Raw genomic sequence first — 56,414 nt, 5'->3', positions numbered from 1 at the left:
GAAATGGCGGTCCATATTCTCTCTTCGGCCGATCTGATTGTCGCTCACAACGCCGGATTCGACCGGCCTTTTGTCGACCGGAGACTTCCGGCAATCGCCGGCAAGGCATGGGCATGTTCAATGGCCGAACCCGACTGGCTCGACTTGGGGTTCGATGGCCGCGCCCTCGCTCACCTCGTCTCGCAATGTGGATGGTTCTACGCCGGCCACCGCGCCGAGAACGACATTCTCGCCTTGCTCTATCTGCTCGCCCATGACCTCCCGGACGGCGAAACGGTTCTCGCAAAGCTCGCCGAACGTTCAGGGCGCCAGAGCTACCGGGTCAACGCCATCGATGCGCCATTCGAAGCCAAGGACCTGCTCAAGGCTCGCGGGTATCGCTGGAATGCCGCGATGCGCTTCTGGTCCCGCGAGATCGCCGAGGCAGATATGCAGGCCGAGAGCGAATGGCTGATGGGCGAGGTCTATACCGGGTACGGAGAAGCGGCAATGATCCCGGTGAGCGCATGCGAGCGCTACACCAAGGCCTGACACAGGGAAATCCGGAGCAACGGCAGGTTTTCACAGGTGACGGAATGCAGGTTGATTTGCCTCGCGCTGTCCTTGGCGACATCCGGACGCAGGCGGAGCGACGACGCCTGGAATAGCATAGCGGCGAGCCCCGTGAACGCCGGACATCCACGGGGCAACTCCGAAGTTGGCGCGTCAGCGTCCCGTTCGGCGCCGATAAGCGTCGATGTCGCCCTTGCCGACATCTGCTGCAAAGCAGAGCGGCGCATACCCTCCTGCGCGATTGTAGGCGCTACGCCGTCCGCAACTGCTGCCGTTTCGGGCGCTGTTATAGGGACATGGGCAATTGCCCGGATAGGACGCGATCGATTCCTGGATGATGCGCTGCCTGATCTGCGCATCACTGTCCCTCGCCGAAGCGGGCACGACTGCCCAGGCCGCGAATGCCGCGGCGACCAATATCCATGATTTCATGCAAATTCCCCCTGATTGAACTTGCGACCCCGCCCCGCCTTGACGTTCACGGAGCCTTCAAGTCAATCTGCCGAGGCAAGGGATATCGGAATTTGTTATCTTTATTTCAGATAGTTAATCGAGGATTTGTGCCGGGCCGTTCTTGCCGGGAATGCCCTAGTTCCCACAGCCTGCAACCGATGAGGCACAGCAGGGTGATCGCACCGGACTCCGGTGGCAGCATGAACGTCACGCCGATCAGTGGCAGAAAGAGCTGACGTTCGGCACTCATCATCCTGGGCTCCAGCGGTTCGCAGCCCTGATGCTGAAATGGGCGGGAGGGGACAAGTGAACACCTGGAAAGGGGCCTCGGGAGAAGCTAGGTTTTCTGAAGGTGCCTTATGATATCCGCTATCATTGCAGAAGCTTGGCCGGCAAGGCATGCTATCCCCATGGATCGCCCCTTCGAACTCGACGAGCGACTGCCCGTCTGGACGGCTCTCAGCGAACTCTATCTGGATACATCTTTCGACGAAGCCGATGCCGCCCGAATTGCAGCCCGGCTTCGGCAATCACCCTTCAGCCGCTCGGAAATCGAATGGATCCTGAGGCATGAAGTTACTCCGGCCTTTGCCGCCAATCTCCGGTCTGTCGCTGGAGAATGGGTCCCCTGGACGCCGCAAGAGGTCCGCTAATTCATGGAGAAATCGATGGTGCTGCGGCCGCCAAAAAGTTGGACGCGGCGGTTCCGAAACTTGTTTGCTCCTGGAGGAATTCCCGATGATTGGCGCAGGATCGCAGACCACCTGGAATGACCGAAGCCCCGCTGGCCAGATGCGCAGGGCGGCTGAGCCCCGGCGGACTGCGCCATTGACGATACGGCTACCTGTCCTTGCCGCCGGTCTTCTCGCCGGAACCGTTATCGGCGCGTTCCTGCCGTCGGCCGCCACCGCGCGCTCATCGCAGTGGTGGTATGTCGCGCAAGGGGCCGGCAAGGTCCTCTTCGTGGATGTGGACTCCATCCAGCGCGAGGGAGACACCGTTCGCTACGAGGCCAGCCAGATTCTGCGAGAGCCCGAAAATCCCGCCGCCTCGATCCGCGCCTTCATGACTACCGATTGCCGCGCGCGTACGGAGAACTGGGACCTGGTCATGCGCTACGGGCCGCAGGATGAGCGTCTCGATGCCTCGGCGCTCGCTTACGACGCGCCAGAGGCGGTAGGCGTCGGCACCTTGGGCGAGGCGCAGATGCAATTCGTCTGCGCCCCCGATCTTGCTCAGACCGGCGGCTTTGCCATAGCCATCGACGAAGTGGCCTTTACAGAGGCCCTCCTCGCAGGCAGCGATGCATCGGAAAGCCCCCTCGCCCTCCACGAAAGGATGCGCGCTGATCCCAGGGTGCCGGTCATCCGCTCCACCGCGCCCGCGCCCGAGACCTTCGGGACCGAGCAGCGGGTGCTAGCAGGTCAAGCCATCGTACCTCCGCGCGACTATGCCAAGAGCCTCCAGGCCCCTCAGGGCGCCAACTACGACACGGGCGAGAGCGGGACCATCTACGACATTGCCTATGTCGGCATCGAAGGCGGTGAATTGGTCTTCGAGCGGCGCGGCTACAGCATCGGCGACCTTGCCCGTGCCAGCAGCGCCCAGTCGATGCGCTTTGGCCTCACCGAGAAGGCCATTCATATCTCCGACATCGAGATCGCGATCATCGAGGCCACGCCGCAGGCCCTGCGCTTCCGCGCGCAGCTTGCTCCTGAGCAGCAGGAAGACAGCGACGCGCCCTTCCCTTGCAATGACCCTGCATGCTCGCCGCGCTAGCCCGGGGCCAATGAAAAGGAAGCCAGGCATGAGCCGTCGAGGCAGTCATACAGCCCTGACGCTGGCAGCGCTGTTGCTCATGGCCGGTAGTCCCACGAGGGAAGCTCCCGAACCTGCAGCCCAGCCTGTCATGAATGCCCGCTCAATGATGACGCAAGCCACCTCGACGAATTGACCGCGAGATGCGCCAATGATGATGCGGACGGCTGCGCGCAGCTCGCCGTCCTCTACGATGACGGCGACGGCGCTGCGCAAGACCACGTTAGGGCTGCGCCGCTATTCGCACGGGCCTGCTATCTCGGCGATATGGCATCCTGCAACATGGCGGGCCTCGCTCATGGAACCGGGATTGGCGCCGAGGAATCCAGCAAGATTGCCGCGTCCTACTATTCGCTGGCCTGCTCGGGCGGTGACGCGACCGGATGCTCGAACCTCGGCCTCGCCTATGTGAACGGAGACGGTGTCTCAGTCCATGACGCCTATGCCGCTTCGCTCTTCGATCGGGCCTGCGCGGCCGGCAGCCGCGCCGGATGCGCCAATCTTGGCGCCGCATACTCGCTCGGCAGGGGTGTGCGGCGCAACCAGCAGCGCGCGGCGGACCTGTTCGAGCAGGCGTGTAACAGGGGAGATCAGCACGCCTGCTATAATCTCGGGGTGCTGTACCGCGATGGTCTCGGTCTGCGCCGCGATGAAAAGCGCGCAGCCTCTCTGTTCGAGCAGTCCTGCGGAGCGGACGATTCGAGCGCCTGCGGGAACCTGGCGGCCATGACCGATGATGGGCGCGGTCAGCCGCGGAACCAGCAGCGCGCACTCGAACTGTACGAGCAGGCCTGCACCCTGGGCAAAGCCGAAAGCTGCTTTACACTGTCCAAGGCCTACCAGACGGGAAAGGGCCGTGGCCGCGACAACCGGCGAGCGATAGCGCTGATGGAGCGGGCATTGGAACTGGATCCTGAAAACGCCTCCTCGGCCCATGTCATAAAGGCTCTTCGGCGTGCCCGTGTCGCTGAGGCTACAGACCGCGCAGCACGCAGCGAGTAGCGCCCTGGCCTTGTCCTGCGGTCGCTGTTGATGCGCATCGCAGCCAGCCCTGATGCGCCGTCATTTCCCGAAGCGGCTTACCGATCAGATGGCCAATGCTTGCCACACACCGCCACCAGGGCTTTAAGCCCTTCAGCAGAAACGGCTCTAGGAAATCTCCGGCCCGGCCCGCCCTCTCCCGAAATGCCAGTTTATCCCGGTCTCACGCATGATACCGCCGCCCTGCTGGCCGATCTGTTTTTCAAGCACGGGACGCCACGGCACCAGGGTGAATTCGCGGCTCTTTTCGACCAGGGCATAGTGGCCAGAGACGCCGTCGATCCGCCGCGCAATCCTGCCTTCGATCCTCTGCCCGTCGTGAACTTCGAAGTACTCCTTCCCAAGCTCATCCCTAAGCCCTGCCGCAAGCCGCAAGAGTTCCCGCCGCTGCAGAACAGCGAGCGCGTTTTGCTGGAGCTTGAAATTCTCTCCTTGCCCTTCGGCAAGTCCCTGTTCCACCAGCCATTGCCGGCGCCCCTCCATCGCGGCGCGAAGCTCACGCCCGAAGCCGCCGTCCCTGATCTGAAGACCAGAAGGTGAAGCAAGTTCGCGGTCAAGCCAGCTTGCCCCCTCGACGCCCGCAAGTCTGCCGATGGGCTCCCGGGACAGAACCTCGACCTCGACCGGCCGTTCGGCGAGAAGCCGCTGTTCGAACCGCTCTGCCTGCTTCAAATGGTCCGGCGATATCCGCCAGCTCCCATCCGGTTCGCGTTCAGGGCCCATGCGCGCGCGCCGCATGGCTTCAAGCCGGCGAACATGGGTTTCGGCGAAGGCCTCGCTGACCTGAGGATCGTACCTGCGGTGTAGCGAAGGCGAGTAGCGGCCCTCGTTGGCCTTCGCCACTTCAAGCACAGTACGATCGGCGATGCGGATCGTGGATGAGCGAGGGGTGATGCGTACGGTAGCGCCTTTCGGCAATTGGTCCACCGCAGAGGCGCTTCCGATATCGGCGTAATGCGCCCGGCCATCGGCGCCGTCCACCACGAGAAAGTGCCGGTCGCGGTCCTCATCGGCAAGACCGCGCGCCACCACCCTCCCGACAAGAGGCCCGTGCTCCGGCGCGAAGATCCGCTGCTCTGCCCGTTCGAGCTTCGCGCGCGTGACTTCCCGCTGCATCTGGCGAATGATGTCGCCGCGCTCACCCATCTGCCTCAGCGTGACTACCAGTCCCGCCGCAAGTTGCCATTTGCCGGCGCCGATATCCTGCGCCAACTCCATGCGCTGCAATGTGCGCAGCCTGCCGGTTTCCAAAGCGTGAAACGCGGGGTCGCCGGGACTTGGAGAAACTACCCGCTCATCGCTCATTCGTCCCAGCAATCGGCGGTCGAGGCTGGTGAGCCGTTCCTGGTCCATTTCCATGCGGAGCCGCGCTTCGATTTCATGTTCAGTACGAGGCCCCAGTTCGAGGGACACGATCTCGGCCGCCCTCTCGCGAAACCCATGAGCCATGTATTCGCGAGCAATCACTAGATCCTTGCCCTGGTCGTCCACGCCGCGCAGCACGACATGGGTATGGGGATGGCCCGTATTGAAGTGATCGACGGCGACCCAGTCCAATTTCGTACCGAGATCCTCTCCCACTTGCTCCATCAGGCGCCGGATGACCGGCTTCAGGTCTTCGAACCGGTCCCCTTCTTCGGCCGAAACAATGAGGCGAAACTGATGCCGATCGCCGCCCGAACGTTCGATGAAATCCTTCCCATCCGCACGGTCCGTTTCCGGGCCGTAGAGCTGACCAGGCTGGCCTTCCCGGGTGACCCCGTCACGCTGAATGTAATGGAGGTGCGCGCGGGCCGCACCGAGCCCCTTGCCGGCAAGCCTCCCGAGGCGCGTCTTCACGACCACCCGGCGCCCGCGGTGGCCGGCCGGGCGGCCGCGCGAGGAAAGCAGGCGGCCCATCGCCGCACCGCGCCCGATCCGGCTTCCATCGAAGCCGCGAGAACGAGCATCTTGCCTCCTGCCGAGCAGACCGGCAGCCTTCGCCACGCGGGTGCCATACCGATCCGGCGCCTTCCCGCCCGTGCTCCGCTGACGCCCCAGTTTCGGCTCGAAATCGTCTTCGTTTCCCATCGTATAGGCCTCCAAAGGCGCGCGCTCCGGGCGCGCTCATTCCGGAGGCGCGAGCCTCCTCCTAAATCGATGTGCAGACAGCCAAAAAGCAGGGACGGGAGGCACTGCTTCTATCTTGCCCTCACCCCATTTTCCGTCATCCGCCCCACTCCTGCCATTCACCCAGGCCTGCCACCGAAGCCAGCCACGCCAGCTAAGGCCGCCATCAGAATCCTGAGCGCATGACCACTCGCCGCTGAACGCACGGCACGGCCGGGACCCGGGTGCGAAACTCCCAAGTCCCGGCCGAAACTCTTTGCGCTGCCCTCATCGCAAGGACGCATAGGCTTCGCGCGCTTCACCTTCGCTCGCACATTCGCGCCGCGCCATCAGGCCGTGCGCGCACCCCTCGCCGTCTACGATGCTGACTGCTGCAAACCAGCGCCCATCGAGCCGGCCCAGTACGGCCACACGGTCCAGTTCGGCGTCTGCATCGTCCGCATCCTCCCAAGACCCCAGCCACCGTTCACAAACCCGTGCATCCCACACAAAATCGCATTCTTCCGCCTCCAGAAACCGCGCTGCCAATCCGCTTGCCGCACCGCCCCCGAACTCGATCTCGAGCCCTGCCACCAACTTGTTCATGACCTGATCCACCGCAGCCGAAATGTTCACGTAAGCAACCATGATAGCCTCCTTCGCCTAAGCATCCCCGCTGTTCGAGGACCCTTCCCGACCGACGGTTGGCGCGGTGGCTGTCAGGGCCGCGCCGGCTTGCCGGTGCGCCGCGAAGCGGCGGCGGAGGAACCGATTTTGTTGCAGGAGAACAAACAAAATCGCGCGCGAAGCGCGCTCATTCGCTGCAGCAAAATTGGAGGGGCCGCCGGCCTTTACAGCCGCCGCAGAGACCGTCACGCTGGAAAGACCGAGAGAGGTGTTGACCTCTCCGCCCCGCGCACTGCCCACGGCTGGGCTCTGACCGAAAAAGGCCGGCGGCACCGCATCACGTTTGCTCAGGGCACTGCACGGACGGCAAACATCGGGTCCACGCCAATGCCCGTTCCAGGCGCCGTATCCCCGCCGTTCAAAGCCCCGCCGCCTATGGCAATGAACATCGCGTGCTGAGGAGATGCGTCGATCGGACGGACCGGAACAGCCGGGCATTCGTCCCCGCTCCTTTTCATGCCGCACGACACTTGCGCAAGGTAGCCGCGTGTCTCCGCAGGAAGCGGCCCGGCGCCCGCGAGGTATTTCTCGTAGCGCGCGGGCCCGGCATTGTAGGCTGCAAACAGGCCGGGATAACCGAAGCGATCGTATAGCAGGCGAAGGTAGTATGTGCCCGCTAGGATATTGTCGCGCGGATTATCGGGGTCCTTCCCAAGTCCCAGTTTGCCGCGCATTTCCGCCCAGGTGCCGGGCATGAGCTGCATCAGCCCGATAGCGCCCTTGGGGCTTCGGATCGGACGACCTCCCATCTTAGTGCGCCCCCTGCTTTCCGCGCGTATCACTTGCCGGATCCAGCTTTCCGGAACCCCGAAGCGAACAGATGCCTCGGTCATATGGGCAGTCCAGCGGCCGACCTCATCCGCATGAAGCGGCGCGGCGAAGAAGATGGATACGATGGCCGCCGCAGCGCCGTTCCTGTGCCTCAGCGCGCCCATATCAGCCTCGCAGGACCGATGATCTGCGAAGCGCTCGTCACCCCGAAGTAGCGCCCGTCAAACGAATTAGGATTGCTCGTCATCAGCAGGAAATACTCGCCGGATTTCAGCCTGCGGCAGCCCTCCCACCAGGGCATCACGCGCCCCTTTCCATCGCGATCGAGGCGCCGGGTCAGCGGCTCTCCGTTGCGAAACACCTCAGGGCCAATCGCGCAGATCTCGTCACCGGGACCTGCTGTCACGCGCTTCACCAGCGGCACCCGTACCGGCAGATATCGCCGGGCAGCAGCAAAGCCGCGCCACGGCTTCGGAAGCCGGGCAACGACCATCATTCCAGGCGAGACCGGACTGCCCGGGTAGACCAGCCAGAGCCCGAGCGGCGCGCTGGAACTGGCATTCCATACGAGGCGCGGTGCTGGCGGAAGCGCGATCGTCAGCGTCAGTGCCGCTGTCATGACGGCGGCCGCATAAGCGGCGCGGCGTCGGCGGCCCCGCCCTGCCCGCACCCGGCGCAGCGCGTCTCCGAAGGCGCGCAGCGGCGCCTCTGCCGCTGATGTCCGGATCCTGCTCATCGCTGGAACGCCCGGCCGGAATTGGCCTCGCTCCAGGCGTCGAGATCGTCGATATGGTACTGGACGAAGCGGCAGTGACGCCGAAAGATCGGGCCTCCGCCGTTGCGACGAAGCTGCTTCAACAGGCGGCTGGAAATCTTGAGATAGGCCGCTGCCTGGTCGGTGTTGAGGAAGGGGGAGCCGCGCTTTGCAAGCTGCGCCCGTTCGATATCGCTGGAGTGTTCCATGATGTCCCTGCCACGTTGTGCTGGGCGGCACCGCGCCGCCCGCGAGGGACACTCGATCTGGAACACAATTCCCCGGTCAGGCAGGGTCGGAAACGGCTATAGCCGATTCCGACCCCCCACCTGCCAAGGTTCTCGGAGGCCGCAATTTCGCATTCCATCGCGCACAGGGCTAGCGCGGCGGCGACCCGATTTCCTCGCCGTCGATGGGTTGCAATTCGGTAGCGGAACGCTTGCCATTTCGAGCACCCAGGACGCGGAAGCGCAGCCGTTGCCCGGTGCAGATTGTTTGCAGTCCCGAGGCAGAAACCGCATCCATATGGACGAAGAGATCTACACCGTGATCGTCCGGCGCAATGAATCCATAGCCTTTTACTGCGTTAAAAAACACGACTCGCCCTGTCGGCATTGTTTCCCCCGGACCACCCGCCTAATTTGATCGCGCTCGGGGTAACAGCAGTCAAGATCATTAACTTTTAGGTGCTGGTCAAAACGGCACAGATACTATGCGCACTCGTGATCACAAGGATTTCATAACGACGCAGGACTGCTGACCGCTGCCACCGCAGCGCGGTTGAAACGATCATTAGATCCGCCGTCTGGGCTCGAATTCACCGGTCCGATGGTATCAGAGCAGCGTTTCGAGGGGCGAAGGACTGACAAGTCCGGCAGATCTCGCGCGCGCTGGCGAACACAACCATTGCGACACACCTCAGTGCCGAACCGAAAATGCATCAGGGCTTTTGACGATCAATCAGACGGTCGTCTTGAGCCGGAAGGTGTCGCAGCACGGTTCATCGCACCGCTAATGCACGGACGGCGCGATACGCTGCTCGGCGAGAGCTCTGACTTCGGCGTGAAGCATCTCGACACGCTCCACGATCCACTCGAGTTCCGCGTCCCGGATCTTGTAGTGCGGCGAGTACCGGGCCTTGACATAGGCTTCGTGCAGAAGCTGAAAACAGCGGCGCGTGAACTTGCTGTCGCGCGACCAGACGGGGATCAGGTCCCGCGCCACATCCTCGGCGCGGCTGCGGAGAAACTTGATGTTGTGCGACTTTGGCGAGTACAATTTCGTCACCAGCAGGACCGTGTGGTATGCATGCTCCGTCGCCTGGTGGAGCAGGAAAGCAGCGCGGTTGTTCCATCCTGCCCCGATCGCCATCTTCGCGAGAGCGAGAAACTCTTCAGCACTCGTGAACCACTGCTTGAAGTGCACTTCTGCCTCATCGCGCACGATGGCGGGGTCCAGCGGCTTGGGGACGGTGAAAGGCTGATCGCCAAGCTCATAGAGCGCGATGCCGTCGCGCACGGCATCGACGAAGAACGGCCTCCCGCGCGAAAGCTGGAAATTGACGTCGGCCATGCTGTGAACCGCAAGCCCGACCATGGCCGACAAGCGCCTGGTTATGACGTGCTCGCGCATGAGGTGGTCATCGCAGCGCCCCCAATACTCGACCTGGTCGGCAAGCCGCTCGTCGTTGACCACGACGAGAATGTCGTAGTCCGAGAAGTATTGGCCGGCCGGATCCTCGATCCAGTCTCCGCGCGCGTACGAACCGTAGAGGATCACTTTCATGATCCGGCCCTGCTTTTTCCAGTTCTGGGTAGCGAGTGAAAGCACGTCTTCGAATTCGGCAAAGATGATCTCGAGAATGCGCGCAAGATCGGCGCGCTTTCTTTCCGGAAGGTGATCGAGATCGGTCTTCATAGCCCGCTGATTCTAGACGAAATCGCGCTTTCGGCAACCGTTTCCCGGCGCGAATATCGCTTAAATATGACGGGCCGGCCGCGAAAAAGCCCCGCGCCCGGGGGCGCGGGGTAGCGGTGTTCAGTCCGCCGGATTCCAGATGATGGCGAAGGTGTCCCCGTCGTCCTGGCCGGCGGCGCGCCCGAGATTGGCGTAAAGCCGCCGGGGTCCGAATTCCGGAGCGGCCAGGCTCAGCGAAACGTAGTCGTTGCCGGAAGTTTCGCTGCGGCGGATCCAGCCTGCACCGACTTCGGCCCCGCCGCAGGTGACGCGGTAGTCCGGCTGGGTATCGCTGGCCTTGCGGCTGTTGGGCGAGATCTCGATCTCGGTGCGGATCGAGAGGGTGCGAAGCTGGCCCTTGAAGCTGCGGCCATCGCGGGTGACATATCCGATTGCAGGCATCTTGCGTCTCCTTGAAGCATTCGCCAGGAGCCATTTCCGGGCGATGGGCAGACCTTCGGGAACGGTTGCAGCGGGCGCCCGAACCTACAGGCCGAAGCGCAAGCGAAGGACCGGAAGATCGCGCCTTATTTGAGAGCGAAGCGGCCGCGAGGAGCCTGCCCTGGCAGGCGGGGAAATAAGGGGCGGTCGATGGTTTCGGGAGACCGCGACCGTTCCAGGTCAATGCCCCGACCAGCCGGGAATGGCCCCAGGGCGCATCTGCTCCAGGAGACAGACTTGCCGCTCGGATCCGTGTCCCCCGCGAGGGCCGCAGCCAGCGGGGCCGACGTTTCAGCACCCTATCCGCAACCGGTCAAGGCCTGGCTCCCAACAGCCGCCAGGACAGCGCAGCGCCGCGCTATCGCTTTCGCCAGCGGGCGCCATGCCGGGCTGCAGGCCGGGTCCGCCGCCAAACTCGCCGGTACTGCCTGTACGGCGCGGCCAGGCCCGGGAAGAACGCCCCCGAAGCGCCGAGCAATCCTCGATCGGCGCCGCGGACCAGACGGCGGCAGGAAAAAGCCAGTCCGATTTGAGCCGGACCTGGCCGGTGACCGCCACCGGGCGCCGGTTGTTCCGAAACGCCGCTGGACTGACCGCACGGCGCACCAGCGCTGTTGCATTGGAGCGTTGCAACAATGCTGCCATAATACCGGGATAATGGCCGCGCTCGAAATGCGGAGAACCTGGCGTGTCTCTCCGGACGTCAGCCATGAAGAGACTACCTCTTTTGGATGAATTGCGCTGAGGGAAATGAAATGGTTTTGGCCCCTCAAGAGATAAGCATCCATGGGAAGATGGACATGAAAGTCTATACGCTCAAGTTCAGGCTGGACGATCATCACGAGGGCGCGAGCGAACACTTGCAGTTCGAAGCGCCAGACATGATCCGCGCGCTGCTCATCGCCCATGAGCGCGCCGCCCGGCGCAGCGCCGAGCTGTGGGATGAGGCGCGCAAACTCTGCACGATCCGGCGCGACGAGGATCGGGGGCAGTCGCTGCGGGCCCAACAGGCCTGAGCCATCGGAATGGAAAAAAGGATCATCCCGGGGGCGAGATGATCCTTTTAACTCTGAGCGGCCCGAACAAATAGGGGGGCGTCAGGCCGCACGGCAGCGCCTAGAACGAACTGCGCGCGACGGGCAATGGCCTTCGCCGCAACCCCTGGCGGGCATGCGGCGGGCTGCCCGCTCAGCAGGCCGGGCCGCCGCGCCGACTCGTTTGTCAAATGGATTTGGGCCTGCCGCGACGCGCTGGTCGGCAGCGCTCATACCGCAACGAGAGAGGCCGTCCCCCGCAAAAGGGACGGCCTCTGTTGGCGGCGCGGGGGGGAGGGATCGCCGCCAGAGCTGCTTGGGGACACGCAGTCAAAAAGTAAGCGTCCGGCCGAAGCGTTGGTTCCCTCGCCGTGTCCAGGCCTGTGCCTGGAGCCGATGGCGCGGCGTTCAGCGATGGCGGGTCGTTGGGGCTGTTTCGCCGCAGAGCGAACAGATCTCGCGCCCACGCTCGAAACCGCCCAGCCCTGCCAGTTCCCTGGCGATCCGATCGGCGTGATCCTGGGCAGCAAGACCCAGCGTCAGGGCGATGCAGCTGTCGCAAACAGGCTCCGGCCCGAGGCGTGCGATCAGCTTCTCGATGTCCTGAAGTACCGTCATTGCTCGCCCTCCCTCATGGCGCACCAGCGGCGCAAACCTCGTGCGCCGCCAGAGCTCGAACCGTTGGGACACCGCGATGAACAATTGATTTAAGCCCGAGGCCCGCGCCTTGCAAAGGCACGGGCCGCGGGCGAAATTTATTTCAGGGGGCGCGATTTCAGGGGGCGCGTCAGCAATCCCCGGAGACGGTCCCGCCGCCCCCGGGCATGGTCCTCAGGCAGCCTTCCGGTCGCCGCAAGCCTCACCCTCGGCTTGACCGCCACCGGCAATGCCGTCGGGATCAGCGCCGCCACCGTTATCTGCGTCGGCATCGACGCCGCCATCGGGGTCCGGCTCCAGCGCCGCAAGGGCGCGGTCATGGGCGAGGACCGTGCCGACCCCGCCCCGCGCCGTGTAGGTCGAAGGCGGGAACGCCATCCAGCGCGGCACCCAGCCTTCTTTCTTCTCGCGGCCGCCCTCGCCTGCAAGGTGGGCGCGAATGATGGCTTTCAACGCCTTGCCCTTCTCCCTGGCGTTGGCAGCGGCGATCTGCGGTCCGGCCACTTCCGCCACCATGGCGAGCAGCACCTCGCGGTCGCGGAGCGTGTCGAGGAAGGCCTCGTCAGCCTGCCACCAATCGGCCATGCCAAGGCCGACGAGGGTGCCCAGCGCTTCCACTTCCGCGCTTCCCGCAGCGAGGGTTTCGCCCATGACGAGGGCGAGCACTTCCAGCACCTCGGTGTCTGGGAGCGCGACCAGCCGGGCCAGCAGCGCGCAGAGGTTCCTGCGCGCTCCTGCCATGGCGTAGCCGGTGCTGCCGGTAAGACTGGGTTCGTCCTCGGGGAGGCCGAGAGCCGCAAGCACGCCGCGCCGCCGCTCATCGAACACCGCCTCGGCGCGGCTCACTTCGAGACTGAGGCGAATGGCATCGCTTTTCACGGCCTGCGGCTCTGCCGTGACACGCCACAGCGTCGATCCGGCGATGGCGTGAGCCACCATCAGGCGCAGCGCGATCCCCGGGCTGCCCTGAAGCTCGGCGCGCAGCGCGGCATGACGGTGGAGATCGACATAGGTCTGCGTAAGCGAGGTCAGTTCCGCGCGCGCGGGCTTCGCGGTCATGCCATCGTCCCCGCCGGAGGCTGCAAGCTCGGCCCTCGCTATCCGCGCCGCGTCCTTGCGGCTGAGATACCCTTCGTGGATCACCACTTCGCCATTGCCGCGCACGTCGAGATAGACGTGTCCGCCTTTTCGCTTGGCGACCTTCTCATGCTCCCATGCGTGGAAATGCGTGTCGGGCGGCATCACGAGGACATCGGCCCAGCCTGCTGCGAGGAAAGCGGCGCGCCGCTCTTCCACGGCCGCATTCTGCAAGGTCCAGAAGGCGGCGCAGTCCGCGAAGAAACTGTCATCCCCGAACAGGTCCGCGATCACGGCCAGCTTGCTTGCCCCGACATCGAAGAGGGCATGGCACGTCGATATCGACGCGCCGCCCAGCAGCCAGGATTTAAGCTGATAGCCGCGCGGCGCATAGGCGTTCTCGTCGTCCATGAGCGCAAGCCATGCTTTCTGCTGGCTCCTGGAGGCAAGGGTCAGGTGGCGCACGGTGGCGGCGTCGATTTCCTCGCGGCGATAAAGGTCGCGAATGCGCGGGAGGAGGTTGCCGAGCGCGAGGATGCGCCTGACGGCAAGGTCCGGCAGACCGAACGTCAGCGCAATATGCTGCGGGGTCCGCCCCTCCCTGATCAGGCGCGTGAAGCATTCCCAGCGGGCGACTTCGTCCGGATCGAGGCGGGCGATGTTCTCGATGAGCGAGGCCTCGACCGCGCTGGCATCGTCGTCGTCGTCGAGGATCGCGCAGGGCATGAGGGCGGTATCGGCCGCGAGCCTCGCTGTCCCGGAAGCATCGGGAGCGAGAACACCGGGATCGCCATTATCGGGACCAAGATCATCAGAGGCGCACTGGGCGAGGCCGTCAGCGCCTTGCGGCGTGGTTCCGGTTCCGGCCGGGTTCCCGGGATCACCGCAACCGGCGCGGGCAGGTTCTGCCGCGCGCTCCGCTGCCACCAGAGTGGCGGCATGGAATCGCCGCGCGCCCGCGACGATCTCGTAGCTGGCTTCACTGTCCGGCGCTGCAGCGCAGGGCCGCACGAGGATCGGCTGAATGACGCCGCGCGAGCGCACGGTCGGCAGGATATCGGAAACATCGGGCACCTTGCGCGCGTAGCGCATGTTGGCCTTGCTGACGGTGAGGTTGCCAAGGGGGATGAATGCGAGTTTCATGGGTCTGCTCCTGAATGAGCGCCGGTCCGTCCATGTGGTGGATCAGGTGGGCGGACCGGCTTTGAGGTGGGCAGGAAACCGCCTGCCCATCGTCTGATGCCGCTATCGCGGCAGAAGCCTGATCGCTGCCGGGTCCTCGCGGGTGAGGCGGTCCAGCAGGGCAGCGGCATCCGGGATCGATCCGGCGAGGCGGGCAGCCTCGGTCCAGACCGACAGCCGGTGCCGGGTGGTGAACACGAGATCGCGCGCGATCCTCATGCCCAGCGGCAGGTCGATCGCCTCGATCTCGCGCAGCGAGAAGATGCCGAGTTCGGGGGAGCCGAAGCCAAGGTCGGCAAGCCCGTAGAGGGTATCGCCGTCGGCATAGAGTTCGCTTGCCAGCCAGACGGCGCGGCCCATGGGATTGAAGAGGCGCACCAGCGGAAAGGGATCGAAGCGCGGGTTGATGACGCCGTGCTCGAAATTGGCCGTGAGCAGCGAGCGGATGCCGTTCGAAAGCAGGCTCATGACACCGCCCTCCCCTCGCGCGCAGGCCGGGCAAGCGGTGCGGGCGTCTCCAGCCCGCGCGACATGTCATCCGCGATTTCCGCCTCTGCTGCCCAATGGCGGGCCAGCAGCCAGTCGGCGGCCTTGCTGGCCATGGAAGCGGCGCGGAAGATCGCGCGGCTGTCCTCGCGCAGCACGTCCAGCCATGCGCCGATATAGTCGGCATGGCGCACGGTGGGCACGATGCCGAGCGAAGCGCAAAGGAAAGCCGAGCCCATTTCCGCGACGAGTTCCTCGCGGGCATAGTCCTTCGACCCGAAGCGGTTGGTGAGGTCGCGGGCCAGCCTCGTCCCGTGGCCGGTGGCATGGGTCAGTTCGTGAAGGCAGGTCCGGTAGTAATTGATCTGATCTTGGAACGCGCACTGCGGCGGCACCTGCACAAAGTCCGCGCCGGGAGAATAGAACGCCTTGTCGCCGCCGATCCGGAAATCGACCCCGCTTGCGGCAATGAGCGCCTCGCCCACGGGCACGATCTCGCGCTCGGGAAGCGGGACAGGCTGCGCCATGAACCCCTCGGGCAATCCCTCGCACTGCTCGACATTGAACACCGTGAAGCGCTTGAGGAAAGCGATGGACTTTGCCTCGCCGCCGTTTTCGCGGGCGCGCTCGCGTTCCGTTTCCGGGGTGAAGCGGTCGGCATAGACAACGCAGGTGCCATGCTCGCCCTTGCGCACGTTGCCGCCTGCCTCGAGCGCCTGCCGGAAGGTGAGCCAGCCTTGCGAGGGCCAGCCCCGCATGGTGACCTCGCCCCACAGGATGAGGACGTTGATCCCGGAATAGGCGCGGCGCGGCAGGGCATTGCGCGGCAGTCCGGGGGCAGGCCCTGCCCCGCAGGCCTCGCTGCTCCACGGCTGGACCCACGGCACCCGCCCCTCTTCGAGCTGGCCCACGATCCGGGCCGTGACCTCGTCATAGAGCGATGCCCGCCCTTCCCCGCCCCCGCGGCGCTGCCGGGTACGCTGATTGTCGCGCCCGCCCCCCTTAGGCTGACGCCCGCCCTCCACGCGCGCCGCCGCGCCGCCTGCGGAACCGCCCCCGGAGCCGTCCCCGAAAACGCTTTCGATACCGTCCCCGCGATCGCCGCCGGGATTGCCTCCGAGGATATCCCCCGGGTTATCGGCGGACTTGTCCACAGGGAGGTGCCACGGCGTATCACCGCGCTCCGAGGGGTTCGGGGAAGCACTGCCGCCACGGGAACAAGCTGCACTGCGGACCTGATCTTGCGACCTCGCGCCTTGCGGGGTCTTGCGATTGCTGCGCATGTCTCACCTCCTGCGCCGCCTTGAAAAACCCACCATGGGCCTCCCCGGCAAAGGCGGGGGTGGGCGGCACGGACGACCGACAAGGCCCGCCTCCAGGCGGCGCCTGCACCCGCAGACACGCCCGGTCGCTTGGCGATCGGGATGGCCAGGGCCGGAACGAAGTGGAGGAGCCCCGCGCGGTACGCGCGGGCTTGCAGGGGCCGGCGGCGGGCCTAGACGGGCGGCGAGCCCACCCCCGGCTTTGCCCGGGAGAGGCTCACAAATGGTGCCGCGCGCGGGCGCAGCACGCGCGCGTCTGCATCCGGCCGGCCTGCCCGGCCGCCTAGCGCCAGCGATCGTGGCCATGAGGACGAGACCCGCCCCGCGGGGCTCGGTGCCGCCGCGCGGGATCGCAGGGCGATCAGCCCGCCCGCGCGCGGCATAGAGCGCGGTCGCGCCGCCCGGCGCGAGGCGCAATGCCGGCGGTGCAAAAACCGGCGCGTTTCATCGCTACTGACCGCGGGGCCGATAGCATGTTCCATCGCTACCGGCCGAAGGCCGATACCGGAGGGAAACACGATAGCTCGCGGCGAGGCAGGTGTCCGTGCTCGGATACACGGAAAAGCCGCGCGGCCAGGAGGCCCATTCCCAGACGGCTCGGAGTTTCGTAGCATCCCTCGATGCTATCGTCCCTGCGCCCATGTTCCGTCCCCCCATCCCCTGTCCCCCCATCCCCTGGCCAACCATCGCCCGTCTACGCATCCCCCGTCCACACATCCTCCGTCCAGCTGTGCTCCATCTTGCGTGCCGACGCTCTCCGCTGGCACCTGCTGGGAATAGTGGAGACGCTTTGCCTGCCGGACTGCTGGATCGGTGCAGGCTTTGTCAGGAATGCCGTGTGGAACCACCTTCACCAGGGCGCCGTTGCTGCGCCCGAAGGCGACGTCGATGTGATCTGGTATGATCCCGATTGCACGAACGCTGCAGAAGATCGCAGGCTTGAGGATCATTTGAAGACGCTGGAGCCTGCGATCGCCTGGTCAGTGAAGAACCAGGCCCGGATGCATCGCCGTAACGGGGATTCTCCTTACACTTCTGCCACCGATGCCATGCGCTACTGGCCGGAAACGGCGACCGCGGTTGCCGCCAGACGCATCGGGCTGGATGGCTGTGAAATCGCAGCCCCTTACGCCCTTGATGACCTCTTCAATCTCGTGTTGCGGCCAACGTTCCGCTTTCGCGCCGAAAAACGCGCCGCCTACGAGGATCGGATACGGTCCAAGGGCTGGATTGGCGCCTGGCCGCTTCTCACAATGGCGTGAACCTGGTTCAGCCCTGAAACCGAGCAAGGGTTCTTGGCCGGAGCGCAGACCAGTCTCGCGGCCGCGGAACATCCGATCCGGTCGCGTCGCGGCCCGTGCCACTGCGGCGCGGCACATCCGCTCGCCATGCCTGCGAGCCGGCACCCGTGGGCCCGGCCTGCCCGGTCAGGAAAGGCAGATACCTGCCCGCACCGGCCCCATCCCCCATTGCCGGCAGTCCGGCGCAAACCTGCCGATTGCCGATGTTCTTCTTATGTTCTATACTCGAGCCATGGAACGAATCGACCCCCAGCAACTCTCGGAGGCCATCCTGACCGCTCCTGCGTGGGCCCGGGTCGGCATCACCATGCCTGACGCGCGCATGCGCGAGCGAGCTGCCAGCGAACTGGCACAAGCCATTGTCGAGAAGCTCGCCGATTATCCCGGCATTGCTCACCCCGACCAGCTCAGGCTCTTCCCGTGACGTGAGCCCGAACATTTCCTTTCAGGATCTGGACGACTTTCTCGAACAAAAGGCCAATCTGGAAGCAGTGTGCGGCACCTGCGGGCACCGGGGCGTCCTCGATGCGGCAAAAGTCTACCGCTGGTTCCTGTGCCATGCCTGGAATACTGCAACGGCAGTCGCTCACCTTCACCTGAGATGTTCCAAGTGCAAAGGCCGTCCAGGCTCCATCCGCCCCTCTTCCAACGTTCCGGACCGGCCGCGATGGATGTCCTCGCAGCAGGACTGGTCGAACCTGACCCGGCGCCTGCGAAACTGACGCCGCCCTATCATTTTTCTGCACCACGGTGTCTGGAGCCGGCGGTCCGCCCGGACGCTGCGCGTCCGTATCAGGCCAACAAGCTGGCCATAATTTAAATGAAATGGCGCACTCATCTCGGCGAGTGCCAATAGGTTTCCATGCCCATAATAGAAACCGGCACATCTTCTCACACGGCTTTCACAAATCTGAAAAACCATGTAATTAAGGAGAGGAAAGGTAAGCGTAAATAGGCGCGAATAAATGCGTGATGCCGCTTGCCATTTGGGAGAAATCGATGCGCGAGCCGCATAGCCGTGATGGAATGCGCCACGATTTGACGCCGGGCCGGCTTGAGGACGAGATCTGCGAGACGGACAGCCTGGCAAAAGCGCAGCAAAAGGCCGCCGATGCCGACCGTTTGCGGCGCAGGCCGCCAGGCCGCGGCATGTCGCTTCCGATCCCGTTCTTTCGCAACTGAGCCATTAAACGGCAGCCGCCGCCCCCCGAGACCTGATGTCCAGGCTTACCGCTTGACGGCAGCCACGCTCGGGTGTTTTTCGATATGCACGACATTCGCCGCAGCGTAGACAGCGATCAGGATCGTCAAAGCGACGACGGCGACCCGCAGGAGCGTTTGTCCTGCGCGGCCGGGCATCGGGGTACGGCGCGCCAGCGCCCTTCGTTCACGCATCGATATGCACCTCATGGGCCCTGTGTCCTGGACATCTGCGGTCCAGTGCGGCGATAATCGCATGCGGGGCCTGGAAGTTCCAGACCTCTTCAGGATTACCGCGCGATCGGCACCTGATCGATCCGCGTGGTCCACGAGGGGCTCTTGAAGGTTCGCCGGGTATCGTAGGCTTTCGCGCCCATGCCTTCGGACCCCAGGCGCAGGGTCTGCCGCCCGAACTTTCCATTGATCTCGTCAAGCGCGGCCAGCAAGGCGGGAGACCTCGTGTCCACCCCGGCGAACATGTCGAGCTGGCCCCTTGCCTCTGCCTCGAGCCCTTCAAGCATCACGCCGCACTTGGTATAGACGGCGCCGGGCTCGAACATGGCCTCGGCCATGCGCCCTGCCATGCCGGCAATCACGCGCGGATCGTTGGAGGCAGGAGAAAGGCGCCCGGTCCGCGTGGCGGAAGGCGCACCCGGCTTGAAGCGATTACCATGCGCGAAGGCAATCAGCCGGCTTGCCTCCAGCTGCTGGCCCCGGATCTTCTCGGCGGCGCGGACCGCGCGCCGAACCATGGCCTCGCGCAGCGCCTCGCGCTCACGCACCGGTTCGCCGAAGCACCGGGTGACGGCAGTCGACTTGAGCGCAGCGGGTTCAGGCTCGAACCCTGTGCATTCGGTGCCGCCCAGTTCGCGCACCAGGCGCTCGAGCACGACGGTCCCCACATCGCGCGCGACTTCGGGAGGCAGCGCGGCGAGATCCGCCGTCGTCCTGACGCCAAGCGGGCGCAGCCGCCTGGCCATGGCAGGACCGATGCCCCAGACCTCCTCGATCGGCCAGGCCGCGAACAGCCGGCGGCGCAGGCCTTCATCGTGAAGGTCGACGACGCCGTTCCAGACCTTCTCCGAGGCCTTGGCGAGCGCATTGGCCACCTTGCTCAGCGTCCGGGTCGGCCCGAGACCGATGCGCGTGGGCAATCCCACCGAGCGCTTGACCGCCGCGCGCACCCGGTGCGCCATCTCGACATCGCCCAGTCCGCTCGGCAGCACCGGCAGCCGGAAGAAGGATTCGTCGATCGAGTAGATTTCGACGGTATCGGTGAACTCGGCGATGACGGCATTGAAGCGGCGGTTCATGTCGGCATAGAGTTCGTAGGACGAGGAGCGGTACTGGATGCCGTGACGCTCCACGATGTCGCGGATCTTGAACATCGGCGCGCCCATCTTGATGTGGAGCGCTTTGGCCTCGGCCGACCGGGCAATGGCGCAGCCGTCGCCGTTGGAAAGCACGATCAGCGGCACGCCGCGCAGCGAGGGGTCGAACACCCGCTCGGCGCTGCAGTAGAAATTCTCGATATCGAGGATAGCCCAGGACACGGGCGATCAGGCCTGGAGGTTGCGCACGCTGGCGCGCACGACGCCCCAGACCTCCACGGTCTCGTCGGCGACGACGGCCTCGTAGCGCATCTGGCTGTTGCGGGCCTCGAGCGTGGGGACCCCGTCCCGGAAAGCGAGCTGACGCACGACAAAGCCGCCGTCGACGACGGCAATGACGATGCGGCCGTGCACGGGCTTTGCATCGCGGTCGACCACGACGACGTCGCTGTCGAAGAGCCCGACATCGATCATCGAACTGCCGCTGACCCGGAACACGAAACTCGCCGCCCGGTCGAGCCGCAGCAGCTCGACAAGATTGATCGCCGATTCCTCCCAGTCCTGCGCCGGCGATGGAAAGCCGGCACCGGCCGCGCCGACGACGCGAAGCCGCCATTCGCGGGGCAGCTCGGCAAGCGGCAGGGGAATCGAGGGGGGCAAGGCGAAGCCGGTGGACATGACCCCCCATAACGCAAACAGGAACAACATGGGAACAGGTTAAAAACAAACAATGAACGACAAACCTGATCCACGAAAGCAACCGCTTGTTTCGCGGCGTTATTTTCTCCGCAGGCGCTCCGCCCACCGCGCCCGGAAGACCGGCGCGCGCAAGGTCATCCGGCCAGCCCCGAAGGACCGCTGCAAGGAGACGATCGCCGCGTAGCAGCCCTGCAGCCAGGTCGTCAGGTCCTCGGGGCGAGGTATCGTGATCATGGCCCTGGGGTGGGCCGGCCCTATCAGCTTGGTGGGATCGCAGGTCACCGCCGTGAAACCATGGCCCGCAGCGGTTCGCTGCCAGAGACCAGCGGCGGCAAAGACCGGCTGATTGCGCGCGCCAAGCCGCATCTCGCCCATGAGCGGCGGCCCGAGATCGTGCTTGTCAGGGATGAACGCTCAGAACCGGGTGAGCGGGACGGGGCAGCGGCTCTCCGGCAAGCCGCCGCCGCTGAGGCTTTTCGGGCCGGCGTACATTGGTCATCGGCCAGGCCGCCGGCCTGCCGGGCACCTCCCGGGACATTCCGTCCCAGGCGCGTTTCGCGAGCTCTTCGCGGATCACGTAGTTGCAGCTCCCAGGGCACAGCTCCTGCAGCGCGAAGGGATTGCCGCGCGGGCGCGCGGTGAAGAGCCTCCCCGCGGATCCGAACAGGGTTTCCGGCTCGCCCAGCAGGCGCGCAGGGTTGCACATGTCAGTGCCTCTCCTGTCAGCGCTCACCAGCTCCCACCCTTAGATGCGCGCGGCCAGCAATCGCCCATTTACCATCCCCGTTCTAAAAATCGAAGTGTCGCATCTGCGGAAAAGATCGTGAGGCTTGGCGAGCGGCAATCATATCCGAACGAATTAAGCACCGAAACGCTGCAACCGCACATAACCCAAGACATACCCGTGCCAAGCACTTGCATAAGACGGTCGGCGGTGTTTGAATGCGCCGGACAATAACACGAGAATTCGGGTAGCTTAAGCACAATGGCCGACGAAACACTTCTGGTCCTAGCGACCGATATCATCTCCGCGCATGTAAGCCACAACAAGGTGGCGTCGGATAGCCTGCCCGATCTTATCAGCGCGGTCTACGGTTCGCTGGCCGGCCTTGGCAAGCCCCCCGCGCCGGCCGCCGAAGCGCGTACACCGGCCGTCTCGATCCGTGCATCGGTCAAGCCCGACGCCATCACCTGCCTCGAGTGCGGCAAGAAGTTCAAGACGCTTCGCCGCCACCTCGGCACAGATCACCAGCTCACGCCTGACGAGTACCGCAAGCGCTGGAACCTGGCGTCCGACTACCCGATTGTGGCGCCCGACTATGCCGAGACGCGCAAGCAACTCGCGGTCAAGATCGGACTTGGCAACAAGCCCAACAATCGCAGCGGGCGAACGGCGGGCCAGCCGGCGGCAAATGCCGCCGAAGACGTTTCGGTGACGACCGAAGCGCCCGCAGCAACAAAACCTGCTGCCCGTAGCCGCAAGAAGCTCGGCATTGCAGCCGGGGCCTGAGCCAGGCGAGCGGCACGGACCGGTTGGCGATTTCGCAATATCACTCTATGTCGCGCGCGGTCCTCGCCTCTGAACAACCTGGACCTGAGGGCGGGCGCCCGAATTGGATGCTCGCCCTCCCCAGCTCGCCCCAACAGCGATGTCCCGCGCAAGCCGGGTGCATCATCGCCATGCGGCGGCACTCATGGCCGGCCAAGCGATCCCGCGCGCAATGCGCACATTGAAGCCGGCCTGGAGTTTGCTGGGACATACCCGCCGTGACGACCGGAAAGAGACGGTTACGACAGGTTATTTCCCAGCATGAGTCCTCTGTAGCCGCCTCGTGCCATGGCATTCGCTTCGGCAATCAGGCGGCGCACACGCGAACGCAGCGACCCCGCGCCGTCCTGCCAATCCTCTTGAACTCTACTCGTTCCATAAAGCGCAGCCGCCAAGTCCCGCTGGCTTGCCCCATCTGCAAGGCCGTCGTGGACACGCAGCACATCGATCCACCGTGCCATGCGTGGGTCCGGCGGAAACAGGGAACTCAGGAACCGGCGATGGCGGCCAAGGGCGACCAGGCGCTGCAAGGGAGGAAGTTTCGGCCCGGCTGCCTGCAGTCCGCATAGCCGATAATGGAAAGTGACGGGACCCGCCAGCAAGGTCCCGCTGCGAAGATCGAGGCGGATGCGGCGAAGACCGTCACTGATCACGGCATGTTCCCGCCTGTTCCTGCCAGGAACGGATGTCACCATGCCTGCAAAAAGGCGCGGATCGAAAGCATCGGGATCGCCCTCTTCTGACTTTACGGCATCCACGAGCAATGTTCCTGGATCGAGATCGGCATGCCAGATGAGCCGCGCCCGGGGGGCAGCGACTTGCGGATCCTCGGCAAAAGTGAAGCCCCCATTTGCCGGGGTTACCGATCGGAGCCCCGCGCGTAACCGTGCTCGCCTTCGCGTGCCAGGCCATGTAGCCGGTATCGCGGCGAAGCCACTCCCACATCAACCCGGCGCGATCGATGCCCAGAAGCGATCGGTACTTCCCCGCGCAGCGCCAGCCGCCTTGCAGGGGCGCGCCGTCCGGCGTCAATGGCCGGCACCCGGATCCGAACTTGAGCATGACAATTCTGTTACAAACAGATGCTTGCACGCAAACCCAAGACAAATAATACTAACTGCCAGTAAATTCGCGACTCGCGCCCGAATTAAGAGCGGGCAGCGATGCCGCACAGCATCTGAAGGAACGTTCCGGCGCAGTTCTGCGGCTTGAGACGCAGCGCGGGAGCGGCAGGTCTCATGCATGTAAACTCCGCTTTCGATGATTTTGTACGTGCCGCCGATTCTGTAAAATCGCTTGATGAACTTCAGCTCGTCCTCGAAGAAACGGCCACCCGTCTGGGCTACGACTATTTCGCGCTTACTCACCATGTCGATTGGCGGCGCAATGTCAGCGGAGCCATCCGCCTGCACAATTACCCAAGCAGCTGGGTCGACTTTTTCGACGAGAACGGGCTCGGCACTATCGACCCGGTACAACGCACCAGTGAATTTGCCGGTTTCGGCTTCCGCTGGGCAGCGGCGAAAGCAGGTTGGAGCGAGCGCGACAACTATATCCTCGCGCTGGCCGAAGGCCACGGGATCCGTGACGGCTACACCGTTCCCTTCCAGATGCCGGGCGAATTCTTCGGCTCGTGCACTTTCGCGGTCCGCCCGGGCAAGGCGCTGCCGGCCCCCAACCTCACGCTCACGTACCTGATCGGGCGCTATGCTTTCGAGGCGGCGCGGCGAATGGCAGGACCGCCCGGTATCGTGACCAGGCCCGGCACCCGTATCCTCACCGATCGCCAGCACGACGTCACTGTCCTTGTTGCGCGCGGCATGACCAACAAGGAGGGAGGCCGGCACCTGGGCATCAGTCCCTTCACGTTCCGGGAGCATGTCAGCGACATCTACGAGCGGCTCGGTGCACATGATCGCGTATCCCTGACCTTGAGGGCAATACTGAACTGCGAGATCAACTTCTCCCAACTTCTTCCGTAAGACTACCCTACACCTGTAGGGTGCCATCGAGCCCGATCGAGCGGCACTGTTGCAACCTCTTCAAGGAGGATTGCGATGATATATCTTGTCAGAAACTTGCCGGAACGTGCCGAGGACGTGATCTTGCGCAACATGTTCATTGCCAGGAAAAAGGTATTCGTGGACCTTCTGGGATGGGACGTGCCGGTCCTTGCCGGATGCTATGAGCTGGACCAGTTCGATACGCCGGATGCGACCTACATCGTCCTGGCCGAGGCGGACGGCGGCCACCGGGCATCAGCGCGTTTGCTCCCCTCGGAGCGGCCGCATATCCTGAGCACGCTTTTCCCGGAACTCTGCCGCGACGAGATCCCGAGCGGCGTCTCCATCCGGGAGATCACGCGCTTCTGCCTCGATCCCTCGCTCGGCGCGCGCGGACGGCGCGCAGCGCGCGGTGAACTTGTTGCGATGCTGGCCGGACACGCGCTGAAGTACGGGATCACGCATTACACCGGCGTGGCGGAGGAAGGATGGCTTCGGCAGATACTCGGCTTCGGCTGGCGCTGCCGGCAGCTGGGCGAAGTCCGGCAGATCGGTCGCTCTCGCCTCGGCGCCGTGCTCATCGATATCGACGAGGACACGCCGATGCTGCTGGAGCGGGCCGGTATCGGCGCCTGCGCCGAGCTCGATGGAGTATCCGTCCATGTCCATTGAAGCCGGCATCGCGCCATCACCGCCACTCGCGAGCAATATAGCGAAGGAACTGCAAACCTGCGGATACAGCGTGATCCGCGGTGCAGCGTCGCCAGAACTGATCCGCTCGATCGAGCGCGACCTGGCCCCGGCGTTCGAGACGGCGCCGTTTTGCCGCGGCGGCTTCTACGGAGAACGCACGAAACGCTTCGGGAGATTGCTGCTGCGCTCGGCGCTCACCGAACGGCTGGTGCTTCACGCCGAGATCCTGGCGGCTGCGGAAGAAATCCTTCGCCCCTGGTGCGACACCATTCAGCTCAATCTCACCCAGGGACTATCGCTGCATCCCGGCGCGCTGCAGCAGTTTCCCCACCGTGACCAGGACATGTGGCAAGGGGTCAAGGGAGAGGTCGAATATCTCGTGAATGTCATGTGGCCCTTCACACCGTATGAAAGGGCGAACGGGGCGACCCTGATCTGGCCGGGCAGTCACGGCGCGGCGGCCCTCGCCGCGGAAACCGGCGACCACCCGCTTGCGATCGAACTCGCGCCCGGCGATGCCCTGGTGTTCCTGGGCTCGACACTGCACGGCGCCGGCGCCAACAGGAGCACGACCACCAGGCGCGGCATGATCGTCAGCTACTGCCTCGGCTGGCTGAAACCGTACGAAAACCAGTGGCTGGCCTATCCTCCGGCAATAGCGCGGCGGTTCGGTTCCGAGTTGGCGGCCCTGGTCGGTTACCGCCAGCATCGGCCCAACCTCGGAAATTACGAAGGCCTGTGCCCCTCGGTGCTGCTGGGACCGCATCCCCCGAGCCTGCCCGGCGCAACCGATGCGCTGCGCGGCGAGCAGAGCGACGCGCTCAATTCGTGGATGGCAAGCCAGCACGCCGCGCGCGGATCCGGGCAGGAAGGCGTTTCGTGAATGCCGGCATCACGGCCGACACGGTCTACGAAGACCTGAAGGCATTGGTGCTGTCGGGCACGATCCGGCCAGGCAGCCGGCTTGCGCCTCACCGGTTGGCCACGCGCCTGTTCGCCGGCGTCACCCCGATCCGGGAAGCCCTGCTGCGGCTCACCGGCGAGCGCCTCGTGGAAATGAAGGTCAATGACGGTTTCCATCTGCCGGGCGTGACCGAAAGCAGCCTGCGTGACCTTTATGCCTGGAACGAGGATGTCGTTCGCCTTTCGATGCACCTTGCGGGCAAGCGCGGATCCGGTGAGCTCAGCATCAGCGACGATACGGAAGACGTCGCGAAGGTTTTCCAGGCGCTCGCGGCAGCGTCCGGCAGCCAGGAACTCGAAGCGCAGATTGCCGCCTGCAACGACCGGTTGGCGAGCTTGCGTACCGCCGAGACAGAAGTGTTCGAGGACTGGCGCAGCGAAGCGATCGAACTCGGCCGCGAGCTTCGCGTCATCAGCCGGGAGAGCGCGAGGACCATGCATGTCTATCATACCCGCAGAATCAAGAATTCCGCAAAGATAATGATCGAATTATTGAACACTCCAGACCTATAGATTCAATAATCGCAATATATATATTTTATATATTTTTTTATAACCCACCCTCCGACTTATCCTTCCTGGCGTCGCAACATTGCGGCATTCAAGAGGAGAGTGTCATGGAACGTGAAAATGACGTCATCGAGCTCGGCACCGCAACCGCCGAGACCAAGGGGCCCATCGGCTTCGTGAAGGACGTGGTGCTCAATCAGCCCGAGGCCGCTCTGACCGACGACTGACGATAGGGATGCGCGGCTTCGGCCGCGCATCCTTTTTCGTACGGCGAAACCTGGAAGAAGCGGCTCATGACATATGCACTGCGCGACGGCCTGTCGTTCTGCACGATCGAGGGAAGGCACTTGTTCCTCGACCTTACAGCCGACCGATACTTCTGCCTCCCGGCCGGGATCGAAGAAAGTTTCGAGAACCTGCGGCGCGGCGGCGCGCTCAGCCTCGGGGACCTGGAAGACCTCGGCGCATGCGGCATCGTCGAAGCGAACAAGAGCGCGGATATCACGGCGTGCACGCCCCCTCCTGCGCCGGTCGCAAGCCTGCTTCACGATCGGGTTCCGACACCCCCGGTCATGGATATACTGGCAGCGGCGGCTCAGCTTGTGCGCAGCTCCGCCGAACTGAAATTCATGGGGCTTGCAAGAACGATCGCCAGGCTGCGCGCGCGCAAGCGCCGCGCCGGCGGTTCTTCGGCACCTCCCTGCGGGGCCTCGACGATCGCAAGGGCGGCTGCCGCGTTCCAGGCGACCGGCAGGTATGCCAGCATCCAGGACAAATGCCTTCCTCGCTCGCTTGCCGTTGCCCATCGTCTTCTTGCCCTTGGCATCGCGCCCGAACTCGTGCTGGGCGTCACGCTTGGGCCTTTTACCGCGCATGCCTGGGTGCAATGGGGCGATGTGCTCGTGAACGAGCGCACCGAGATCACCCGCCAGTTCACCCCGATCCTTGTCGTATGATCCGCGCCCGCTATCTCGCAGGCATCCACTTGTCGCCCGGCGACCAGGTGAGCATCCTGCACCGCGCCCGGAACGCCGGGCTGAAAATCCTCACCGACCGGCCCGGCTTCATGCTGGCAACCGACGACGGCCTCCCGGTTCTTGCTCTCGGCGCGCTCGGCGTCGTCGTTGGCGAGCTATATGCACCGGGACGATCCGGTCACCTCGAAGCTCTCGGGCCGGACGAGATCGCATCGATCGCCGGGAGCGCCGGCAGACGCCTCGCCAAAGCCTATTGGGGCGACTATGTCGCATTCCTTCATGCCGGCGACGAGACGGCGATTGTCCGCTCACCGTTTGGACGTTTGCCCTGCCTCACCGAGAAGAGCGCAGGCGCATTTGTTGCGGCCTCGGACCTCGACATGTTGCAGCTGGCGAGCGCCATCCCGCCCGGCCTCGACCACGCGGCCATCGCCCGGCAACTGATGGCGGGCAGCATGCGCCATGCCCGGACATGCATAGCCGGCGTCGAGGAAGTGCAAGGCGGCGACCGGCTCACGATTTCTGCGAGAGACGGAGCGCGCCGCGAGGCGCTCTGGTCGCCCTGGACATTCGTGCAGCCGGAGCGCGCGATCTACGACGAGCAGGACGCCGTGACCCGCCTGCGCCACCAGGCCGTCGCCTGCATCCGGCAGAGAACCAGCCGCATCACGCGCCCCCTGCTCATGCTTTCCGGCGGCCTCGATTCCTCCGTTACCGCGGCCTGCCTTGCTGAAAGTGGACGGGATTTCGACTGCCTGAACCTGATGACGGCAAGCGCGGCGGGTGACGAGCGCGAATATGCGCGCAGCGTGGCCGGCCATCTGGGGCGGCGCCTGGTGGAGCGAACCATGGAGGGCGAGATCGGCGGGTTCGAACGGCTCGCCGCCGTCAGACTGCCGCGCCCGGTCGCCCGCAGTTTCGAGCAGCATCTCTACAGCCTGTCAGGGCGGATTGCCGAGGAGATGGGATGCGATGCGGTGATCGACGGGGGCGCTGGGGACAATGTCTTCGGCTCGCTGCAGTCGGCATCGCCGGCCGCCGATTGCCTGCTGGACCCGGCCGGCTCTCGCTATTTCCGGCGCCTGTGTTCCGATATCGGGGAGCTTGCTCATGCATCCCGCTGGAAAGTCGCGTGGCGGGCAAGGCGCCGGGCGCTTGCCGCGAAGCGTCCCTACCGCTGGCAACTGGATACCCGTTTCCTGAGTGCTGCAGCGCGGGAACTCGAGGCCGGCGCGGGGGCCCACCCCTGGATCGACGACAACAGCGTTCACCTGCCGGGACGAGCCGCACACATAGCCATGCTGGTTGCGGCACAAGGCGTTGCCGAGGATGGTCCTCGCGGAGCGAAGTCGAAAGTGATCTCACCGTTGCTCTCCCAGCCCCTGGTCGAGCACTGCCTGTCAGTGCCCAGCTGGTTTTGGTTTGCGGGCGGCCGCAACCGTGCGGCCGCCCGCAGGGCGTTCGAAGGCTATCTGCCCCATGAGATAGCCTGGCGCCGCAGCAAAGGGGCACCCGACAGTTTCGTGATCGGCCTGTTCGAGAAGCATCGCGCCACCCTACGCGACTATCTCGCCGGCGGCCTGTTGGCTCAGGCTGGTACCATCGATCTGGTCCCGATCTTGAAAATCATCGACGATCCGCGCCCCGTCGGTGGGACCGGTTACGGCCGCATCATGGAGATCTTCGATGCGGAAGTATGGGCAAGGGAAGTGACATCACGCTAGCGCCTCCCCTTTGAGGCCGCGCGCAAGCGACGCCACCGCTCGTACTGGTCGCGCTTTTCGGGCGACGGATCCTCCTGATCGCGAAGCCAGAAATCGAACCAGTCGATGTTGCGCTGGTAAACGGCGAGGCGGTGCTGCGGCTGCCACTTGTTGTGATACTCATCGGGATAGATGATCGCTTCCACCGGCTTTCCGGCCTCCCTGAAAGCACCGATGGCAGGAAGCGCAGTCAGCGCTTCACGGTCCGCAAGCTGCATGAGGATCGGCGTGTCGATGCGCCGTGCATTCACCGAGAGCGACAGCGGTTTCCAGAACGCCCGGTCGTCGTCCACGGACAAGGGATAGCCGCTCTTGCGATTGGCATCGCCCCAGGCGAACCCGCCGAGGACAAGAGAGCTCAGGAGATCGTCGCAGCACGTGCTCATGGCGGCCGCGGCGAACCGGTCCGAATTGCTCAGGGCAAATTCCACGGTCGAGGCGCCGTCGCTAAGCCCGGTAATGCCAAGCCGCGAGGGATCGACCGCGCCCGTGGCGATGGCCGTATCGATCCCCTCAGACACCGCGGAATAAAGGCTGCGCCGTTCCATCCAGTCCTTGTCGCTGGCAGCAAGCGCCTCTTCGATGGTCTTGAGCCCCGGGATCAGCTTGCCCACGAACGGCGGCCTCTGGAAACTGAGCACGGCAAAGCCCTTCGCCGCGAGGGCGAAGATCGGGTAATCGTCGCCGATCCCCCCGCGCAGGAAGCCGCGACTGAGGTATTGAACGACAACCAGCGGGAGCCTGGCCTTGCCGTCGTATCCGGGAGGCAGGACGAGATCTCCCCAGGCCGGCAGACCCAGATCATTCTTCCAGCGCAGGCGTCGGACCTTGCCCAGTTCCAGGTGGGCAAACTCGGGATTTGGGTCGAACAGCTCGCGGCTGCGACCGTCGGCAAGATCGATCGAGACGATGCGCCTCGGGACAGACGCGTTCTCTCTCCCGCAGATCATCTCCTTGCCCGACCTGATGCATCCCGTCAGCTCGTCGCTCGTCCGAAGAATTGTCTGCAGCTGGCCTGCGGCGGGAAACCATCTGTAAAGGACAGTCTCCTCACCGTTCCAGCCTTCCCGCTGCTGGAACACCAGCGAGACGCCCGTTCGATCCCAGGAAATCCTCGAGATCCGGCCGGTGCAAGCCGGCAGTCGGCACTGGATCTTCCGTCCATCAGGCAAGCTGGCCCATAACTGGCGGTCCGCCATCGGCGCGCTGCTGGCCGCCTCGGTCCACGCCCTGGCACCTTCAGGCGTACTGTCCCCGGTATTGAAGATGGTCCCTCCCAGCGCCGGGACGGTCACGGATTCTTTCTCCGCAGATGAAGCCTCGCGGGTTAGCCCGCTGTCCGGATCGACCACGAAGCCTTGCTGGGGAAGGTCCCTGGCCCAAGGCCGCGGCTCCCAGGATTCGAGGGGCAACACGCTTTCATCGTAGACCCAACCGGACCGCCCTGCGCGCTCGATGCGCTCCTTCGCGGCAATTCTGCCTACGCGAGCGAGATAGATCAGGCTGGCCCCATCGGCGGACCAGCGGAAGTCTTCCACATCGACCGGGGACCGTGTGACCAATCTGGCCGCCCCATTCGCTGCGTTGACCAGCACCAATTGCACGACGCCCTCGACCACTTTGCGATAGGCGAGAAACTGGCCGCCCGGCGACCAGAGCGGCGCGATCTGCTGGGGGAAGCCCGTTGTCATGAAAAGCCCGCGGACAGGCGATGACAGGAGCGGCAGACCGCCGCCCCGGTCGAGGATGCGGGGACTTTTCCCGCCGACTGCAGGAAGCACGACGAGCGCGGAGCACCTGTCGTTCGTGACGGGATCGGCCCTCGCGATCACGAAGGCAAGCGTCTTCCCGTCCGGAGAAAGCGCATAGGGGCTCGTCGGCTCGCCAATCACCAGCGGATCGCCTGTGTCTCGCAACCTCGCGATATCCATCGGGGTAACGCCGCGCCGATCCAACTTGAGATCGGCGGGCGGGAGCAGGTCATCGCACGCAGCACGAGCCGCTGGACTGCAGGCGAAGGCGAGCGCGGCGACGGCTGCCGACATGGAACGCTTCACCATCTCTTCGAGATCGTCAGGCTGAGGACGCGGCCGAACGGCGAGTAATTGGTGCTGTCGTACGGACTGTCGAAGATCGAGCGAACCTGGATCGAACTCGGTTTGTCATTGAACAGGTTCTGCGCGCTCGCGATGAGATCGAGTCCGCCCAGCAGACCGGCCTCCTCCCCGGTGCGATAGCGGACTGTAAGGTCCACCGGCAGCATTCCGTCGATACGCGGCGCGGGGGACAGACGAACGTCGCGTACCGGGCCGATGTAGTTGACGGCCAGGGTTGCAGTAAACGCGTCGTTCGACCAGCCGGCCTCTCCCCGCCCGCGGAAATGAGGCGGATTGAAGATACTTCCGGCGAGCTGAGTGACCGGTTGTCCCGCACCCAGCTGCTGCTTGCTGTCGAGATAGCTGGCATTGACACTGAGGCTGGTGGTCCCGCGACCCGTCCGGAAACTGTAGCTGCCCAGGACGTCGACGCCGCGTGCTCTTTGCTTACCGGCGTTGACATTGGAATTGTCGACGATGGCAATGACGCTCGCCGGATCATAGCCCCTTCCCGTTCCATCCACGAAATCGACGGCGCGTCCGATCGCCTGTGCCTGCTCGGCCGCGGAGGGATCTGTTGTCACATGCGCTGCGTAGAGCGGGTTCGACAGGGCCTGGCTGGTGTAAAGGATCGGCGTGACGATACGGTCGCGGTAGCGGATATCAAAGTAGGTCAGCTGCAGGCGCGCGCCTGCAAGCGCCCGGGGGTGAAGCTCGAGGCTTGCCGACCAGTTGACCGCGCGCTCCGGCTTCAATTGCGGGTTGCCGCCGGAGATCAGGATCGCCGTGGCGCCTGGCGGGCCTGCTGCGCCGAACGCGCTGGCGTTCACGAGATAGGCGCTTGCAGGCGTGTACTGCTCATATAGCGTCGGGGCCCTGAACGACCTTCCCCAGCTGCCTCTCAAGGTCACGTCGCCGGTCGGCGAATAGATCACGCCGAGCTTGGGCGTGGTGACGGAACCGACACCCGGATAGCGCTCATGGCGCGCTGCGAGACTGAAATCGAGGCTCCTGCCGAGCGGCGAGGCCTGCTCCGGGGCAAAGACCGGAATGCTGAACTCGCCGAAGACATAGCGGCTGCTCTGGCTTTCATCGACATGCGAGCTCGCGCCGCCGGTGTCGTTGCGGCTGAAGCGGTTTTCACGGTAACCGCCGCCCAGCGCAAGCTTGACCGGTCCGCCAGGGCCATCGAACAGCTTGCCGTTGCCGGAGAGTTCGATATTGCCCGTCCGGTTGCGATAGGCACCCGATCCGGCATCGATCTCGCTTGCGCCATAGACAAAGGTCCCCACGTAGGAAACCTTGTTCCAGCCGTAGCTGCCGCCCAGCGTCACTTCCCAGTCAGCCGGAAGCGAGAGCGTCAAGGACGGCGTGACACCCCAGCTTTCCGAGCGATGGTCCTCGTCATAACGGCTGACTGACCGGTCCCCTGTAGCGTCGAGCGGGAGTACCGACTTACGCCAGCGAATGTTATAGAGCCCGCCCATGTCGAACGTCAGGTCAGGCACGACCTGCTCCTCGAACGTGGCGGCGAGATTGTGATGCCGAAGGTAAGGGAACAGGGTCACCCCCGGCGCGTCGTCCCGCGCATAACTGCGCTGATCTGCGTCGATCGGGGTAGTGCGGGCATACTCGTAAGAGATCATCCCGCTCCCCGACGACCAGACCTGCCCCAGCGTTGCACCGTATTGCTGCTGGAAGTTTCCGCCGTCAGTCGATCCTGCGATGCGAGCGCTTGTCTCGAGGCCCTGGAAGCCGCGCCGAAGGATGATGTTTGCGACCCCGGCAACCGCGTCGGAGCCGAACAGCGCCGATGAGCCATCCGGGACGATCTCGATCCGATCGATTGCCCCGAAAGGAATTGCCGGCACATCGACGCTCTGCAATGCCGCGTCGTAGCTCAGCCGGTGACCGTCAAGCAGGGTCAAGGTCGCATCGCTGCCAAGGCCGCGCAGGTTGATCGACGAACCGCCGCCCACGTCGGCACCCTTGCTGTTTGGAACATTGCTGCCGATCCCGGCATTCTGGCCGCCGCCGAAGTTCTGCGGAATGGCCCGGATCACGTCGGCCGGGGTCGATTGTCCGGCATTGCGCGCGGTTTCGCGGTCGTAGCGCAGCGTCGTCGATGCCACGGGAGCCCCGCGGATGCGCGAACCGGTGACGACGATGCTGCCCTCATCAGCACCGCGCGCCGCCGAACTGCCCACCACCATGCCGTCGCCCTGCGGCGAGGCGGATAACCCGCTGCCGGCCAGCAAAGCGGAAATTGCGTCGTCGAACGAGAACTCCCCATCCAGCGCAGGAGCAATGCGCTGCCCAATCTCCGCATCGTCCGCGCTGACGCTTCGATGATAGGCCTGCCCCAGTTCCTGGAGCGATTTCGAAAGCCGCTGCGACGGCAGATGTACGACTTGACGATCCCCGCTCTGCGCAGCTGCAGGCATGCAGGTCCCCATAGCGACGGCGTAAATGCCGGCCGTCGCCCAATATCGATGATGCACTCAACGTCCTCCAACCCCGGGGCCCGCTCTCGTTGGAGCCCTTTCGTATGGGTGGATGCCAAGTTCCGGGATCTACCCTCCGGCTATTTTCGCCCCGATCCATTTTTTTTCGCGGCAAGTCCGAATGAACCATCGCCATTCGCGGTCAGGACCAGATCGAACGTCCCGGCAAGCTGCCGCGCGAAAGCTTCCGGCTCCGACCGGCGAAACGCACCGGTCAGCCGCAGTCCGCCCGTGCCATCGCCGGCGAGCGCGATCCTGGCCGTGCTCGTCCGGTTGAACTGCGCGATCGCCTCGGGGAGAGGCGCCGCATCGAAGACAATCATGTCCCTGGCCCACTGGATATCGCCCTGACCGAGCCTTGCGACCGTCCCGATGTCGCCGCCGGCCGCCATCACTTTCTGCCCGGCGCTGAGATAGCGAACCACCGGCCCGGTTTCCCTACCCTTCTCTTGCACCTCGATCGATCCGCGCAGCAGGGCAACCTCAAGGCCCTTGCCCGCAAAGCCGACATCGAAAACGGTACCATGTGCAATGACACTGCCGGTCCCCGCCTCGACCACGAAGGGACGGGCTTTCTCATGAGCGACAGTGAAGCGGGCCCGGCCCGAAACAAGGCGCAACCTGCGATCCCTGGATGTGAAACTAATCTGCAACGTGCTTCCGCGGTCGAGAAGAACCGTGGATCCATCTGCAAGGCGAACGGCACGGGGTCTTTCGTCCAGCCGTACCGCCGCCTCGCTCGCCGCGATCGCATCGCGGTCAGGACCACTGGATCGAATACCCAAGAGCGTTGCGGTTCCAAGCAGTGCCAGCCCGGCCACGGCAGCCGCGATGCCCAAAGCCCGCGCCGACCGGGCCTTCTTACTGAAGGCCTCGAGACTGCGCTCCTGCCCTGTGCGCGTATGAGCCATGAACATCGTCTTGTCCCAGGCACGCACCAGCCTTTCGTAAGCCCGGGCATGTTCCGGGACCGCGAACCAGGCGTCGAACTCGGCGCGCACGTCCTCCGCATCTCCGCTGCGGATCCGGCCGAACCAACTCGCGGCTTCATCTTCGATGCTCATCGATGACCAGCTCCCTTCAGACGTCTCGTCATGGCTCCAGATGGCGCGCAACGAAAGCGATCGCCCTGCTCATGTGCTTTTCAACCGTCTTTACGCTGAGCCCCGTTCTGGCGGCAATCTCGGCGTAGGTGTAACCATCAAGCCGGTGGGCGAGAAATATCTCGCGCGTGATCGGCTTCAACCGGGCCATGATGGCCTCAAGGCGCCGCAACGTGTCCTTGGCTTCAAGCGCCCCGACCGGATCCGGGCCGCCGATCTCGGTGCTGTCACAGCAGACATGCAGATGCTCCGAGCGCCGCTTGCCCAAACGGTATTCGTTGAGGATCAGGTTCCGGGTTGCCGTGCGCAAGTAAGCCCCGGGGTTCGCGACCGATTGCGCAAAAGTCTCGTCGAGCGTCGCCAGCTTGGCAAAGAGCTGCTGGACGACGTCCGGGGCCTTGTCGGAAGCTATATGGCCACGTGCGAAGCGGATCAGCCTGTCCTTGTAGCCGCGATAGAGCAGCTCGAGCCAATCGGGAGGCGGCGAAACAACCCGGTCTTCGGGCGGTAGCGGATCGCCTTCTTCGATTGCTCCCTGCCCATTCGTGCAGTCTGTCTTCTGATTCAGGCGCATGGCGCCCTCCCGCCGGTCTGCTGACCGGCGTACTGCCCGCGCGCGCATCGCGCGCTGCAACGGCCCATGACCATGGGCTCTTCTCCGACAAGGAGGCCATCCGAACAAACCGCGGATGTCGTGAGCCACCATGGAGCGCATACTGCCGCCTTTAGCCGACAAGGCCTGGACATTCGCGGCAGATGCCCGGACGCGAACGCGCCGAGCAGCTTTTTTCCTGATAGTGGCTGACTGCCTCTGCGCCTTATTCCGGCGCAATCTTCAGGTTAGACAAACTTCCATTCAAGGCAAGCCTCTTGTCCGCACAAGGAGCCGGGAGTTTAAGAGCCAAATCTTGAGAAGTGGCTGGAGGTTTTTTAGTCGAGATCGACCTGGACATTCGCCCCAGCCCCCCGGCTTTGAGGCACTGGAAAGTTACATCGCAAGTGCCCGCGTTTGGGTTAAATCTTGTTCATCGCCTCCGGCGCGGTCCGTATGCGATCGGCGTCCTTTCCTGCAGCTTCGCCAACTTGGTTGAGGTCCCAGCGCAGCGCCTCCGTCCAAGGGGGCGAGAACAGGTACCTGCCGCACCCAGGCACTCAGCAGCCTTTTGCCTCCAAGTGTTTTTCGGATCGGACGGAAACGGGGCGCCTTGCCAAGGAGAAACCTGAGCTCCCGTTCGGTGATAGATACTCCCCGGCCGAACTCCCGTGAGTCCCCCTGCCAGGGCGGCCTTGCAGACATCAATCGGCGAGTTGGAAATGCTTCTGCGAAGACAGTCAGGAAACATCGATCCTGATCCGCCGGAGGGTGTTGCTCTGTATCACCCATCCCCCGTCAACTACTCGATAAGTCTCGTCGTAAAAGCCGTATCCCCTGATCTCCCGAATAGGGCTATCATCTTTAAATCGCAGAATATCCGTCATTGCCCATGTACCGCTCGCACTCGTCGGGGTGTGGATGGTGATTTGCGGATTGAAGCCATGATGAACTGTCGACACTGCAGAAAAGTCGCCCGACATTGATGAAAGAGCATTCCTTCCCTTTACCTTCCACTTGCTTGTATCGATATGCTGCAGAAGCTCTGGACGCCCGTAGACCCGGGTCTCTCCCGTGACCGGGTCTACTGCTTCGAACGCGCGGCGATGATCGAACTCCGCGTCTGGCGCAAACACCGAAATAAACCCTTCCCAGTCTTTTGTGTCCACGCACTGGAAATAGCGTGCCTTTAGCTGCTTGATTTCCTCGATCGCGTTGAGCGCCATAATGTCCAACATGATAAGCTTTCGCTGCCTCCAAGTTACGCCATGCAGTTCCTGAACCTGCCGAATGGACTGAAATTCACCTTGGAGGCGGTCAATCTCAAGCTCCTCCATATCGCGTCTGCGAAGTTCCATTTCAGGCCGACCGCGTCGTTTTTTGTGCCCGCTCATTCGCAGCGCATTCCACCGGAAAAAGTGGGAAAACGTCGCTGCACTCATGAAATTTCCGGTCCGGACCTGCCGCAACCAAGATGCCAATCTTTTGCAAGTCTCGCGCATGATCCGCGCGGCATGTTTGCCGATCTGCCTAGGCACCGGGCGCTAACGACCGAATGCAGCAATCTATCATTGGACACTCCGGAGAGATCGCATCACGGCTTCTTGAAGCCAATTGCCAAGCGCACAACGCGCCTATCGAAATTGACTGTCGCGGAGATGATTATGCTGAAGTTCAGGCCCTCCTTTCGGTTCGGCGTAAGCAATACGATCGGGTGACGCGCTACGAACAGGCGCTTACCTGCTGTGCCGACGCTGGGAAAAGACGAGCGCTGGATCGCTGGCAGAGCACGACCGGGCCGGCGGGGTCCGCAACTTGCTCAGCGTAATAAGGTCGTTCCGGGACGTTTGCCGAAAGGGAAGAGCGAACCTTCCGCACTTCTCACTATGCGCCCCAAGTCATCCCCAAGCTACTTTCATCGGCGTCTGCAGGCGGTGAGGTGGTGCCGGTTTTCCGGACAGGCCGCATAGCTAAGTCGAGTTCGCACAATGCACGAGGATGGCCAAATCAATGGCGCAGCGTGCCAGTCTTGGCCGGTGCGACCACACTCTCAGGAGGCCGGTAAATCTAGGGAAACGAACTTACTCAGGCTTCCAGTTCCTTCGGAGCAAGCTTCAACCAGACACAGTAACGCTGGGTACGGGCGCCGGACCCGCGCGGCCGATCGCCGAACTTGAAACAGGTCCTAGTCGAGAAGCGCGCCCAATGCTTCTGCCAGCTCGTCTTTGCGGAAAGGCTTGGTCAACCTTGGAAGTTCCGCGTCCACGCCTTCAAGTTCCGCATAGCCGGAAACAAGCAGGACCGGCACCTCCGGCATAATCGATCGGACACGCATGGCAAGCTCGGTGCCGTTCATACCCGGCATAAGATGATCCGTTACCAGAACCCGGACTGATCGCTCTGCGGCCAATATCGTCATGGCTTCCTCTGCCGATTCTGCCTCGATCACGGCGTATCCAAGGTCGGAAAGCATATCGGCAGTGGTCATCCTGACCAGGACCTCGTCGTCGACCAGCAAGGCAATCCCCTGGTGCGCGTCATCGAGGCGCTGCAGATGAATGGTCGCCGCTTCCGGGACATCTTCGCCGCTGACCGGCAACCAGAGCTCCACGTTTGTCCCGACCCCCAGCTCGCTGCGGATGGCAAGGGCTCCGCCGAGCTGCGATGCAAGGCCGTGCACCATCGACAGGCCAAGCCCGGTTCCCTTCCCGATGCCCTTGGTCGAGAAAAATGGCTCGACCGCGCGCGCCAGGGTTGCCTCGTCCATGCCTGCCCCCGTGTCGGCAACCGACAGGCAAATGTACGTGTCCGGTAACAAACCGGCATGATGATCTGGTCCGATGATTTCCTGGGACGCGGAAATCCGCAGAACGCCGCCCTCCGGCATCGCGTCGCGCGCGTTCACAGCAAGATTGAGAAGCGCCATTTCGAGCTGATTGGAATCCGCTTTAGCCGGAAGCATTGCCTCCATGATCTCGACCACGACTTTTATCTGCGGACCCGTCGTGCTTCTGATGAGATCGCCCATCTCGCAAACAAGCTTTCCGACATCCACGGCAACGGATTGCAGCGGCTGCCGCCGAGCGAATGCCAGCAGTCGCTGCACCAGGGTTCTTGCCCGCTCAGCCGACTGAGCCGCACCGGCTATCAGACGCTGTTCGCGCGCGCCGCCCACTGCGCGCCTCTGCAGCAAGTCGAGAGCGCCGACGATGGGCGTAAGCAGATTATTGAAGTCATGCGCTACACCGCCAGTAAGCTGGCCCATTGCCTCCATCTTCTGGCTCTGGCGCAGTGCCTCGTGTGCATCTTCACGCTCCGCAACCGCCTCTGCCACCCTTGCTTCGAGGGTGGAGTTGAGATCGCGCAAGGCGTCCTCGGCATGCTTGCGCGCAGTAATCTCGAGCGCAGTTCCCGCAACCCGCAGACAACGGCCGGAACTGTCAAAAATCCCCCGCCCCTTCGCCGCGACCCACCTTTCCACGCCATCTTCTTTCCCGATCGTGCGGTAGTCCACATCGTAAAGAGCGCGCCGGTTGGGATCGGCCGCCGCGGCATAAGCTTCTAAAGTGCGTTCACGATCACCGGGATGAAGCCCGTCATAGAAATCATTCATGCTGACGGGAACATCCGGCGAGATCCCGAACATCGCCTTGGTGCGCGCCGGCCAGATCAACCGGTCGTTTACCACGTCGACGTCCCAGAAACCGACCTCGGCATTTTCAACGGCGAGACGGAGCCGTTCCTCGCTCTCCTTGAGACGGGCATCCGCGCCGACACGTTCAACGTGGGCCCAGCATCGTTCGACAACTTCCCTGACGAGGGCGATGTCACTTCCCGTCCACCCACGTGCATGATCATGATGGACTGCCATCATGGCGGCTAAGCGCCCGTTCTTTACGAGCGGACAGCAGATGATGGCCTCGATACCGATAGCCTGGAACATATCCCGGCCTTCGCTCGCAGAGAGTTCTGCCTGGACGTCGGCAACCACCAGAGTTCGGCCGGTCCGCATGTCAGCGGCCGCGCGCGGGCCGAACAGGTCCAGACTGTATTCGCCCACCGAGCTCTCTATCCCGCCGGCGGCGTAGTCGTTGCGTATCCAAAAACGGTCGTTGTCCGCGTCGACGTCGGCATAAGCGCACCGCGCGACCTCGAGCTTCCGGCCGAGCAGGTCCGTCGCGGCCTGCATAGCGCCGGACGCATCCGCCGCGCTCGAAAGCCTATCTTCCAATTCCCCGAAGAAGCGCAAGCGCGCTTCGCTTTGCCTGAGAGCAGCCTCGGCCTCGTGCTCTCCCGTGCGATCACGGAATATCTTCACATAGCCGCCTTCGCTGCCCGCCAGAGGCATTGTCAGGCCCGACCCCCAAAACCACGTTCCATCCTTGCGAACATGCCACCGCTCGTTGATCGCCCGCCCGGACTGCGACGCGCGGTCCAGTTCGAGTTCCGGAACCTTCGCTTCCCGGTCCGGCTCCGTGAAAAACAGCGCTCCAGGCTGCCCCAACGCCTCGGCAGCCGCGTAGCCGACAAGCCCCGCGGCGCCGCTACTCCATCCCGTGATAATGCCATCGGGATCGAGAGCGACAATGGCGAAATCTTCCGCCCCCTCGACAATCTGCCGATACCGCGCTTCGCTCGCCCGGAGATGATCCTCGGACCTGGCCCGCGCGATGACGATGCCAGCGGTGTGCACGACAAAGTCGACGATTTCGAGGTCCGAAGCCGCAGGTTCACGCGGCTCGCCGTGGTACATGGCAAAAGTGCCAAGGATTTCGCCATGAACCGAAGTGATTGGAAGCGACCAGCACGATTGGAGGCCGTGGCCCAGCGCCAGATCCCGGTAGTCGGCCCAGCGTGGGTCCGAGGCTATGTCCGCAACGAAGACCGGCTCCTGGCGGTGCACCGCGCTACCGCAAGATCCTACCAAGGGCCCAACGGTAATTCCATCGATTGCTTCGTTGTAGGCAGCCGGCAGGCTTGGCCCTGCACCATGCCGCAGATGTCCACCGTCCTCGTCGAGCAGAAGTATCGACGCCATGACTCCGGAATTAGATAGGGCTTCGACCTCGCGCACGATCGCCTCGAGCGTCGAGCCGAGCGGCGCCTCCTGCACAGCGAGCTCGAGGATCCGGTTCTGAGCCTCCCTGAAGGCGGCAGCATTGCGAACTTCGTACTGCCGTGCACGCGCCTTAAGCGATGAGCGGATCGCCCCAAGCATGGCTTCGGCATGGAGTGGACGCTCCAAGAGGACCACATTTCCCAGTTCCGAGAGACGGGCCGTCGCGGTGACGGTCCTGGGCGCCCGCGATCCATTCGCCAGGACGACGAAGGGTATATCCGACCATGCCGGCTGATCGGCCACCCATTCGGCAAGTGTGTGGGGGGCTGTCGATACCAACGCCTCTTCGGTGAGCAGAACGACACCGGCGCCCGCCTCGAGCTTTCGGACAAGCTCCTGCTGATCGGAACAGACATACGATGAAATCGCGTTGCGAAGCAGGAGGTCGCAAGCGATCGCTGCATCGCGCCCGCGAGGCGCCAGGATCAGGACGAGATCGTTCATTCAGCGGCGCGGCGTTTCAGCCTCCTCCAGACCCGTCAACAATGTCCTGCCCTCGCCTGAAAACTTGGGTACGCCGGTGAGCACACCCTGGAACTGGCGGAGCGGTTCGCCCAGTTGCAGGCCCGTGCTCCCGATCTGGAACTCACGGATCGTTCGCTCGTGGCGGGCTGTCCGGGTCTTGATCACTGATATGGCCTGACGCACCTCGCCGTGTGCTTCGAAGTACCTGAGTTGGACGACAGCGTCCGACAGATAGCTGAGATCGACGTCCGAGCGAATATCGCCGGCGACGCCGTGGAGACCCAGAATGAGGACGCTGATGATGCCTTTTTGACCTAGGTACGTCAGTACCTCGTGCATTTGCAGAACCAGGAACTGCTCGTTCGGCATGGACTGCAAGTAGGCGTTGAGGCTGTCGATCACCACGATGCTTGAGCCATGAACCTCAACGGCCCCCCGTATCAGACTGGCAAACTCTCCAGGAGACATTTCGGCCGGGTCGATCGCACGCATCTCCAGCTGTCCATCCTCGAGGAAAGGGCGCAGGTCCATGCCCAAGGCTTCGCTGCGTTTCAGCAACGTGGACATGCGTTCGTCGAACAGGAAGTAGGACGCCTTGTCACCGCGCTGCAGCGCAGCCACCACGCACTGCACCGAGGCGGTAGTCTTGCCCACCCCGGCAGGGCCCGTCAGCAATGTAGCTGTCCCGGGTGCCAGGCCGCCCCCAAGCAGAGCGTCGAGTTCTGTCGAACCCGTAGTGACGGCATCGCCCCCCTCGGTGGTGCCATGTTCCGATGCCACGAGGCGGGGGTAAACCCGCAGACCGCCGCGCTCGATCTCGAAGTCGTGATACCCTCCCCTGAAGCGTACGCCGCGCATTTTCACGACATGCACGCGCCGTCGCTGCGCCCCGAAACTTGCCAGGGCCTGATCGAGCGAGATGACACCGTGCGCGATGCTATGTAACTGCAGATCGCTCCCGGTGGCACCCTTGTCGTCGAGCAGAAGCACCGTGCATTGCCGGGTCGAGAAGAAGTGCTTGAGCGCAAGGATCTGCCGGCGATAGCGGATCGGGCTCTGGGAAAGCAGCCTAAGCTCGGATAAACTGTCGAGAACCACGCGCGAAGGAGAAAGTTCATCGACCTTCGCCATGATATTGCGCACGGTCTCACCGAGTTCGACTTCGCTGGGATGGAGGAGTGTCTGTTCCTGGTCTTCAGCAAAACCATCGGCCGGAACCATTTCGAAAAGCTCGAGACCATCCAGCGACCAGCCGTGGGAGACTCCCACCGCCCGAAGCTCCACTTCGGTTTCAGCCAAGGTAATGTACAGCCCAACTTCGCCCGCTGCCGCCCCGGACAGCAGGAAACCCAGACCGAGCGTCGTCTTGCCGGTTCCCGGCGTTCCTTCCACCAGATACATCCTCTCCCGGGAGAGACCTCCGTTCAGAATGTCATCCAGACCCTCGACGCCGGTAGAGGCCATTTTTGATACTTGCTTTATCGACACGCGCACTTTCCTGGACTCGATCAACTGAATTCCGCCACTTTGCCCGTTCGTCCGGTTCCCCGGTCGGGCCAAGCAGCCGCCCCGGAATAATCGCTTTACGGGAATATCCCTCTTGGAAGGGACCAAATGCGTGCGGCCTGTCGGTGCCTAACAACCGGCCCCGTCGTGCGGTTCCCGGAGTCAGGGCGTGCCATTCCGGCGCACGGCTACACGAGATGGTCAACGTGCATTTACCCTGCTATCCGGATCGATACGGATCGCCGTGAAGCCGGGAAAAGAAGCGGCCTTTCAAGCAAGCTTGTTGCGCCCGGGCGCTGACCGCAGCATCTTCCCGCTCCCGAGTTCCAACCGCATGTGCCAAGGGCGCCCCCTCGAGCGGCCCCTGCCGCGGCGCGATTCTCCTGGATGAGCTTTGCAAACTTTGGCCGTAAGCTACGGTAACCGTGGGCAGCCCGTGGAAGCGCAGAAAGCCTTAGCTGTTTGTTTGAGACATGCAGCGTCACGTCCACTGAAGTGATCACTGCTGCGTTATGCCGCTGAGCCAAACGGGAAGGGAACCATGCCATGGCACACTACCTCGAGATGGCGACATGAACCGCCGATCGGGGTGACCTGGGGACCGGGCTCAACGCCCGGGGCGCTGCGCGCACCGCCCCCCGGCGAGATGGCCGGCCGGACAAGACTGCCATCGACGAGGCGAAAGCAAATCCTGGTCGAGGCGGTGAAATGGCCGGCGATACTACCCAACCGTTGCCTACGTCGATCGCTCGGTGCCGATCGCATCGCTCGTCATTGCCTATCTGTACTACCTACCGGAAATGGGAGCCTGTCCTCGCCGTTCAGAATCCACGCTTCTCATAGGAATATCGCGCTGTCTGGTACGCAGAGCGCTCTGCCGTAAATGGATCGCAGTTCCTATCGGAGGAACGCGTTGCGGACACTTTGGCACGCAACGATGCTCGGCAGCATCACTTACTCAGGGCAGCAATAACTGCAAAGGAAATCTCCATGAGTAAAGTATCAGCAATTTTCGATACCCATTCCGAAGCGGAGCAGGCGATCGTTGAATTGCGGACCCTGGGGCTGAGTGACAGCGACCTGTCGGTCATTGCACATCACGGCGGCACCACCACAGCCCGATCGGGTGATGGCGAAATTACGGACGAACATCATCGCAACGTTCTTCGCGGCATTCTGGGCGGCGGTGCATTGGGCGCCGGGTTAGGAGTGGCCGCGCTGGCGATCCCGGGCGTAGGACCTCTGGCGGCCGCCGGTGCGATTGCGGCTTCGGCCGTCCCGGAAGCCGTAGGGATCGGTGCGGTCATAGGCGCGATAGGCGGGACGCTGAACGAGACGCTCACGAAGCACGGCGTCAGCGAGGACGATGCCAATTACTACAATGATCGCATCAAAGATGGCGGCGTTGTGGTTACCGTCGAGGACAATGCTGCAGACCCAGACAGTGTGCGCGAAATCCTCTATCGAAACGGTGGACACAACTCTGCTCAGACGCGCAGCAGCGCGATCTAAAAACCAACACTGCCGCCAGCGTGAAGCTGGTGGCAGTGTTCGCTACGCACGAATTACCCCAAGGGTACCCACCGCTCAGCAACGCCAGGAGTAACCAGGGGCATTAAGGTGAGCCGCTCCTGCTCTCCCTGAGCAAGCTGATCTCACACAGACTTTTGCAAGAATTCGCGCGGTTCGCATTTATGCGCCTTTTTACCGGCCGCGCGATAGCGCATTTGCATGGCCCGCCAATACTCGAAGAAATGCTATCTCCTTGGGGACACCGAAGTGCCCCTGCGCGTTCAACCTTCATGACCCCATCGTATTTCCCGGCCGCGTCCCGTTTGCTTGTTGCCCAGTTTGCCAAATCGGCAGCTGTGTCCGGTTTGGACTTGCCATGTGATGGGGACCGCCGAGCTTGCCTGCTCTGTGAAATCCGGATCTAGGAGCGTCAGATGGACGATCTCGCCAAACCGCACCGTTACAACCATGCAACGGGTGGCTGGGGTTCCTTGGAAGGCATTGCCCGCGTCGAGGCAGCAAGCAAGGCAAATCCCGCCGCGTTTCAGACTCTGGCCGAACAGAACAAACCGGGCGGCTACATGTGCTCATCGTGCGCATGGGCCAAACCGCCAAACCCGCATGTCGCCGAATTCTGCGAGAACGGGGCCAAGGCCACGCTCTGGGACCTTACCGGGGAGCGCTGCACGCCGCAATTTTTCGACGAGCATTCGGTCTCCGAGCTTATCCATTGGGAAGATCATGATCTCGAAAAGGCGGGACGGCTAACCGAGCCGTTGCGGTATGACGCGGCCAGCGACAGATACGTACGCGCCACATGGCAAGATGCATTCCTGGCGATCGGTGAGAAGCTGAAGCGTCTCACCCCGAGATCGGTAACCTTCTACGCATCAGGCAAAGCCGCTCTCGAACCCTCGTACCTCTATGCTGTGTTCGCCCGCATGTATGGCCACAATAACCTGCCCGACAGTTCGAACATGTGCCATGAAACAACCTCCGTTGGCCTTAAGAAAGTCATCGGTTCACCCGTGGGCACTTGCACGTTCGATGATCTGGCACACTGCGACGCGATCTTTTATTTCGGCCAAAATCCGGGAACCAATAGCCCGCGCATTCTTCATCCCCTCAAGGATGCAGTAGAGCGGGGCTGCAAGATCATTGCCTTCAATCCGCTGCGAGAGCGTGGGCTGATGGAGTTTGTCGACCCGCAAAACCCCTGGCAAATGACGGCCGGCAAGCCCACGAAGATCGCGCACCAGTACGTGCAAGTGCGCCCGGGCGGCGATATCGCTGCCTTGATGGGCGTGTGCAAGCGTGTCCTCGAATTGGACAGCCAAGAAGGGAACATCCTCGACACGGCATTCCTTGCAGCCCATTGCCATGGCCTTGATGATTTTCGGGCAAAGCTTGCCGAAACCAGCTGGACGGAAATCGAGCAGCACTCCGGGGTAAAGCGCGCCGAGCTTGAACAGGCCGGCGACGTTTATTCAGCTGCCAAGAACGTCATAGGCATCTATGGCATGGGCCTTACCCAGCAGGTCCACGGATCGCAGGCGATCGGTATGCTCGTGAACCTCCTGCTGCTACGGGGCAACATCGGACGGCAAGGTGCGGGTTGCCAGCCAATCCGCGGCCATTCCAACGTTCAGGGCCAGCGAACCGTCGGCATCTCGGAAAAGCCCGAACTGGTGCCGATGGACAAGCTGAAGGAGATTTTCGGCTTCGAACCGCCCGTCGAAAAGGGTCACACCACAGTCGAGTTTCTGGAAGCCCTGCTGCGGGGCGAGGCGAAGGGATTTGTCGGGCTGGGCGGAAACCTGGCGCGGGCAGTGCCGGACCAATCGCTGATTTCCCCCGCATGGCGGGAGCTGGAACTGACCGTGCACGTCGCCACGCGGCTCAATCGCACCCATTGCCTGCCTGGAAAGGAAGCCTGGCTGTTGCCCTGCCTGGTAAGAGCCGAGGAAGACATCCAGGATAGCGGCCCCCAGACGGTAACCGTGGAGGACAGCTTCAGCCACATATATGGCTCGATCGGCCGCCGGCGCCCTGCCAGCCCGCACCTCAAATCCGAGCTCGCTATCGTGGCGGGGATCGCGAAGAGCGCCCTGCCCTTCAATCCCCTTTGGCGATGGGATGATTGGACAGCAGACTATGCGAAGGTCCGCAAGCTGATAGAGCGGACCTATCCCGACCAGTTCCGGGACATGGAAGCGCGCATGAACGAGCCAGGCGGCTTCTATCGCGGCAACCCAGCCCATGACCGTGTTTGGAAGACGGAAAGCGGCAAGGCGCAATTCACCGTACCTACTGTTCTCAATTCAAACGGGCTCGACGAACGTGCAGGACGATACACTTTGGTAACACTCCGCTCCAACGATCAGTTCAACACCACGATCTATGGGCATTCCGACCGTCTGCGCGGCCTCAACGGCAGCCGGATGATCGTTTTGATGAACCCCGAGGACATGCGCGATACCGGGTTGATCGAAGACCAGCCCGTCACGCTTGTCACCGACTGCCAGGAGGATATCCGGCGGGAGGTGAGGAGCCTCGCGGTCACACCCTACGACCTGCCTCGAGGCAGTCTTGCAGGCTACTTTCCCGAACTGAATCCGCTGATCCCGCTAGGACATCACGACGTCCTATCGAAAACCCCGGCCGCCAAAGGCATTCCTGTACGAATTGAAGCAAATTAACATAGCGCATTTCGAGTAACCTGATCCTGCGGCAGATTGTCCGCTCGGAGCAGGAGACTTGTTATGGCAAACAATGGAAGCGATTCCGGGCCGGTCGATCGATCACGCATATCGCTGCACAGTGACAGCGAAATTGCCTATTGGACGGATCGCTTGCAGATTAGCCGGGCGAAGCTCGAAAGCGCGGTAAAGGTGGTGGGACCTCAGTTCGACGCAGTATTCGCCCTATTGATGCGCTAGGCTAGGCTATTGATCAATATGCGCCCTTTTGTCTGAGACAAGAGACCAGACGCTGCAGAACAGTGAGGAAGCAAATGATAGTATGGATAAGTTTGATTAATCCTTGCCCGCTTACGATCTTGCCCGCTTACGACCGCGTCGGATAAGATCCGGCCTCCAGTGCAATAGCAGGAAGATAAAAGGGCTACGTTCGGTCCGCCTGAGAGGGTAACGTTCCAATACCGTCCTCAGTATCCTCGCTGAAACGTTCAAGTACCCATCTCAGCCCCTTATCGTCGACAAGCCCGATAGCCAGATCGAGCGGCACCCACTTGCGTTGTCGATCTTTCCGCTCTGGCCAGTCTTCGACTTCCTGGTTCACTTCCAATGGGTGTATGCTCATTTTTCCCCAACCGGTTTCGATCGATTCCATGAGGGGGCGATCCGCAATCTCGCCAAGTACTCCCGCCTCTTCATAGGCTTCGGCGCGAGCCGCCTCTCCCGGGGACCAGCCCTGATCGACCTTACCCTTGGGCAGTATCCAACGTTTCTTGCCGCGCGAGGTCACCAGCAGGATTTCGAGGGCGCCGGTATCGGTACGGCGAAAGGGTAGAGCCGCAACTTGCGGTGTCATTGGAACCTCTCCTGATCTACGCCATGATAAAAGATGAAAAATGGGATCTCAGCGGAGAACTTGCTGCGACCCTATATGTCTCGCCCGCGGAAATGGTTCTGAAAAATGGCATTTGGACCCGTTCCATTTTTGCCCGGTTGCTTGCGCGTCGAACGTCCCGGTGCCCTTGCTTGCACACCGTCGTTCACCCTCGCCCCGAACGATTGCCTGCTTGTGCTATTTCATCCGGCGTAGGCATACGCCGTAGCGAAATCGCGGTCTCATCCCAGTCGATCAGCCCTTTACTGCGAAACGCCGATAACCAACCCTCCATCGGCCATTGCCCCCATTTCGTGTAAAACGTCAGGGCATTGCGAACTATGTCCTCGATATGCTGCATGGGCGGCTCGAAGGTTTCGTGATGCTGATGGAAGGCGCCTGGATCCCTTGAAAACAGCAGAGGCAAACCGGCATCCCGCGCCCGAAATCCAAAATCGGTATCTTCCGCCCCGTAACCCGTGAAGCGCTCGTCGAAACCACCCAGGTCAAAAAACCGGGCGCGCCGGATTGCGAATACCAGTGACCAAAACAAACCTGCGTTGTCTTCCTGCTTCAGACCTTGGGCAGGGAACTGCCTGACGGGATGTTCCTGGGCGCGGCCAAGAAGATCCATTTCTTCCCAAGCACCCCGGGCATCCAGCGGGCCCAGATAGTGAACGGGCGCGCAGACCAGCACATCCTGATTGCCGAGTATCTGCGCGGCGGCACCGACGAGGCCGGCCATCGGGATGCAATCAACGTCCAGAAACAGGATGTTCTCGCTTCTGGCGGCTCCTGCGGCGGCGTTCCGAGCCGCGGCGAGCGGGAGGCCGGGACCTCCCAATCTAACGATCCTCACGGGAAAATCTGTGCCCCCGATACTCACGGGCGGCTCGCTCGCCATGTCCACCACGACAAGCTCTTCAGGCGGAACCAGGCTTCGGCGCAGGCCCTCTACGAGCTGCGCCAGGTGCCCGGGTCGATCTTTGACGAGGGTCAGTACGCTTAGCGTCATACCGACTTGCGCCAGAGATCGAGTCGATACTTTTCCCGGTCCGCCTCGCCAATCACATTGCCTTCGCCTGCGAGCGTGGAAAGCAGCTTCTCGGCTGCCTCGTCACCGGTTTGGGGATAGTCAGTTTCTCCGGTCCAATGAACCAGCAGAAGATCACCGCCGGGCTCGAGGTGCGAGGCTATCCACGTAGCCGCCAATGCCAGGTCACCGTCATCCCAGTAATAGACCACTTCGGAAAGAACGACCAGTTCGAAGGCATTCTCCGGCGCCTCGCCGGGGAATGCCATTCGCTCAAATTCGACATTCGGCTGCGGCTCCAGCCGCAACTTGGCAGCTTTCAGCGCTTTCACGCTGACGTCCACTGCCAGCAGCTTTTTGCAGTGGGGTGCCAGAAGCTGGGTGAGCACGCCTTTGGCGCAGCCGATCTCGAGGCCTTGCTCGTAAGACCGCCCGCCCAGAGCACGAACGGTCTCGGCAAATTTTGCCTGCTCGTAAGGACTGGTTTCAAGGTCCCACGGGTCGTCAGTGCCCTCGAACATCTGCTCGAAGTAGTCTGCTTCCAGAGAGCGGGAATGCCGGGTCATGGCGATCTCCTGAGGTAGAGTGTGTCAACCGCGGGCATTCTTTGCCGGGCGGGCGGGAGGCGAAAGCCGATGCCCATAGAAGCCGAAAGCTGACTGCGATGCGCCTGCAGCGCGTGGCGGCGCCTGCCGCCTCGCATCGGCTTGGTGGAAAGAGCATGGAAAAGCCCTGGCTCAGCTGACCTCGCCCAGACGAGATATTCGGCGACCCGGAGCCGCCCGGGGGACATCCGCTGAACGGCATAGGCCAACCGTGCCGCTGCCGCATGGTCACAGTGCGGTTCGTGAAGGGCGGTAACCGCGAGGATATCCACGCGCCTGCGGCGGCAAAGGGCGGCTAACTTTCGGGCGCTGCGCAGAAAGGCGCGATTGCCCTCGAGCTCTGGAACCGCATCTTTCCAGCCAAGATGCGAGGGCGCGGGGGAGCGGGTACCGGTAAGACGGAATAGCGCCGTTGCAGCTTCGCGTCTGCGCACTGCAACGAGGTGTCCGGTCCGGCCGGAGAAGCCATCGTGAGATCCCGATCCGTCCGTCAGATAGACCAGTCCAGCAAGTGTCCCGGCTTCAGCGGTCTGCGCGATGAGAGCGCCTGCTCCTAGGGTCTCATCATCGGCATGTGGGGCCAGGACGAGCCAGCGCAGCGGCCGCCATGATCGTTGGAGCAGAGACCCCCTTACCACAAGGCATCTCCTTCACCCCAGGCGTCATGATCGATCCAAACGATTGCCGCCTGGTCCCGGGCATAGTCGGGCCCTGCCTGGCGGAGATAAAGCGCAAGATCGCGGCTGATCTTGTCGATGCGCTCGCCGTCCATGGCGCTCCGCGTCCCAACCAGCCGCGCAGAAAGTTCCATCATTTCAAAAGCCGCGCGCTCGACGATACCCCTGGTCATGCGTGCGAAAGCCGCCGCATCCGGATCGTCGCGCGCAGCGCGCAGCGCCGCCTCGCGAACCCATAAAAAGGCAGAGCGGGTCGCAGCAACGGCATCGCCAAACCTGGCGCGCTGCAATGGGTCGCTCCGGGCGACCTCGGACAAGGCCGCTTGCGTCTCGGTGAGCAGCGCTTCAATGCCGCCTAGCTGCACGGCGGCAAATCTCCAGGCGCCAGCAGTAAAGCGAGGCTCGATATCATATGCGCCGGGATCCCCAAGCAAATCATGGGTATGGAGATCGATGCCGCCCAGATCGTAGAGACCGCTCGTCGTAGCCCTCATTCCGCGCACACGCCACTGCGTTAGGTCAGCGCGCGATGGATCGTCGGCAGCGACGATCACGAGTTGCCGGTCTTTACCGTCCTGCTGCGCGGTTACGAGCGCAAAGTCGAGCCCACCTGCCCCGCTTGCAAATGATTTGAACCCCTTGAGCGTTATCCGTCCATCCTGCTCGCGCTGAATGCTGACACCTGGCGCGGGCTCCGTCGCCCACACTCCGTAAAACGCGCCCCGCTCCAGCTGATGCGCCAGCCCCGCTTTCTGTCCTGGAGAACCATACCAATCGAACAGCGCCATGGCGTTGATGTGACCTTCAAACAGGCGGCCGGCGCTGAGGTCAGCCCGTCCGATGATCCGCAGGACATTCATCAACGCAATATATTTTTCCTCAGCACTCACAAAGACCCAGCCGCCGCTCGCCTCCGGCGCGAAGTCGCTGTGCAAGCCGGCCTGCGCGATGCAGCGCAGGCTCTCGGCTGGGAAAACCGGCGCTGCATCATAGCGTGCACCCAGTTCAGCAAGGCGCGGCGCGATCATGGCTGCGCGTTTCACCGGATTGTCCGGTGCTGCGTTGTCACGTTCCGCGCAATTCATGCGGTGCACTCACGCTGCGCCCGAAACGCGGCCGCCAGCTCCGCCAGCCAGGAAGCGGCGATGAGCGGACCGTTTTCGACATGAAGCGCTCGCCGCGCGCCGGCCTTCAAGGTGAGTGCTTCTGCCAGTAGGCCAGGCCAATGGGCTGCCTCCGGCCAGAGGGACAAGACGCGAGCCGCTCCAGCGGCAGCGAGCCCGCGAGCGGTGGCGACCTGTTCGCCGAAAGGCCGTTCCTGCGGGATGCAGATAAACGGCTTGTCCGCTGCCAGCACTGCGCTGACAAGTCCGTCTCCCGCCGCACCGACAACGATGGAGGCCTCTGCGATCTCGCATTCCGGTCGGTCGGTCCAGCCCGATAGGGTGAGGTTGGAAATAGGCAGGCTGGGCGCTGTAACCGGGCCGATCGCGCGCCATTCCCAATCCGGACAAGCTGCGGCGGCTCGAGCCAGCACATCACCCGCCCCAGGCGAACCGCCCCTCCCGAATACCACAAGGACACGGCCCCTCGCGCTGTTTCGCCTCCGTCCCGGAGCCGTGATACCCGGAAGATAGCGTGTCTTCCTGCGAACCCACTCCGGCGTCGAAGGTAATTCAAGCTGAGCATGGTAAGGTGCCAGCAGCGCCGAGGCACTTCGAAACGCTTCAAGGTGTGCTGGGTCGGTTCGATCACCATTAAGTCGCACATAGACGGTCGGGACCGATGCCAGGCGCGCAAGCAGGGCCACTTCCACCGACACGTCGACAACCATGAGCGCGGGACGCATCTCCGCGATCCAACCGGCGATGCGCGCTGTACGCTCCCGCACTCCGGAATGCCCGATCGGCGCGTAGTGAAACGCGAGAGGCCGACAATCAGTACCGTCTGCGCCGTCGAACTCTATTTCGAGCCGATCGTCAGGCAAGTCGACGCCGGCAGCGCCGATGCCGGTGCCCATCAATGTGACAGGCCATTCGCTGGCGGCTGCAATGGCATCTGCTCGTGCACGGTGCCCGGCGCCGTGATGATGGATATAGTAACCGATCGGGCGGCGGTTCACGGGACGATCTCCAGCTCGATGTCGTTCGGCATCGGCTCCAGCATTGGTTCACGGCGTGCAATCAGACCATCGCCGCCGTCCTGCCTTCGCAATTCCCGCCTCCAGGCTGCGCGCAGGCGCCAGTGATCGAGAGAAGGCGCCATGGGGCGCCGTCCTGATGCGACATTTGCGAACATTCGCTCCATCTCGAGGCTCATTCCCCCCGCGGCCCGGCCATCTCGGCGGGCCGATACGTAAGTGAAGACATCCAAAGGATGAGCCAGCCTGCCGCCAGAGCCGATTGCTGCTGCGACCAGCGCGCGATCTTCGCCGGTCGGGATCGGGGGGACGCCTCCACAAGCGGCGTAGAGGGCGGAACGGATCGCAAGGGAGGCGCCGGTATGGTCGCCATGGCGCGGAGCCGGATCCCAGGGACGCGGATCGATTGCGTCTTCTACCGCGCGCACCGCCTGCCAGTAGCGATCCCAGGCCTGGCGGTAAGCGCGGACGCCCTCTGGCAATGTCTCTTGCGGATCGAGAACGATCCTGCCCCCCACCATGTCGGCGCCTCGTTCGAAAGCGCTCGCTGTTCGCTCGAGCCATTGAGGCGGCGGCCTTGTGTCGGCGTCAGTGCTTACCAGAACTGCATCCGCGCGGCTTGCCAGCGAAAGCCCCTTGTCCATTGCGCGGCGCCGCGCAGTGCCGGCATGCGCGTTGGCTTTCGGGAACATTACTTGCTCTGCATGAATAGCCAGGCGGCCGCGGAAGCGCTTCGCCGCCCTTTCCACGACTACATCGCTATCGTCGTTTGTATTGTTGATCACCAGCGAAACGGGAATGACGCCCGGCCAAGTCTGCGCAGCCAGCGCCGGAAGCAAGGTTTCGAGGCGTCTGGCCTCATTACGCGCCGGAATACAGATGCACAGCTCCAAGCGGCTGGCGCGGTTCGGTCCGTCAGACACCGGGGTGCCCTGCCACGAACGGCAGCACCCCGGGATAGGTGATGCCATCCAGCCTTGCCTCCTCTGTCTGGTTTGCGATTTTCCGGCGATAGAAAGCCTCATAGGCTCCCACCATCCGCCTTGCGTCGCACAGATGTTCGGCACGTGCCCGGCATGCACGCCTTTGCAGAGACAACGCGGCAAGACCTGCGCCTGCCAGAGATAGCACGTCGTCGGGTACAGCAAGCACGCCGCAACTCTCATCGAGGATTTCAGGTATGGCTCCGCGCGCGAAGGCGGCGACCGGAACGCCGCAGGCCAGCGCTTCGGCTACGACCAGCCCGTAGGGTTCATCCCAGGCCGGGGTGCACAGAAATGTCCGGGCGCCGCCTACCAGGACGGCCAGCTCGGCATGGCCGAGATGACCGAGATAACGGGCGGAAGCGCCGAGCATGGGAGCGATCCGCTTTTCATAGTACTCCTGATCAAGGATTGGACCGGCAATACGCAGAGGAAGGCCGATCTTCTCCGCGGCCTCGATCGCAAAGTGCAACCCCTTCTCCGGTACGATACGGCCATACCACACCAGATAACCCCCTGCGTCTGCTTCCGGGCGGAACGCAAACCGTTCAAGGTCGATGCCGTTGAGAATGATCTCCTCTGCATGGGCAACATGGCTCCAAGCTTGGGCGACAGCGTTCGACACCCCGACGAAGCCATGGTTTTTCGCAGAGCAGAGCCGAACTCCGCTCTCCAGCCAGCAGAACGGCGGGGTATGAAGCGTCGTCACCATCGGCATGGGCAGGGAATCGGCGAGCGTCACCGGCAAGTAATGGAGCGAGTTGTTGTGGACGACATCGAAAGAGCTATGCCGAAGCGCGTTCATGAGAGTGAGATAAGCGTGATGTTCCTTGAAGAACGCCACATCCTGCGCCTCGGCCGTCCCGACCTCATCCAGCGCGGTCTCCGAACAGATTGCCTCTAAACCAAGCGCTGCATCGGAACAGGCAGAAGCAAAAACAGTGACGTGGTGACCTCGATCGCGCAGCGAGCGAGCAAGCAGGTGAGTATGCATCTCCAACCCTCCGGCGAAAGGCTCGGCAATAGGATGTTTGAGGTGCGCGATGATGGCGATCCGCAGCGAGGCGGACCTTGTGCTTTTACGATCGGCAAGCTGCCCGCCCCTCTGAGCGGACCGCCGTGCTCTGAAGCCCGGCCGATCAATCTGCGGTCCATGCATCGTCAGCCGCCTTGCCCGCAAGGCGGCTGAATGGGGGGCGCTTGAATGGCGAGCAACGGCGAGCGACAAACCACCATAGCTCCTGTAGAAAGCGTGTAGGAATGACATTGTTCTGCGAGCGGAGGGCACGTCCAAGGCACAGCATTTCTCATCCTGAAAGTCGGGATACCCGCGCGAGCAGCGACACGTCCGCCCGCATAGCCAAGAGCAAAATCCCGACAGGGCTTCCGGTTGCTCGCCCGCTTAGTAAATTAACCTATATCATCACGATTGCTGACCTTGCGTTGCAACAAAAACACTTTTCTGGCCTTACAATTCCTAGGAATCCCCCTTCCATGGAGTGGAACTGCCCGCGTTGATCCTCGAAAAGGCGCCTGACCAGCACGATCTATAAAATCGCTTACATAGAAATATTTGAAACCCGGTGCGCGCGATTATACATTCCGCCGTACATTGTTAATCTATGATAATCCTTACCATCAACGACTTGAGCCCTAAAGGAACGCCATCAGGCATTCGCCGGACAAAGTGTGGCCCTAGTGCGACCAAGGTCAGACCGGCTGCGTGCAGCTGGCGTTCCTGAAGCGTTGATACTCATGAACGGAGCACATTCGCTTGCTGCCGCTGACCTTGAAAATATCGGAGAGAGAAATGGCCACGTGGAAAGACGACGCGCCCCCCGCCACCTCAAAGTCCGCAGAAATACGCCGCGAGGAAGCGCGCGCCCTTGAAGAGAGCAACGGGAAGAAACTTCTCGGGCGCACGGTGACTATCAATCGATCACCCTCCGAGCTTTTCTCCTACTGGCGAGATTTCACCAACTTGCCCTCGTTCATGGAGAACGTGGAGCGCATCGATGTCCTTTCCCCCACCAAATCCCATTGGGTGGTCAAGGCTCCGGCCGAAAACACTGTCGAGTGGGATGCCGTCATCACCGAAGAGCGCGACGGCGAGGTGATAGCCTGGTCATCGGCAGAAGATGCTGACGTTCGCAACAGCGGCCGGATCGAATTTCGGGATGCAGGCGCTCGCGGTACCCTGGTTACCGCGACCATGGTTTACGATCCACCAGCCGGTGTTCTGGGCAAGATCGTCGCCAAGATATTCCAGCGCGAACCGGCAATCCAGGCGCGGCGAGATCTACGGCGCTTCAAACAGCTTATGGAAACTGGCGAGATTGCGACCTCGTCGCGCACCCGCTTACAGCTTGAAGAGGAGAAAGCCTGATGCGCGCGCTCACTTGGCACGGCAAGCATGACGTTCGTGTCGATACCGTCGACGATCCGGAAATCCTCAATCCCCGCGATGCGATAATCAAGGTGACCTCCACCGCAATCTGCGGTTCCGACCTCCACCTCTACGATGGCTACATCCCGACGATGAAGGCCGGAGACATTTTAGGTCATGAATTCATGGGCGAGGTCATCGAGACCGGGCCAGGTTCGACATTGAAAAAGGGCCAGCGGGTCGTGGTCCCCTTCACTATTGCCTGCGGAAGCTGCTACCACTGCGGCAAGCATCAATACTCTGCCTGCGACAATGGCAACCCTGCTGACAATCAGGACATCGGCATGCAGCTGTACGGTCAGCCCATGTCCGGGCTGTTCGGCTACAGCCACCTCACTGGCGGCTATGCCGGCGGCCAGGCGGAATATGTTCGCGTCCCCTTCTCGGACGTGGGCCCGATTGTCATTCCAGAAGAACTGGATGACGACGAAGTCCTGTTCCTTTCCGACATCCTGCCCACCGGTTGGCAGGCCGCAGAAAACGCGCAGATCGAACCTGGCGATACAGTCGCTGTGTGGGGCTGCGGTCCCGTAGGGCTTTTCGCCGTCCAGTCCGCGTTCTTGATGGGCGCCGCACGGGTCATCGCCATCGATCACTTTCCGCGCCGTCTCGAACTTGCGAAGAAGTTCGGCGCCGAAGTCATCAATTTTGAGCAAACACGCACGTACGAGGCTTTGATGGAAATGACGGGCGGCATCGGCCCCGATGCGGTCATCGATGCTGTCGGGCTCGAGGCTCACGGGTTCTTCGTCGAC

The 56,414-nt window shown here is 63.0% G+C and carries 56 protein-coding genes and 1 pseudogene (2 of these 57 running past the window's edge); 23 read left to right on the top strand and 34 right to left on the bottom strand.

The features are described from left to right. Positions 1 to 531, top strand: the 3' portion of a protein-coding gene (locus tag EDF57_RS22180; RefSeq protein WP_243841227.1) for a 3'-5' exonuclease. The gene continues 363 nt to the left of window position 1, outside the view; only the last 531 of its 894 coding nucleotides appear in the window; its start codon lies beyond the left edge, outside the window; its stop codon occupies positions 529 to 531. A gap of 559 nt (positions 532 to 1,090) precedes the next feature. Here the strand turns inward: EDF57_RS22180 and EDF57_RS25635 are convergent. Beyond that, positions 1,091 to 1,255, bottom strand: coding sequence for a hypothetical protein (locus EDF57_RS25635; RefSeq protein ID WP_166675357.1), 165 nt, complete (start codon positions 1,253 to 1,255; stop codon positions 1,091 to 1,093). A 160-nt stretch (positions 1,256 to 1,415) separates the two neighbouring features. Here EDF57_RS25635 and EDF57_RS22170 point away from each other — a divergent pair, with 160 nt between their 5' ends. From EDF57_RS22170 to EDF57_RS22160, 3 genes are all read left to right on the top strand, one after another. Next, positions 1,416 to 1,658: a hypothetical protein gene (locus tag EDF57_RS22170; RefSeq protein ID WP_134095866.1), complete on the top strand. Its 243-nt coding sequence runs from the start codon at positions 1,416 to 1,418 to the stop codon at positions 1,656 to 1,658. 175 nt (positions 1,659 to 1,833) lie between these two features. Then, entirely contained in the window at positions 1,834 to 2,784 is a 951-nt protein-coding gene (locus EDF57_RS22165) for a surface-adhesin E family protein (protein WP_134095865.1), read from the top strand. 171 nt (positions 2,785 to 2,955) lie between these two features. Then, positions 2,956 to 3,825, top strand: coding sequence for a tetratricopeptide repeat protein (locus EDF57_RS22160; protein WP_134095864.1), 870 nt, complete (start codon positions 2,956 to 2,958; stop codon positions 3,823 to 3,825). Positions 3,826 to 3,972: 147 nt separating this feature from the next. On the opposite strand, the gene rlxS is transcribed toward EDF57_RS22160, so the two are convergent. The 8 genes and pseudogenes from rlxS to EDF57_RS22120 all read right to left on the bottom strand — a co-directional run bounded on the left by rlxS (position 3,973) and on the right by EDF57_RS22120 (position 10,522). After that, positions 3,973 to 5,934 carry a relaxase/mobilization nuclease RlxS gene (gene rlxS / locus EDF57_RS22155; RefSeq protein WP_134095863.1) on the bottom strand — a complete coding sequence of 654 codons (1,962 nt, stop codon included), beginning with the start codon at positions 5,932 to 5,934 and terminating at the stop codon, positions 3,973 to 3,975. 306 nt (positions 5,935 to 6,240) lie between these two features. Beyond that, positions 6,241 to 6,600 carry a hypothetical protein gene (locus tag EDF57_RS22150; RefSeq protein ID WP_134095862.1) on the bottom strand — a complete coding sequence of 120 codons (360 nt, stop codon included), beginning with the start codon at positions 6,598 to 6,600 and terminating at the stop codon, positions 6,241 to 6,243. Between the two features lie 503 nt (positions 6,601 to 7,103). Continuing rightward, positions 7,104 to 7,574, bottom strand: a pseudogene (locus EDF57_RS22145) (lytic transglycosylase domain-containing protein); the annotation flags it as partial. Further along, a complete protein-coding gene (locus EDF57_RS22140; RefSeq protein ID WP_134095860.1) occupies positions 7,562 to 8,146 on the bottom strand; it encodes a S26 family signal peptidase in 585 nt (194 codons plus the stop codon). The gene EDF57_RS22140 and the pseudogene EDF57_RS22145, both read right to left, overlap by 13 nt. Next, on the bottom strand, positions 8,143 to 8,373 hold the full coding sequence (locus EDF57_RS22135; RefSeq protein ID WP_134095859.1) for a helix-turn-helix domain-containing protein: 231 nt from the start codon (positions 8,371 to 8,373) through the stop codon (positions 8,143 to 8,145). The genes EDF57_RS22140 and EDF57_RS22135 overlap by 4 nt, the downstream gene beginning before the upstream one ends. A 169-nt stretch (positions 8,374 to 8,542) precedes the next feature. After that, positions 8,543 to 8,779, bottom strand: coding sequence for a cold shock domain-containing protein (locus EDF57_RS22130; protein WP_134095858.1), 237 nt, complete (start codon positions 8,777 to 8,779; stop codon positions 8,543 to 8,545). A 396-nt stretch (positions 8,780 to 9,175) separates the two neighbouring features. Further along, positions 9,176 to 10,081 carry a HEPN domain-containing protein gene (locus tag EDF57_RS22125; RefSeq protein WP_134095857.1) on the bottom strand — a complete coding sequence of 302 codons (906 nt, stop codon included), beginning with the start codon at positions 10,079 to 10,081 and terminating at the stop codon, positions 9,176 to 9,178. 120 nt (positions 10,082 to 10,201) lie between these two features. After that, positions 10,202 to 10,522 (bottom strand): DUF736 domain-containing protein, encoded by a 321-nt coding sequence (locus tag EDF57_RS22120; RefSeq protein WP_134095856.1) that lies wholly within the window; start codon positions 10,520 to 10,522, stop codon positions 10,202 to 10,204. An 839-nt stretch (positions 10,523 to 11,361) separates the two neighbouring features. On the opposite strand from EDF57_RS22120, the gene EDF57_RS22115 reads away from it, so the two are divergent. Further along, positions 11,362 to 11,577 carry a hypothetical protein gene (locus EDF57_RS22115; protein WP_134095855.1) on the top strand — a complete coding sequence of 72 codons (216 nt, stop codon included), beginning with the start codon at positions 11,362 to 11,364 and terminating at the stop codon, positions 11,575 to 11,577. 426 nt (positions 11,578 to 12,003) lie between these two features. Here the strand turns inward: EDF57_RS22115 and EDF57_RS22110 are convergent, their stop codons facing one another. The 4 genes from EDF57_RS22110 to EDF57_RS22095 all read right to left on the bottom strand — a co-directional run bounded on the left by EDF57_RS22110 (position 12,004) and on the right by EDF57_RS22095 (position 16,022). Beyond that, entirely contained in the window at positions 12,004 to 12,213 is a 210-nt protein-coding gene (locus EDF57_RS22110; RefSeq protein WP_134095854.1) for a hypothetical protein, read from the bottom strand. Positions 12,214 to 12,426: 213 nt separating this feature from the next. Continuing rightward, a complete protein-coding gene (locus EDF57_RS26090) occupies positions 12,427 to 14,472 on the bottom strand; it encodes a ParB N-terminal domain-containing protein (RefSeq protein WP_243841226.1) in 2,046 nt (681 codons plus the stop codon). 102 nt (positions 14,473 to 14,574) lie between these two features. Then, positions 14,575 to 14,979: a DUF2958 domain-containing protein gene (locus tag EDF57_RS22100; RefSeq protein ID WP_134095853.1), complete on the bottom strand. Its 405-nt coding sequence runs from the start codon at positions 14,977 to 14,979 to the stop codon at positions 14,575 to 14,577. After that, on the bottom strand, positions 14,976 to 16,022 hold the full coding sequence (locus tag EDF57_RS22095) for a zincin-like metallopeptidase domain-containing protein (protein ID WP_279587454.1): 1,047 nt from the start codon (positions 16,020 to 16,022) through the stop codon (positions 14,976 to 14,978). The genes EDF57_RS22100 and EDF57_RS22095 overlap by 4 nt, the downstream gene beginning before the upstream one ends. A gap of 1,037 nt (positions 16,023 to 17,059) precedes the next feature. Here EDF57_RS22095 and EDF57_RS22090 point away from each other — a divergent pair. From EDF57_RS22090 to EDF57_RS22075, 4 genes are all read left to right on the top strand, one after another. Beyond that, positions 17,060 to 17,581: a nucleotidyltransferase family protein gene (locus EDF57_RS22090; protein ID WP_243841225.1), complete on the top strand. Its 522-nt coding sequence runs from the start codon at positions 17,060 to 17,062 to the stop codon at positions 17,579 to 17,581. A gap of 271 nt (positions 17,582 to 17,852) precedes the next feature. Further along, complete coding sequence (locus tag EDF57_RS22085; RefSeq protein ID WP_134095850.1) at positions 17,853 to 18,044, top strand: DUF6771 family protein; 192 nt, start codon at positions 17,853 to 17,855, stop codon at positions 18,042 to 18,044. Between the two features lies 1 nt (position 18,045). Further along, positions 18,046 to 18,342 carry a hypothetical protein gene (locus EDF57_RS22080; RefSeq protein ID WP_134095849.1) on the top strand — a complete coding sequence of 99 codons (297 nt, stop codon included), beginning with the start codon at positions 18,046 to 18,048 and terminating at the stop codon, positions 18,340 to 18,342. Between the two features lie 277 nt (positions 18,343 to 18,619). After that, positions 18,620 to 18,802 (top strand): hypothetical protein, encoded by a 183-nt coding sequence (locus EDF57_RS22075; RefSeq protein ID WP_134095848.1) that lies wholly within the window; start codon positions 18,620 to 18,622, stop codon positions 18,800 to 18,802. A gap of 45 nt (positions 18,803 to 18,847) precedes the next feature. On the opposite strand, the gene EDF57_RS25630 is transcribed toward EDF57_RS22075, so the two are convergent. The 5 genes from EDF57_RS25630 to EDF57_RS26300 all read right to left on the bottom strand — a co-directional run bounded on the left by EDF57_RS25630 (position 18,848) and on the right by EDF57_RS26300 (position 21,556). Continuing rightward, on the bottom strand, positions 18,848 to 19,015 hold the full coding sequence (locus EDF57_RS25630; RefSeq protein WP_166675356.1) for a hypothetical protein: 168 nt from the start codon (positions 19,013 to 19,015) through the stop codon (positions 18,848 to 18,850). A 95-nt stretch (positions 19,016 to 19,110) separates the two neighbouring features. After that, positions 19,111 to 20,373, bottom strand: a complete 1,263-nt coding sequence (locus EDF57_RS22070; protein WP_134095847.1) for a Y-family DNA polymerase — start codon at positions 20,371 to 20,373, stop codon at positions 19,111 to 19,113. A 6-nt stretch (positions 20,374 to 20,379) separates the two neighbouring features. After that, on the bottom strand, positions 20,380 to 20,829 hold the full coding sequence (gene umuD, locus EDF57_RS22065; RefSeq protein ID WP_134095846.1) for a translesion error-prone DNA polymerase V autoproteolytic subunit: 450 nt from the start codon (positions 20,827 to 20,829) through the stop codon (positions 20,380 to 20,382). A 99-nt stretch (positions 20,830 to 20,928) separates the two neighbouring features. Next, positions 20,929 to 21,225: a hypothetical protein gene (locus EDF57_RS26305; RefSeq protein ID WP_347876964.1), complete on the bottom strand. Its 297-nt coding sequence runs from the start codon at positions 21,223 to 21,225 to the stop codon at positions 20,929 to 20,931. A gap of 25 nt (positions 21,226 to 21,250) precedes the next feature. After that, positions 21,251 to 21,556 (bottom strand): hypothetical protein, encoded by a 306-nt coding sequence (locus EDF57_RS26300; protein WP_347876963.1) that lies wholly within the window; start codon positions 21,554 to 21,556, stop codon positions 21,251 to 21,253. Positions 21,557 to 21,835: 279 nt separating this feature from the next. Here EDF57_RS26300 and EDF57_RS22055 point away from each other — a divergent pair, with 279 nt between their 5' ends. Further along, positions 21,836 to 22,360 carry a MucR family transcriptional regulator gene (locus EDF57_RS22055; RefSeq protein ID WP_134095845.1) on the top strand — a complete coding sequence of 175 codons (525 nt, stop codon included), beginning with the start codon at positions 21,836 to 21,838 and terminating at the stop codon, positions 22,358 to 22,360. A gap of 278 nt (positions 22,361 to 22,638) precedes the next feature. Here EDF57_RS22055 and EDF57_RS22050 read toward each other — a convergent pair whose 3' ends face one another. Continuing rightward, positions 22,639 to 23,157, bottom strand: a complete 519-nt coding sequence (locus tag EDF57_RS22050) for a DUF2285 domain-containing protein (protein ID WP_134095844.1) — start codon at positions 23,155 to 23,157, stop codon at positions 22,639 to 22,641. 450 nt (positions 23,158 to 23,607) lie between these two features. Here EDF57_RS22050 and EDF57_RS22045 point away from each other — a divergent pair, with 450 nt between their 5' ends. The 7 genes from EDF57_RS22045 (at position 23,608) to EDF57_RS22015 (ending at position 29,269) form a co-directional block, all read left to right on the top strand. Continuing rightward, positions 23,608 to 24,381 (top strand): autoinducer binding domain-containing protein, encoded by a 774-nt coding sequence (locus EDF57_RS22045; RefSeq protein ID WP_134095843.1) that lies wholly within the window; start codon positions 23,608 to 23,610, stop codon positions 24,379 to 24,381. A 75-nt stretch (positions 24,382 to 24,456) separates the two neighbouring features. Then, complete coding sequence (locus EDF57_RS22040; RefSeq protein ID WP_134095842.1) at positions 24,457 to 25,074, top strand: acyl-homoserine-lactone synthase; 618 nt, start codon at positions 24,457 to 24,459, stop codon at positions 25,072 to 25,074. Continuing rightward, positions 25,064 to 25,978 (top strand): phytanoyl-CoA dioxygenase family protein, encoded by a 915-nt coding sequence (locus EDF57_RS22035; RefSeq protein ID WP_134095841.1) that lies wholly within the window; start codon positions 25,064 to 25,066, stop codon positions 25,976 to 25,978. Before EDF57_RS22040 ends, EDF57_RS22035 begins: the two co-directional genes overlap by 11 nt. Next, positions 25,975 to 26,571: a GntR family transcriptional regulator gene (locus tag EDF57_RS22030; protein WP_166675354.1), complete on the top strand. Its 597-nt coding sequence runs from the start codon at positions 25,975 to 25,977 to the stop codon at positions 26,569 to 26,571. Before EDF57_RS22035 ends, EDF57_RS22030 begins: the two co-directional genes overlap by 4 nt. A 104-nt stretch (positions 26,572 to 26,675) precedes the next feature. Continuing rightward, a complete protein-coding gene (locus tag EDF57_RS22025) occupies positions 26,676 to 26,795 on the top strand; it encodes a benenodin family lasso peptide (protein WP_134095839.1) in 120 nt (39 codons plus the stop codon). A 66-nt stretch (positions 26,796 to 26,861) separates the two neighbouring features. Further along, positions 26,862 to 27,524 carry a lasso peptide biosynthesis B2 protein gene (locus EDF57_RS22020; RefSeq protein WP_134095838.1) on the top strand — a complete coding sequence of 221 codons (663 nt, stop codon included), beginning with the start codon at positions 26,862 to 26,864 and terminating at the stop codon, positions 27,522 to 27,524. After that, positions 27,521 to 29,269, top strand: coding sequence for an asparagine synthetase B family protein (locus EDF57_RS22015; RefSeq protein ID WP_166675353.1), 1,749 nt, complete (start codon positions 27,521 to 27,523; stop codon positions 29,267 to 29,269). The genes EDF57_RS22020 and EDF57_RS22015 overlap by 4 nt, the downstream gene beginning before the upstream one ends. On the opposite strand, the gene EDF57_RS22010 is transcribed toward EDF57_RS22015, so the two are convergent. The 5 genes from EDF57_RS22010 to EDF57_RS21990 form a co-directional block, all read right to left on the bottom strand. Beyond that, positions 29,266 to 31,368, bottom strand: coding sequence for an Atxe2 family lasso peptide isopeptidase (locus EDF57_RS22010; RefSeq protein ID WP_134095836.1), 2,103 nt, complete (start codon positions 31,366 to 31,368; stop codon positions 29,266 to 29,268). The genes EDF57_RS22015 and EDF57_RS22010 overlap by 4 nt on opposite strands. After that, positions 31,362 to 33,848 carry a TonB-dependent receptor gene (locus EDF57_RS22005; RefSeq protein ID WP_166675351.1) on the bottom strand — a complete coding sequence of 829 codons (2,487 nt, stop codon included), beginning with the start codon at positions 33,846 to 33,848 and terminating at the stop codon, positions 31,362 to 31,364. The genes EDF57_RS22010 and EDF57_RS22005 overlap by 7 nt, the downstream gene beginning before the upstream one ends. Positions 33,849 to 33,988: 140 nt before the next feature. Next, the gene (locus EDF57_RS22000) at positions 33,989 to 34,972 is read right to left on the bottom strand and encodes a FecR domain-containing protein (RefSeq protein ID WP_134095834.1); all 984 of its coding nucleotides are present in this window, start codon (positions 34,970 to 34,972) and stop codon (positions 33,989 to 33,991) included. A gap of 28 nt (positions 34,973 to 35,000) precedes the next feature. Beyond that, positions 35,001 to 35,585 carry a sigma-70 family RNA polymerase sigma factor gene (locus EDF57_RS21995; protein ID WP_134095833.1) on the bottom strand — a complete coding sequence of 195 codons (585 nt, stop codon included), beginning with the start codon at positions 35,583 to 35,585 and terminating at the stop codon, positions 35,001 to 35,003. A gap of 758 nt (positions 35,586 to 36,343) precedes the next feature. Continuing rightward, positions 36,344 to 36,841: a nuclear transport factor 2 family protein gene (locus EDF57_RS21990; RefSeq protein WP_134095832.1), complete on the bottom strand. Its 498-nt coding sequence runs from the start codon at positions 36,839 to 36,841 to the stop codon at positions 36,344 to 36,346. 30 nt (positions 36,842 to 36,871) lie between these two features. On the opposite strand from EDF57_RS21990, the gene EDF57_RS21985 reads away from it, so the two are divergent. Further along, positions 36,872 to 37,321 (top strand): hypothetical protein, encoded by a 450-nt coding sequence (locus EDF57_RS21985; protein WP_134095831.1) that lies wholly within the window; start codon positions 36,872 to 36,874, stop codon positions 37,319 to 37,321. 467 nt (positions 37,322 to 37,788) lie between these two features. Here EDF57_RS21985 and EDF57_RS21980 read toward each other — a convergent pair whose 3' ends face one another. Both EDF57_RS21980 and EDF57_RS21975 read right to left on the bottom strand, forming a co-directional pair. Next, on the bottom strand, positions 37,789 to 41,166 hold the full coding sequence (locus tag EDF57_RS21980) for a PAS domain S-box protein (protein WP_134095830.1): 3,378 nt from the start codon (positions 41,164 to 41,166) through the stop codon (positions 37,789 to 37,791). Further along, positions 41,167 to 42,651, bottom strand: a complete 1,485-nt coding sequence (locus tag EDF57_RS21975; RefSeq protein ID WP_134095891.1) for an ATPase domain-containing protein — start codon at positions 42,649 to 42,651, stop codon at positions 41,167 to 41,169. It abuts the gene before it with no gap. A 1,032-nt stretch (positions 42,652 to 43,683) separates the two neighbouring features. Here EDF57_RS21975 and EDF57_RS21970 point away from each other — a divergent pair. From EDF57_RS21970 to EDF57_RS21960, 3 genes are all read left to right on the top strand, one after another. Next, positions 43,684 to 44,205: a hypothetical protein gene (locus EDF57_RS21970; RefSeq protein WP_134095829.1), complete on the top strand. Its 522-nt coding sequence runs from the start codon at positions 43,684 to 43,686 to the stop codon at positions 44,203 to 44,205. Between the two features lie 434 nt (positions 44,206 to 44,639). After that, entirely contained in the window at positions 44,640 to 46,904 is a 2,265-nt protein-coding gene (locus tag EDF57_RS21965; protein ID WP_134095828.1) for an FdhF/YdeP family oxidoreductase, read from the top strand. A gap of 63 nt (positions 46,905 to 46,967) precedes the next feature. Continuing rightward, positions 46,968 to 47,144: a DUF3606 domain-containing protein gene (locus EDF57_RS21960; protein WP_134095827.1), complete on the top strand. Its 177-nt coding sequence runs from the start codon at positions 46,968 to 46,970 to the stop codon at positions 47,142 to 47,144. Positions 47,145 to 47,328: 184 nt separating this feature from the next. Here the strand turns inward: EDF57_RS21960 and EDF57_RS21955 are convergent, their stop codons facing one another. The 8 genes from EDF57_RS21955 to EDF57_RS21920 form a co-directional block, all read right to left on the bottom strand. Next, on the bottom strand, positions 47,329 to 47,757 hold the full coding sequence (locus EDF57_RS21955) for an NUDIX domain-containing protein (protein ID WP_134095826.1): 429 nt from the start codon (positions 47,755 to 47,757) through the stop codon (positions 47,329 to 47,331). Positions 47,758 to 47,941: 184 nt separating this feature from the next. Then, a complete protein-coding gene (locus EDF57_RS21950; RefSeq protein ID WP_208324931.1) occupies positions 47,942 to 48,790 on the bottom strand; it encodes a galactosyltransferase-related protein in 849 nt (282 codons plus the stop codon). After that, positions 48,787 to 49,374, bottom strand: a complete 588-nt coding sequence (locus EDF57_RS21945) for an SAM-dependent methyltransferase (protein ID WP_134095824.1) — start codon at positions 49,372 to 49,374, stop codon at positions 48,787 to 48,789. Before EDF57_RS21945 ends, EDF57_RS21950 begins: the two co-directional genes overlap by 4 nt. Continuing rightward, positions 49,371 to 50,051, bottom strand: coding sequence for a PIG-L family deacetylase (locus EDF57_RS21940; protein WP_134095823.1), 681 nt, complete (start codon positions 50,049 to 50,051; stop codon positions 49,371 to 49,373). The genes EDF57_RS21945 and EDF57_RS21940 overlap by 4 nt, the downstream gene beginning before the upstream one ends. Beyond that, on the bottom strand, positions 50,045 to 51,118 hold the full coding sequence (locus tag EDF57_RS21935) for an acyl-CoA dehydrogenase family protein (protein ID WP_243841224.1): 1,074 nt from the start codon (positions 51,116 to 51,118) through the stop codon (positions 50,045 to 50,047). Before EDF57_RS21935 ends, EDF57_RS21940 begins: the two co-directional genes overlap by 7 nt. A gap of 53 nt (positions 51,119 to 51,171) precedes the next feature. Next, positions 51,172 to 52,212, bottom strand: coding sequence for a glycosyltransferase (locus tag EDF57_RS21930; protein ID WP_134095822.1), 1,041 nt, complete (start codon positions 52,210 to 52,212; stop codon positions 51,172 to 51,174). Then, positions 52,209 to 53,123, bottom strand: coding sequence for a glycosyltransferase family A protein (locus EDF57_RS21925; RefSeq protein WP_243841223.1), 915 nt, complete (start codon positions 53,121 to 53,123; stop codon positions 52,209 to 52,211). Before EDF57_RS21925 ends, EDF57_RS21930 begins: the two co-directional genes overlap by 4 nt. Positions 53,124 to 53,145: 22 nt before the next feature. Continuing rightward, on the bottom strand, positions 53,146 to 54,273 hold the full coding sequence (locus EDF57_RS21920; protein ID WP_134095889.1) for a glycosyltransferase family 4 protein: 1,128 nt from the start codon (positions 54,271 to 54,273) through the stop codon (positions 53,146 to 53,148). A 750-nt stretch (positions 54,274 to 55,023) separates the two neighbouring features. Here EDF57_RS21920 and EDF57_RS21915 point away from each other — a divergent pair. Next, positions 55,024 to 55,599: an SRPBCC family protein gene (locus EDF57_RS21915; protein ID WP_134095888.1), complete on the top strand. Its 576-nt coding sequence runs from the start codon at positions 55,024 to 55,026 to the stop codon at positions 55,597 to 55,599. Then, positions 55,599 to 56,414 carry the 5' portion of a zinc-dependent alcohol dehydrogenase gene (locus tag EDF57_RS21910; protein WP_134095820.1) on the top strand. The gene runs 387 nt beyond the window's last position, so 816 of the gene's 1,203 nt are visible here — the first part of the coding sequence; it begins with the start codon at positions 55,599 to 55,601; the stop codon falls past the right edge of the window. Before EDF57_RS21915 ends, EDF57_RS21910 begins: the two co-directional genes overlap by 1 nt.

Source organism: Novosphingobium sp. PhB55 (assembly GCF_004368805.1).
Lineage (GTDB): Bacteria > Pseudomonadota > Alphaproteobacteria > Sphingomonadales > Sphingomonadaceae > Novosphingobium.
This window is presented reverse-complemented; position numbering and strand designations above follow the sequence as displayed.

Coding starts and splice junctions, on each gene's coding strand:
- EDF57_RS25635 (WP_166675357.1), bottom strand. CDS start 1,255: ATGAGTGCCGAACGTCAGCTCTTTCTGCCACTGATCGGCGTGACGTTC.
- EDF57_RS22170 (WP_134095866.1), top strand. CDS start 1,416: ATGGATCGCCCCTTCGAACTCGACGAGCGACTGCCCGTCTGGACGGCT.
- rlxS (WP_134095863.1), bottom strand. CDS start 5,934: ATGGGAAACGAAGACGATTTCGAGCCGAAACTGGGGCGTCAGCGGAGC.
- EDF57_RS22150 (WP_134095862.1), bottom strand. CDS start 6,600: ATGGTTGCTTACGTGAACATTTCGGCTGCGGTGGATCAGGTCATGAAC.
- EDF57_RS22140 (WP_134095860.1), bottom strand. CDS start 8,146: ATGAGCAGGATCCGGACATCAGCGGCAGAGGCGCCGCTGCGCGCCTTC.
- EDF57_RS22135 (WP_134095859.1), bottom strand. CDS start 8,373: ATGGAACACTCCAGCGATATCGAACGGGCGCAGCTTGCAAAGCGCGGC.
- EDF57_RS22130 (WP_134095858.1), bottom strand. CDS start 8,779: ATGCCGACAGGGCGAGTCGTGTTTTTTAACGCAGTAAAAGGCTATGGA.
- EDF57_RS22125 (WP_134095857.1), bottom strand. CDS start 10,081: ATGAAGACCGATCTCGATCACCTTCCGGAAAGAAAGCGCGCCGATCTT.
- EDF57_RS22120 (WP_134095856.1), bottom strand. CDS start 10,522: ATGCCTGCAATCGGATATGTCACCCGCGATGGCCGCAGCTTCAAGGGC.
- EDF57_RS22115 (WP_134095855.1), top strand. CDS start 11,362: ATGAAAGTCTATACGCTCAAGTTCAGGCTGGACGATCATCACGAGGGC.
- EDF57_RS22110 (WP_134095854.1), bottom strand. CDS start 12,213: ATGACGGTACTTCAGGACATCGAGAAGCTGATCGCACGCCTCGGGCCG.
- EDF57_RS26090 (WP_243841226.1), bottom strand. CDS start 14,472: ATGAAACTCGCATTCATCCCCCTTGGCAACCTCACCGTCAGCAAGGCC.
- EDF57_RS22100 (WP_134095853.1), bottom strand. CDS start 14,979: ATGAGCCTGCTTTCGAACGGCATCCGCTCGCTGCTCACGGCCAATTTC.
- EDF57_RS22085 (WP_134095850.1), top strand. CDS start 17,853: ATGGAACGAATCGACCCCCAGCAACTCTCGGAGGCCATCCTGACCGCT.
- EDF57_RS22075 (WP_134095848.1), top strand. CDS start 18,620: ATGCGCGAGCCGCATAGCCGTGATGGAATGCGCCACGATTTGACGCCG.
- EDF57_RS25630 (WP_166675356.1), bottom strand. CDS start 19,015: ATGCGTGAACGAAGGGCGCTGGCGCGCCGTACCCCGATGCCCGGCCGC.
- umuD (WP_134095846.1), bottom strand. CDS start 20,829: ATGTCCACCGGCTTCGCCTTGCCCCCCTCGATTCCCCTGCCGCTTGCC.
- EDF57_RS26305 (WP_347876964.1), bottom strand. CDS start 21,225: ATGGGCGAGATGCGGCTTGGCGCGCGCAATCAGCCGGTCTTTGCCGCC.
- EDF57_RS26300 (WP_347876963.1), bottom strand. CDS start 21,556: ATGTGCAACCCTGCGCGCCTGCTGGGCGAGCCGGAAACCCTGTTCGGA.
- EDF57_RS22055 (WP_134095845.1), top strand. CDS start 21,836: ATGGCCGACGAAACACTTCTGGTCCTAGCGACCGATATCATCTCCGCG.
- EDF57_RS22040 (WP_134095842.1), top strand. CDS start 24,457: ATGATATATCTTGTCAGAAACTTGCCGGAACGTGCCGAGGACGTGATC.
- EDF57_RS22035 (WP_134095841.1), top strand. CDS start 25,064: ATGTCCATTGAAGCCGGCATCGCGCCATCACCGCCACTCGCGAGCAAT.
- EDF57_RS22025 (WP_134095839.1), top strand. CDS start 26,676: ATGGAACGTGAAAATGACGTCATCGAGCTCGGCACCGCAACCGCCGAG.
- EDF57_RS22020 (WP_134095838.1), top strand. CDS start 26,862: ATGACATATGCACTGCGCGACGGCCTGTCGTTCTGCACGATCGAGGGA.
- EDF57_RS22015 (WP_166675353.1), top strand. CDS start 27,521: ATGATCCGCGCCCGCTATCTCGCAGGCATCCACTTGTCGCCCGGCGAC.
- EDF57_RS22010 (WP_134095836.1), bottom strand. CDS start 31,368: ATGGTGAAGCGTTCCATGTCGGCAGCCGTCGCCGCGCTCGCCTTCGCC.
- EDF57_RS22005 (WP_166675351.1), bottom strand. CDS start 33,848: ATGCCTGCAGCTGCGCAGAGCGGGGATCGTCAAGTCGTACATCTGCCG.
- EDF57_RS22000 (WP_134095834.1), bottom strand. CDS start 34,972: ATGAGCATCGAAGATGAAGCCGCGAGTTGGTTCGGCCGGATCCGCAGC.
- EDF57_RS21995 (WP_134095833.1), bottom strand. CDS start 35,585: ATGCGCCTGAATCAGAAGACAGACTGCACGAATGGGCAGGGAGCAATC.
- EDF57_RS21990 (WP_134095832.1), bottom strand. CDS start 36,841: ATGTTGGACATTATGGCGCTCAACGCGATCGAGGAAATCAAGCAGCTA.
- EDF57_RS21985 (WP_134095831.1), top strand. CDS start 36,872: ATGCAGTTCCTGAACCTGCCGAATGGACTGAAATTCACCTTGGAGGCG.
- EDF57_RS21980 (WP_134095830.1), bottom strand. CDS start 41,166: ATGAACGATCTCGTCCTGATCCTGGCGCCTCGCGGGCGCGATGCAGCG.
- EDF57_RS21975 (WP_134095891.1), bottom strand. CDS start 42,651: ATGGCCTCTACCGGCGTCGAGGGTCTGGATGACATTCTGAACGGAGGT.
- EDF57_RS21970 (WP_134095829.1), top strand. CDS start 43,684: ATGAGTAAAGTATCAGCAATTTTCGATACCCATTCCGAAGCGGAGCAG.
- EDF57_RS21965 (WP_134095828.1), top strand. CDS start 44,640: ATGGACGATCTCGCCAAACCGCACCGTTACAACCATGCAACGGGTGGC.
- EDF57_RS21960 (WP_134095827.1), top strand. CDS start 46,968: ATGGCAAACAATGGAAGCGATTCCGGGCCGGTCGATCGATCACGCATA.
- EDF57_RS21955 (WP_134095826.1), bottom strand. CDS start 47,757: ATGACACCGCAAGTTGCGGCTCTACCCTTTCGCCGTACCGATACCGGC.
- EDF57_RS21950 (WP_208324931.1), bottom strand. CDS start 48,790: ATGACGCTAAGCGTACTGACCCTCGTCAAAGATCGACCCGGGCACCTG.
- EDF57_RS21945 (WP_134095824.1), bottom strand. CDS start 49,374: ATGACCCGGCATTCCCGCTCTCTGGAAGCAGACTACTTCGAGCAGATG.
- EDF57_RS21935 (WP_243841224.1), bottom strand. CDS start 51,118: ATGATCGCGCCGCGCCTTGCTGAACTGGGTGCACGCTATGATGCAGCG.
- EDF57_RS21915 (WP_134095888.1), top strand. CDS start 55,024: ATGGCCACGTGGAAAGACGACGCGCCCCCCGCCACCTCAAAGTCCGCA.